Raw genomic sequence first — 57,671 nt, 5'->3', positions numbered from 1 at the left:
TCAACGAAAAAGTTGGCGTCGATATCGGTAGTCAGCAGCGCTGCATACGGTGCCATATCAGCAGCTCTTAGCGCTACTAATTTTTTGGCTATCTTCATGGTTTGAATCTTTTTCCCGAACATGGTGATGTGATCGGTCCCAACAATCGTCAACTGATTTGGAAGCTGTGAATACCATTTTTGATTCTCTACAGCACTAATGTCAAAAACCTTATCTGTAATGTTTACGTTTTTGTATTGAGGTCGATTTACTACAAATAATTTGGGGTAAAGCGCTGTCTTCGTTAATGCCGAAAAATCTGATAAATAATAACTATCCAATATTCGGTCCAGCTTCACGATCTCATCAATAATACCATCCGCATTGTCTGGCTGAGGTGAGCTTATAATGTGCTGCAGTTCGGGATTAAGCGCCATCAATACAGAAAAATCGTTGATCGAATCCAGCTTTTGCAGCAGAATGGATTCCACAGAGCTTAAGTTTTTGACAATCGATAGGTTGATCTTATCTGTGATGATTTCAGAAGATCGGGTATAAAAAATAATCGAAATAATCGTTGTTGGCAAAAGAATAGAGATCAGGAAATAAATGATCAATTTATTTTTTATGCTTAACTGTATTCCTCTCATGGCATCGACTCCCCCATAAACTTTTACTGCTTTTTGGACGGTGCAGCATACGCTGTCCAACTAATGCTCATATTTTATCCCGAAGACAGACCGCATGGCAAATTATTTATCCAAGCTCTTTTGAACTGATACTGGGCACACTGAAAATTGGACATCATATACAGGATACCTCACGATAAGGGGATCTAAGGAGCTGTTGACTATGAGCAACAACCGGAGGATGAATCGTAAAGGCGTTAATTATGACGTAGGGACGTTCACTCGAGGCCAACAATCATCGTCTCGCGATGTATTCGACCCGGCTATTGTGCAGCGCGAAATGCAAATCATCAAACATGATTTGCATTGCAATGCGGTCCGAATATCGGGACAGGATATCGCAAGACTGACTTGTGCTGCTGAATTCGCCATCCAGCACGGATTAGAAGTATGGTGGTCCCCTGCTTTCGTTGATGCCGATCAACAAGAAACTTTGTCTTACTTGGCTGATTGCGCTAAAGCCGCGGAAGTCTTACGGCGACAATCACCACACATTATTTTTGTTACAGGATGCGAGCTTACCTTCTTTATGAAGGGACTTGTTGATGGGGATACTGCTTTTGAGCGGATCCAAACTTTTATGAAACCGTGGCGTTTGCTAAAAAGTACCCTTCTGAAAGGCTCCTTCCATAAGCGACTAAATAGTTTTCTATCAAAAGCTGTCGCTGTAGTCAGAGAACATTTTCAAGGGCAGCTTACCTACGCATCTGGAACCTGGGAAAATGTCAATTGGGATGAATTTGATTTCGTTGGCATTGATTATTATCGTGAGAAGCTTAACAAACATACATACCGCGAGAAGCTAAGAGCTTACTTTCAATACGGAAAACCCGTGGTTGTATTAGAGTTCGGCTGCTGCACATACCAAGGTGCTGAAGACAAAGGCGGATACGGTTGGGCCATCGTTGATCGAAGTCAAATACCCAATCAGCTTAATGGCGCGTATATTCGGGATGAAAACGAGCAGGTCAATTATCTTGGAGAACTGCTGGATATATTTACAGAAGAACGAGTAGACGGTGCTTTTTGGTTCACCTTTGTTATGCCACTGTACCCGTTTAACGAAAAACCTTTGTACGATCTGGATACGGCTAGTTACAGCTTGGTAAAAACCTATACCGATCAATATGGAGCAACTTATACAGACATGCCTTGGGAAATAAAAAAATCATTTACAGCTCTTGCTGAATATTACGCAAAGTCTTGACCTGTATGCAAGCTTCCTTACATGAATGAGAAAAAGCCGCAGAAAATGCACGGCTTTTTTCTCATTATTTATTTTTCACATGGAACGGATCTCAATTCCATCTGCTTTAAACAAACCATTTGGTTTCCTTCTTCTAATTCTGCTCTGCCTGATATCGGCCTTTTTCTTGACGAACAATAGCAATAAAATGACGAGCTTGTTCATCTGTTAAATGTTTACCGTTTAAAGTCAGTTGAAATGTATTCAGGATCTCTTCGTCGGACAATTCCAGACTCCTCACAAATTTCTGGACATTATTGTCCGAATTGCTTGGATCAACTGCCCTATATTTCCCTCGACCGATAGTATTCGCCGACTTGATGAGCTTGCTGATCTGGTTTATTAGCATTTTTTCCTCCCTTCGGAGCTGTGCTCTGTCGATTTGTATACATTCAACTATCAAAGGAATGATGGTAGCACCACACTTCATACAGTGTTGACATGTTGGCAACCTCCAATTTACGGTATTTTATTGTATTGGTGAATGCTAAGGTATCACAACCAACGTCGCTGACTTTGCTGGGAGTGTTAACGATAGGCCTTCCGCACTGCCTTTCACAGTACCTGCCGGAGCCAAACGCTTTTGCGCTTCGAAGCGGTATATTTGTGCCGAAGCATTCAGTGATACATCGGCTTGCACATTCGCAACACGTGGAGCAATGTCCTTGTTGAACAGAAGTACGTATTTCTTACCTTGACTGGATACGATCGTGTACGTTCCGACTGCATCCAGGTTGGAGCTGACAGTGCTGACGACGTCGCCTTCGATTCGGCTGCCTTGCCCGTCATAATTCAAGAACAGCTTGAAGGCGTCCTCAAGTGGCGTATTACCCTGCAAACCGCCCCAACGCATGGCATAATCGACGCCTTCACGGGCGAACAACGCGAGCGCTTCGGCTTGTGCCAAGCCGCTGCCAATACCACTGCCATCTCCGAAGTTGTACTCGGAAATCGACAGCTTCATACCCGGTGCATTACGGGCGATAATATCATGCATCCTCGGAATCAGCTTCACCGGCTCCTGAATCCAGGAGGAAGCGTCCACGAAGTTCGGATCGTACAACGATTTGAGAGAGTTAAAGCGGCGTTTGGTCATGGCTGACGTCTCATCACTGGAGAATGCGATGTTATTCTCTGCTGGATAATAGTGAATATCAAGCGTATCGATCAAACGCTTGCCGGTCTGTTGGCGGTACTCTTCCACCTTGCCAAGCAGCCATTCCATATATGGCTTGCCTTCGTGAGCCTGCATATCGGCTCCAGGAGAGCAGCCATCCTTCGCGGAGTAGAAATATTCGCACCAGCCCCACGGCACCGGACCAAAGATGTTGGCCTCTGGATCGGCCGCCTTTATCGCTTCACCGTAGGCTTTCGTATAATTCCATATTTCATCATAGGTCGTCATGCCCGGATGTACATCCCAATGAGAATGCGGCCACAGCATAGGCTCGTTGTCGAGCGCGTAATTGTGCACATAAGGGCCAAACCGATCTTGAATATGTTTAATCCATTTGGCAATGAAATCCGGTCCGACCTGCTTCGATGTGTCCTCCGGCTTGTTGCCAGTTACGTAGCTGCCGTCCTTGAGCTTGCCGTTACCAGCATCCGGACGGCACCATGCTTCATGCCAGTCGCACTCGTTGCTCTGCTGTGCACCGTACTTCGCTATTGAATAGCTCCAACTGATTTTACGATCCTTCGGTGTCCAACCGATCGTCGGAACCTGCAGCAGCACCTCGGTACCAGCGGTCTTCGAATCCTGAATGAAACGGTCGGATAAGGAGCCGTTCGGCAGCTTGGACGCATCCGGATTGTCGTAGGGAACGTTCAGAAAGTACCAATCACCACCCCGATTTGTCGTATCGATTTCCCAATTATAACGAGTCATCGCATTGCCACCCCAACGCTTGATCGGGAATTTCATCGTGGAATGTCCTTCCGTTGGAGAATCCTCAAAGTTGACACCAAAAATGCCAGGACTAAGCGTTCTGCGCTCCTTCGTCGAATCGATAGCCACTTTGACCGTAGGCAGCTCAGGAGCAGGCAGGTTGACGATCGATGTTGTTTTCAACAATTCAATATCGTCGATATAGACCGTACCTTGGTTCTTCTCACCCCACGCTGCAACGACAATGCCGTCAAGATTAAGGGTACTTACCCCCAAGTCGGCAAATTTCAGCTTCACTTCTGTCCACTGATTCGCAGGTACGCCGTTCGGCAATACGTTCGTCAGATCAAACTCACCAACGAAATTGTGGTCGTCCATCAGGTTGACACGCAGCTGCTGTCCACCAGTCGATCCACCATGCAGCTTTAACTTCAAGCCGTAATAGTTGGTCAAATCCATTTTCATATTACGATGCAGCCATATGCCTTCATAGCCTTTAGCTACGAACGAAATGGATTTCGACCCGGAAGCTGTCGGCTGCGTGTTGCCAAAGTTCTGCGTGCCCCAGCTCCAATCGCTGTAACCGGCTGCCATTCCGTCCGTATAGACAGCCTCTGGCGTATTCGACACGACCTGAATGTACATCGATGCACTTGCCGAGCCGAAGCTGGCGGTAATCTTTGAAAGGCCGCTGCCAGCAGCAGTGAGCGAGCCTTTGTTAACTGTGATTATACTCGGATCACTCGAGGTCCAAGTTGTCTTGTCGCTGACGTCTGCGCTCGTGCTATTCGAGTAACGCGCTTCAAACGTCAGCTTGGAGCTGTCTCCTGGCGCCAATACCATGCCATATTGTGACAGAACGCCTTCCACCAATGCCGGAGGCGCTACGTACTTCTCCAGCAGTCGAATGTCGTCGAGGTAAACTTTGCTTTGCACGCCGTCAGTCAAACCACGGAACAGCAATCCGTCGAACAGGTTATCCTTTATTTTCAACCCGGGTAAACTAATTTGAACCTTGACCCATCCGTTAGCTGGAATACGTCCACTTTCGATCAGACTGCTAATATTAATCTGCCCTGCGGCTTGACCGCCCGAATTGAACACAAGCTCCAGCTGCTGTCCACCCCCTTCGCCACCGTTTATCCAGAATTCGAGCCGATCATAATCTTTTACGTTAACAGACCCGTTATCCTTGAACAAATAAAGACCGCCTCGTTGGCTCGGGTCGAAAACAACAGCCTTTTTACCTGTATGCACCTTGGACTCTTCGTTCAAGCTGTGCGGCGCCCAGCTGTAATCCTGAAATGCCGAATTAAGCGTATCTTCGTAAATCTTGATGCCCTTCTGCCCGTCATCCTCCGGCGGCAGAGCAACATCCGTAACGGTAACGTTCACATTAGCGCTATAGGAACCATATACCGCAGTAATGACGGAGGAGCCAGGCTGAAGTGCCGTCACTTTTCCATTCGTTACGGAGGAGATGCCTTCATTAGAGGAGCTCCATTGCAAACCTTGTGTGAGTGGAATCTTCGTTCCGTTGGAATAAGAAGCCGTTACAGCGAGCATTCCTGCATCGCTAGGCTTCAGCTCCATTTGCGATGGCGATGCTTCAATTCCCGTCATCACGACCACATCGTCGGATACGGTAATCGTCGACGTGGCAGAGAACCCGCCATACTGCGCCGTCAGGATCGCTGATCCTCTCCTCTGACCTACAACTTTGCCTGCAGCGTTGACGGAAACGACGGCAGGGTCGTTAGTGCTCCATGTAATACCTTGGGGAACCGGAGTCGTCTTTCCGTCGGAATAGGTCGCAGTAATACTCAAAGCGCCTTCCTGCCCTTTTTTAAGATTTAGTGAAACAGATGACATCGAGATGCTTGTGAGCTTCTGCTCTTGGACGACCCCGCCACCATTCAAGACGAGATCATCGAAATAAACCTCCGGCTGTTGACCAGATACGGTACCGCGGATGAGAATGCCGTCAAAGATGCCGTTTGGCATGTTCAGCTTACTAAGATCAATGCTGGTTTTCTGCCACGTACCGGACTTGAACACAGCTGGATCAAGCTGTTGGATGGCGACCGGCTGACCACCCGCTTGCATGACAACTTCGATTTTCTGTGCGTTTCCTTTACCACCATTAGACCATAGCTCAAGAACCGGATAGTCGGAAACATGAAGGATGCGATCGTTATACAAGTATAGACCATCGTCGTTGTTCGGTATCATCCGAATCGATTTGGTTCCAGCATGGCGAGTTGTCGATTCCGATAAAGAATGCTTTGCCCAGCTGTAGTCGTTGAAAGAATTGCGCAGCTGGTCGTCGTACACGATAAGCTTTGCAGGAGCAGTCGCTGCCTCGGCTGCTGGCATGCCCCCAATTCCTGCTGCTGTGCCCGACCAGGCAACTAGCAGTGCCATCGATAGCGACAGCTTCATAGGTGTTCGGTATAAACGTTGAGTCAATGAAATGTCCTCCTTGATCAATTGGATGATAAAATCAATATTGGGCAGCAATCGAACCCCGCTAAATGACACGGAAGACTTGGCCGCATAGAGCAGGCAGCCATGATGCCATCAACATTCACTGCCCTCTCATTTGCTCACTCACGCCCCTTTACCTCTATTGTTTTGACTATCAGACTATAGCATAAGGAAATACGGTGCCGTAATTATACGATCGTATACGGTTTATGAATTACAAACATTCCTTGACAGGAATATTCCTATTAAAGTATATTAAAAGCATGAATTCTACTTTTAGTGCTCTTGCCGAGCCAAATCGATTACACATAGTTGAACTTTTACGTAAGGGTCCCCTATCCGTTGGGGAAGTTGCCGATCAACTCGGCCTCAACCAACCGCAAACATCCAAACATCTCCGTGTGCTTTGTGATGCCGGGCTTGTTGAAGTGAATGCGGTCGCTAATCGGCGAATCTACAAGCTGCGGTCTGAACCATTTAAGGAGTTGGATACGTGGATGGAGTCCTACCGCCATATCTGGGAAGAAAGATTCGATCGATTGGATGATTACTTGCAGGAGCTGCAAAGAAAGGGAGTGAATCATGACGACAAGCAGTAGTCCTGCCAAACAGTATAGTTGTTAAGAAATAGGAAGAATGTAATGTTGAAAGAAGATCAAGTTTCGAGCAGCACCCTTACATCCATAGAAGGATCGTGAGCTCATCATAACTCGCGTATTGAATGCATTCCTGTGTATATAACGCCAAGGAGGAACCGATAATCAATGAGAAGAATCAACATATTTTACTGGGTTTTCACTGTATTGATGTTAGCGTTAATGGGTGTCGGTGCTATTCCGGATCTCTTGTCTGCTCCTGATGCAGTTGTACTATTTGCCCATTTAGGATATCCTGCTTATCTTCTGCCCTTCCTGGGTGTTGCCAAATTATTAGGGGTGGTAGCGATACTTGTTCCTGGCTTTCCGAGGGTTAAGGAATGGGCTTATGCCGGTTTTGTGATCGATCTGACAGGTGCCATGTACTCAACAATAGCTGTCGGCGACCCTCCAGGCGGATTGGTGTTTTTCCTGATCGGTTACCTGGTCATTATTGGCTCCTATGTTCTATATCACAAAAGACTAAGGGCAGCTTCACGGAATCATGCCAAATAACTTAACATATTTGGTATTCCTTATTTCCTTACAAACACACAAATTAGGAGGCATTAACATGTCCGAACAACAAACAACAAACCCTGAATACGATTTGGTCATTACCCGTACCTTCAATGCACCTCGTGAGCTTGTATTTAAGGTATGGACCGATGCAGATCACCTGAAGCATTGGTGGGGACCCACTGGGTTTACGATCCATGTAGCTCAGGCGGATATCCGTCCAGGCGGCATATTTCATTATTGTATGAAGGCCGCTGATGGCCACGAAATGTGGGGTAAGTTTGTGTATCACGAAATCGTTTCCCCTGAAAGGATTGTGTTCGTCAATTCATTTTCTGATGAGGAAGGTAATATTGTCCGAGCGCCCTTTAGCCAAACCCAAACCTTTCCACTGGAAATTTATAATGTGTTCACGTTCACTGAGGAAGAAGGTACAACGACAATAACCTTGCGGGGAGGCCCAATTAACGCTACTGAGGAAGAAATCCAATTTTTCCATTCCATGCATGAATCTATGCAGCAAGGCTTTGCCGGAACCTTCGGCCAACTCGACGATTACCTTGCGACTCTATAAACGATATTTATTTAAGCCTATTGCAAAACCATCCCCTCTTTTGAACATTTCTTATAACCATTAGACGCAAGGATCATGGTATAAGTATAAAAGTTCAAAGAGGGGATATTATTGTCACAGTTATCCAGAGCAAGATTCAAATACAAGCATTTTCTGAAAACTTATTTCCGATTTATCAACCTGCGCCCGCTCCGCTTTCCGTTCCCATCCCCTCTTCGGCTTTCTTAGACAGTACCTCTTTCTTCAAAAACCAGCAGAGAATAAAAGCGGCAATTGCAAATACGAGTGAGATCACGAACATATTCTGAAATGAATAACTGAATACCTGCTTGATATCGTGCAGCAAAGCTGCTGGCAGATCTGCGGGAATGTTACCTGTCTCAATATTAGCCGCCGCATCAGCAGGAAGTCGGCTGTCAAGTGCAGCGATTCCATCCTTAATGTGCTTGGACAGAAGGCTGCCAAAAATACTGAGACCGATGGTCGCGCCAAGCGATTGGAACAACTGGACTGTTGACAGGGCAATACCGCTGTCTTTGGCATCTACCGACTCCTGAACAATCAGGTTGTCTCCGCCGAACAGTGCGCCGAGTCCGACGCCGAGTACAAAAAATGCGCCGACGATGTAAAGCCAGGTTGTCGCGACGCCGATCTGCGTCAGCATCAGGAAACCAGCGATTGGCAGCAAAAATGATACGATAAACAGGCTGCGGTACGCTACCCGCGTGATCAGAAACCCGTTCACAATGCTTGCCGGAATTGCCCCTGCCATAAATGCCAGCATCAAATAACCAGCTTCCGTCGGCGTCAGCCCCATTACATGCTGTGCAAAAAATGGGAATGTGGCCATCCCACCCATAATTCCGAGCATCAGGATAAATACTAGCAGTGATAACACGACTACATTACGGTTGCGGAACAGATGCAGCGGGATGATCGGCTCCTTGGCTTTGGCTTCGATCCATACCAACAGTGCGAACAGCAGCGCTGACAAGCTCAGCAGTCCAATAATGATCGGCGACGACCAGGCGTAGCCCTGATTATCGATCAGTACTGGTGTCAGAAGCAGTGAAAGCAGCGCCAATATGAGCGTGCACGCACCCGCCCAGTCGATATACCGCTTCTCGTTTCCAATCGATTCTTGCATGCCCTTGGCTACAAAAAGCGCTGCGAGCAGTCCGATTGGAATATTGATCAGAAATACCCAGTGCCAGTCAATATTACCGACGATGTAACCACCCACAGTCGGTCCCAATAGCTGCGGAATAATCATCATTGGCCCGAACAGACTTTGGATCTTAGCCCGTTGTTCAAGTGGATAGGCCTCGCCGATAATGACCAGCGCGAGCGGCATCAAGCCTCCGGCCCCGATTCCTTGAATGCCTCGGCCGATCAGCAGTATCGTCATCGACGATGCCATACCGCTGACAATCGAGCCTGCAATAAACAGACCGATACATATCAGATAAATGCGCCTACGACCGTACAAATCGGCCAGCTTGCCAAGGATTGGCATAAACATCGTCAGTGTCAGCATGTAGACACCTGCGACCCAGCCATACAAGGACAAGCCATGCAATTCGCGGATGATCGTCGGCATCGCCGTGGAGACAATCGTCTCGTCAAGCTCAGCAAAAATCAGCCCGATCAATAGTCCGATCAGGATCAAGGTTTTGTTGTTTGTTTTCGTTTTTTCGATAGGAATCACCTCATAGAATTTGAGCTCCGGCCATACGGCCAAGGCTTATGCAAGAAGTATATCGCACTTGTATAAACCGAATATAAACGGCACGCAGCTTTTCGCCTTTAACTACTTTTACATGACAGGAGAATGGTTAGCAACGGTAAATTTGGTTATAGCGAATGTTTCCACAGTCCACAGTCTTGCCAGCAAAGTCTCTGAACATGCAAAAAGACCACCATTTGGGCGGTCTATAGTTAGTATCATTGTCATTAAATGCTACCTATATTGTTAACCTCATTAATAATATACATTGTTAATATAGAGCTTACGGGCCGTAAGCTTTAGAACGCAGAGGAGCGGAGCTTGGGTACCGCAGCCAGCAAGCTGAGCGTGTACGGATGCTCCGCCTCCAGATGGAACCCGCTGCTTGCACGTGTTTCCACGATTTCCCCTTTATACATGACGGCGATTCGGTGACTCACCTGCATGACCCTGGCCAGATCATGAGAAATGAATAAATATCCATATCCGAATTGCTGCTGCAAATCGAGCAGCAAGCGGATGATTTGTGCTCCTGTGGAAACATCGAGCGCAGAAATAATCTCGTCACAGATCAGAATTTGCGGGTCAATCATCAATGCTCTGGCAATATTGACACGCTGACATTGCCCACGGCTTAATTCCGTCGGGTAGCGGCTGAGATGATCCCTGTTCAAGCCGACCCGTTCAATCGCCTGTCTCGCTTGATGCTTACGATCCTGCAAGCTACCGATGGCGAAGTGGTAGAGTGGCTCCATCAAAATCCGTTCGATGGTCAGCCTTGGGTTCAAGGCGTCCACAGGGTCCTGAAATATAAGCTGGATGTTACGTCTCAGCGCTCTTGACTCTTCAAACGATATTTGTGTTATATCCTTATCGTTCCATGTCAAACTGCCTTCTGTTATCGGTTCAAGCATAGCCATGCAGCGAGCCAGTGTACTTTTACCGCTTCCGCTTTCTCCAACCAGCCCAACTGTTTCCCCGGCACGCAGCTCAAGCGTAACTTTGTTAACCGCTTCGGTCACCGACGGAGGCCCGAACCAGTGGCGCTGTATATATTGTTTTTGTATATGCTTTGCAGCCAGCATTTGCATCCGCCACCTTCTGTATACGCCAGCCTCGCCAGCTTAATTAAATAGCCTCAACGACCTCAGTCTGCAGCACATGCTGATCGTAGGTCAGTACCTTTGCTGGAAGCGAGCGTCCCAATACGGGCACCATCTCCAGCAAATGACGCGTATAGGGATGGGTCGGATTATCTAACAGGCAGGAAGCCTCCCCGTACTCGACGACCTGGCCCTGGCGCATCACAACGATGCGATCCGCCAATTCAGAGACAACACCCAAATCGTGAGAGATGAACAGCATACCCATACCAAATTCCTGCTGTATGTCCTTAAGCAAACGTAATATACTTGCCTGTACGGTAACGTCAAGGGCAGTCGTCGGCTCATCTGCGATTAACAGCTTGGGCCCATTGAGCAGCGCCATCGCGATCATCACCCGCTGCAGCATACCTCCACTCAGCTCGAAGGAGTAGCTTTTCATCTGCTTTCCAGGATCAGGCAGGCCTACACGATCTAACATATCAAGACAACGGGAGATTCGGACCCGTCGGTCGCCAGTTTTTAAGCATTCCATCAGTTGGGCACCAAGCGGGATCATAGGGTGAAATGCACTCATCGGGTCCTGAAACACAATCGCAATCTCGGTCCCACGTACTCGCTTCATTTCCTTTTTGGATATTTGCAGCAGATCCCGGTCCTGCAGACGAATACGGCCGGATTGAATACCAAGCGGTGCTTCCAGCAAACCCATAATCGATAGTGCCAGTGTGCTCTTGCCGCAGCCGCTCTCACCAACTACGGCTACCGTTTCTCCTTGGTCAATATGAAAGCTGACATCTTGTAACAGACACCGACCGTTTTCAGGTTTCGTAATGCCTGTGTGAAGCCCGCTGATCTCAAATAGAGGTTGTGGTATTGAGCTCACCGATTTCCCGCCCTTCCAGTTTCGATGTATCGGCATGCTTCCATCTTTGTTCAAGCTTGCTGCCGATGCTATTGACCATTAATATCGAGCAGGCCAACGCCAATGTCGGAAATACGATCGTCCACCAGGCCTGTATAATATAAGGATGTCCATCCGCAATCATCGATCCCCATGTCGGTGTCGGCGGACTGATACCAATCCCGAGAAAGCTTAACGTAGAGATCACACCAATCGCCGTACGGAAGCAGATGGTGGATAGCAGCACGACGGTGGGCAGCAGATGAGGTAAAATATGCAGACGAACTATGCCCCACTTGCTGCTGCCGAGCATAAAGCCTGCCCGAATAAATCCCCTTCCCCGCAGTGCTTTCGTTTCGTCATGAATAAGCCAAAAAAATTGACCCCAGATGGAAAAAGCCATCGATAGAACCATTCCCAGCGGTCCGTTGCCAAATATCGTAATAATGAGCAGCGGCAGCATACGAACCGGAAATACGATTGAAATTTGCCCGACAAACAAAATTAGCGGTGTCAGCAAAGGCACTACGTTATACCCGGCCAGCATGCCGAGCAGCGTACCTGCCGTCATAGCCAGCAGTACCGCGAGCAGCGCCAGTCCAAGTGTCAGATAGGTCGCATATATAAGCCGGCTGCTCACATCCCTACCAAGGTGATCGGTACCGAGCCAAAAATCGGCCGAGGGCGGATCCAGCTTTGGACCCTCGAATGGAGCAGTCGGATCATGTGCGAACCCTTGCATATAGATGAGAGACAATACGATAAATACGACAGCTGAGGATAGCAGTATCATCCAGTAGCGGTTTGAAATGTTCACTATTCTTTTCGCTCCCACACCTGATTTTGTTTAACCCTTGGGTCAATGAGCGGATGAAGCATATCCAGCAAAAATCGCGAGAAAATAAACAAAAGCGTTGTAAAAACCAAGCATGCCTGTATAAGCGGGAGATCGTGACTGGCGATAGCTCCCACCGTCAAATTGCCGATGCCCGGGTAAGAAAAAATCGTCTCTACAACGATCGTGCTGCTAAGCAGAACTCCCACCTGTATCGATACAAAGGAAAAGATAAGCGACAGAGCTGGACGCAGCAAATAGTGAACACTAAAGCGGAAGGTGCTTACGTTTTTAGCTCTCGCGGTTACAACAAATTTTTCTTTGGCTACCTCCTGCAGCTTGGAGCGGAACAACAGACCAATCTTGATAGCTTCTGCACCCGCAAGCAGCAGCACCGGCAGCACCAGCGATTGAATTCCCTGACTACCCGAGGGAGGAAACCACTTTAGATGTACACTGAACAGCTCAATAGCCAGGATGCAGGGAACAAAACCCGGTATCGAGTGCAGCATCAGCAGTGCTTTATTCAATTGACTGTCCAGCTTAGTCGGTAAATAGAGGCCGAGAAAGCCGACACCGATCCCACCGACAATACCAATAGGCAGCACGAGAACGATTAGCTTCATCGTTGCCCATAAGTAAGGAAGAGCAATATCCAGCACGGGTTCACCGAGCTTATAAGAATTGCCGAATTGAAGCGTTATCGTCTTCAGAATATACAAGCCGAACCTTACCAACGCCGGAGCATCCAGACCCAGCGTTTTGCGCAGCAAATCCTTCTCTGCCTCCGTAGCATCATGGGGAAGCAGAGAATGAATGGGATCGCCCATCGCGCTGGACACAAAGAATAAAATACTGGATACCGTAAGCAAGATGGAAAGGCCGACAACAAGACGTTGTACGGCCGCTTTCATTCCCTGATGCATCCTATTTCACCTTGATCTGATGAATATCGATTCTGCCTGTTCCATCTGGCTTCCAATCGATATTGCTGGATAATCCGTAAATATTAGGAGGGAACATCAGCCAGTTGACCGGGGACCCTTGTTTGGATTTATCAAGAATTTGCTTGGATAAGGCCAATCGTTTTTTCTCATCCGGTTCAGCGGCATAATCCTTGATCCATTGCTCGACCTGCGAATCCAGCTGGTAGCCGAATGTTTTGTAGAGTGATTTTTGACTGAACGCTGCTACCAGTATCCGATATAGCTCACGATCTGGATTATCGTAGCCCGAGAATAGTAGAATCGATCCAGCATTGCTTTGCTCGTAGCGTTTGGGATCCAGCATGGGTCCGATTTCCATCAAATTAATTTTCGCTTCGATTCCGATCTTTTTCAGCTGCGCCTGCAGCACCTGTGCAGTATCGATATCTCGCTGCGTAACATCCAGGTTAACGGATATCGGCGTAGCAACACCAGACTCAGCTAGCAAAGACTTGGCTTTTTCCGGATTGTAGTCACTTAAAGGATACGCTTCTACGAAGCCGGAGCCTGCTTTAGTAACTGGAGCTACAGCGGGCAAAGCAAATTCGCCATACATATTTTTGGCCAATGTTCCTTTGTCGATTCCATAATAAAGAGCTTCACGGACCTTGGCATTGTCAAAAGGTGCTTTAAAGAAATAGCTTTGCCAGGTTACACGGAATCCGGGCTCGGATACAATCTGATAGCCGGACTGCCCTTGAACGCGCTTGATTGATGTGGATGAAAGATCAGAAGCGATATCTGCATTACCGCTCAGCAGCTCTGCCATACGAGTAGCTTCGTCTGTTACATTTTTGATAACGACGGACTTGAACGGCGGGCGTTTTCCCCAGTAGTTCGGAGCTTCCTTCAGCGTAGCGACTTCCCCACGCTTCCAATCGCTTAATACATAGGGGCCTGTTCCTACCAGCTGTGTTTTGTACTCGTCACCGTTCGCAAGCTGTTTAGCCGATAAAATTGGCAGGTCAACCATAAAATTAATCAAAGCGTAGTTGGGCGAGGATGTTATAATATCGACCGTGTACTCGTCAACAATGTTCGTTCCCGTCACACCATCGAGCAGTGTTTTGAATGTGCTCTTGGGAACCTCTGCAGACATCAGTTTATCGATTGTCGCCTTGACCGATTGAGCATTCAGGGTATCGCCATTATGGAACGTAATTCCCTTTTTAACCTTGATTCTCCAGTTGTTATCTTTGAACTCGTAGCTTTCCGCAAGCGACGGAGCCAACTTGCCATCCTGACCTCTGACCAGCAGCGTATCGAAAATCAATGTCCGCGGAAGCGTTATATCTTTTTGATAAGGATCAATTGTTGTAAAATCTCTGGTTTCATTCGTTTGTACAATAACTAGCTGATCCTTGGTCTTGTCTGTACTCACCGCCCCTTTATCACTTTGCTGAGGTACGGCTGTAGTAGCTGGTTGGGCCGCAGGCTGTTGCGTGCAAGCGGTCAATACCACGAGCAGCAAGGCCATGCAAGCCGTGGTCCAACGGTTTCTTTTATGTGAAAATACCATGATTGCTGATTCCCCCGATTATGTATGATTGGATTATGCCGGACACAAGGACCGACGACTGTTACTAGCGCTGGGCAATAACGAGATAACGTGGATGCTTAGGCATGCCGCCCCACAGCGCCGCTTCCATCAGTGGTTGGATGGCAACCTCATTCAGACCTTTAGAGCGGAAAAACGAAGCAAGCTGTTCGCTCGGTTGACCGCCATAGAACGGAAGCCGGCTGCGAATCTGTTCGTATTCCTCCTTCACATCCTGATTCTCCCACTGCCCTTCCACCAAAGCGATACGTCCCTGTGGTTTAAGTAAACGCGTCCATTCCTCTACAGCGTCAGCAGGATGGGGCAGCGTCCAGATCAAATGACGAGCAACGATCAGATCGTATGCACCTTCTGGCAGACCGGTATGCTCAGCATCTCCCGACAGGAAGTTGATTGGCAAACCAGCTTGATCTGCTTTTGCACGAGCGAGCTGCAGCATTTCTTCGGCAAAATCAAGACCTGTAACGTCATGTCCCATATTAGCGAGCAGTAAGGAAAGGAACCCTGTGCCGCAGCCCAGATCGAGCACCTTTAATGGTTCGCTGCCAGCTAACTTACTTAACACGGCTACCCATGCCTGATGCTGCTCCTCATTTAACAAACCGTGGCTCGGCCCCTGGTCGAATTCAGCGGCGCGGCCGTTCCAATGCTTTTTCACCAGATTTTTCACTTCAATTTCGTTCAATTCGGATGCATGCATAAGTATCTCTCCTTCAAGATAATGATTATTATTCTCAATGTACAAGCAAAAAAATGGCTGCCGACCACGTCGACAGGCTATTCGTACCTCAGGATCGAACCATCCTTATAGATTTCCTGGAACAGCTCGTGTTCCCCCATAAATCGGGAGAGGACATCGCTTTCGTTCGCCAAAATTGTCAAATGGAAGCCCGATCGCATCATTTCCCGCATAATATGTATAATTTCCGGGCTTTCACTGTATGTACCCATTACCGTGCCTGAACTCTCAGGCTCCAGCTGACCTACCAGCATTTTACGGATATCGCTGATCAGCAGCAGCTGTGATACCCTATGGCGGTGAACTTCATCATGACGAAGCGGATGCGTCACGACTTGGATACCTTCCATCGAAAAATCGCCATACGCTAGTATTCGTACCTTCACCCCCCTGTCGGACAGCTTTTTCAAATCATCCTGCAGCAGAGCAGCAAGTGTCGCACCGCAGCGGATATATAGCTCGTACCGTGTGGAAGCGATCATCTCTTTGGCCTTGTGCAATATATGATCGTATCCCTTGATATACACGATCGTATCGTTGCTTGTTTGCCGATTGATCTCCTTCAATTCTTCACGCACCTTCTGAAGATTGTGATTGAATTGGGATTCAAGACGATCCAGATAAGATTCTGGCTCAACCGCCATGTACAAAGCGGGTTCCGTCTGCTGCCACACAACTGCGCCTTTATCTGCAAGGTTGCCCAGTACCCGGTATACTTCAGCCCGCGATATACCCGTGTTTTTGCTGATTTGATAACCAGTCGCCGAAGTTTCCTGCATCAATGCCACATACACCCGTGCTTCATTTTTGCTAAAACCAAAATGGCACAATAATTCGGTAACGGAATCCATCATAACACCTCACAGGTAGTATTATATCTAACTACTATGAGAATGAGAATCTTTATCAAAGTCTATTTTTACCTATTTTTGCTTGTTTATCTGGATATTCCTGCTAGTAGCTTCATATTTCTCAGTTTATTGCTTATTTTCGGGTGATTGCGTAAGTAGACACTGTATTCCTAAATACGGAAATTCCCACATTCATCGAATATATATTTTCTTATGTATGGTTTGTTTACAAAATTAAAAAGCACCTACCCTAAGTAAGTGCTTTCTTGCAATAATCTTGTCCTAATGACATATGGCTGCTCCATTAATTGTTTAGAACCAAATGAGCTTGTTTTGTTGGGAGGACTGTCTGTAAATAATAATCTTCTGCCTTCCAATATCGGTTTCTCATCTTTTCCATGTTCCTTTGGGTGAGTTCACTTTCACGTAATAACCTTTTATTCCGTGGGCAATCCAGATAAACGATATAATCGTATAAACCTCTCCACTCCTCACGTTGCAGAAAAACTCCTTCTATGACATTAACGCATGTCTCGGGAATTATTATGTTTTGTAAGCGATGTGTATCAGATTCATTATCGTATATGGGGAGCTTGAGCTGGCTAGTTTCCTTTAGTTTCTTGAACAAATTTCGCTTTAACCATTCAGTGTCCCACTGTAAGTGATAATATTCAAACCACTCTTCAGAGCCTGTATCGTAACGTTTGCTACGTTCCACAATATAATCGTCTATATGAAAGATGCAAACCTCGATGTGCTCCCCGGTCAAATTCCGACTAAACTTCTCTACGAGTGTCGTTTTTCCCGAACGACTTAGTCCGTCTATTCCTACAATAAATCGATTGCCTGTCTTTAACTTGGGTATACATTTAAATAAGCTCGTTATATGATCCTCCAAACTACCCGCTCCTCAGAAAATGAATTCCATTATTTGGTATGGTTTCAGGCAAATAGCTCTCATTGCTACCAAACTAATGACTTCTAAGCTCTTTGAAAGCTCGTGGTTGATTGGTTAAAATAAATTCTTTGATCGTAATTGCACATTCCTTGATTGAATTATCATGCGTATCGATTTCAAGATCATATCTATGATGTTGGTGTACGATATCAAATTGGGCTTTGGCGAGTCCAATTGGTCTATCTCCTCGTTCTCGTTCTCTTCGTTCCAGTTCATCAAGTGGACAGTGAACACCGATAAAAAATGATTGTGTACTATGTAATAATTGAACACATTCCTCCAACCAGCTTGGCTCAATCAGCACGTGATCAACAATCATATTCTTGCCTACCCTTGAAAAAGCCATCATATAATGATGAAAAAGTGTTATGACTGGATTTTCTATCATTTCTTCTATTTCAATTGTTTCTATTTCTTCTCTGGATATGTGATCGCCAAACATACTCATCAACATGTCATTGACACCAGCAATCGCATTATCGACAGATAAGTAAATAAAATCTTCGTCAAGCAGCTGAATAAGCTCTTTAGAAATACTTGTTTTCCCTGCACTAGAAGTGCCGTTCAGAAAAATGATGGTTCCGATTTTAGCCAAAGTGACCTCCTATCTTATTCTTCCTATTGTGTACGCAGGTAGGGAGGTTCCGTGCCACTTCCCCCTTTCCCTCCCATCGTCCCACGGCTGATTTCATAGAGCATCTGCTGTTCTCCGGTTACTCCTTCTTTACTCCAACGCTCAATGAAATGAACTATGTACTGTTCCTTTACGTCAGTTTCCTCAATCGCCGTTTCTCTTTCAACATCATAGCCGTCGACCTGTAATTTCTGCATTCCGACTTGTTTGGGGAATCTATCGATGGTGGTCCCGCTGCCTGAAGTCGCAAAATTGACTGCATCCACGGCGGTAAACGGTGGCTTCGGCGGTGAAGACACGTGTAAAGTACCCACAAAAATCCCAAAAAGAACAAGAGGCGCAGCCATTAGCAGTACGCGCGTTCCCCGCTTGACAAGTGGCAAGAAACGGAGGATCAGCCTGTCAAAACCGAAAAAAAGAATCGCCACTGTGCCACCCATGATGCTAAATAAAGAAGATTGAAATATAATACCAAATAAGAACCCAAGGACAACGTGGATAAAACCGGATATTAACCATTCGCCCGAACCCATTACCTTCAATTTTCTAATTGCTACTTCCGTAATTGATGAAACAAGGATGCCGTAAAGAAATATACTCGGTACCGCATACAAGGCAATGACAGAGGCCCACGATGCATAGTTGCTAGCCGCATACCAAGCTGCCCCTCCCACAGCCATGAATGGAAACGAAATCAACAGTACGATCGTCCATGAAGCGAAATAAGCGGCCAGACATTTTCTCCTAAGCATCTTATCTCCTCCTTCGAGTCACAGTCTATGGTCTTTTGCTATGAAATATTTTTCAATTATACCTTATGAGAACCAATTTTCGCCAATGACTTAACCCTCAAATTAATCAATGAGTTGGTCAGTTGATATAGCCAGATGTCTATGTTAAAATTTACATATTCTTTTTGAATGGAGGGTTACGTGTGATAAATTATTCCCGATTGAGAAAGCAATGCAACTAATTGCAGCTTGTTATTCGACTCTGTCTGTGCGCAGAGTAATCGGGATTGGTATGTCTATCCACGGGTGCCCCTATTATATTAGAAGAACAGACTTTCTTTGAAGCAATTCAGGAGTAGTCATCTTCTTTTACATGCAAGAGGACCATAGTGCATTCCTTTTTCGATTACGATTACACAGGCAGCGATGCTCTGTGTTTTTTTAATTTACTTATAAAAGGAGTGTACTTTTAAATGACAACATTACAACCAAATGATCATCATAATGATAAAAAAGATATGTTATCCCATGCAAGTAAGCATGGACTACAGTTGGACCCAGAGCAAGTGGAGATTAACGAATCAGGAATGGACTTTCTAGTAGCTTTTACAGCAGATCATAAAGGAACATCATGGGTACTGCGCAAGCCAAGGCGTTCCGATGTATGGGAGAGAGCTGAAAACGAACGCAGGGTGCTTATGCTTGTTCGTGATAAGCTTTCGATTGATGTACCCGATTGGCGCATTTTTACTCCAGAGCTGATCGCATATCCTTTGCTCAATGGGGTGCCAATTGCGACAGTAGACCCTGCAGGGGGAGGATATGTTTGGCAATATGAGCAGCAATCGCTACCAGATATTTTCTTTGACTCTCTCGCTGAGACGCTGGCCTCACTGCATGGCATCGATCATGACGTAGCTGCAAAGGCTGGCGTTCGAGTCAAAAGCCCTAATGATGCACGCGAAGCCTTTTCCAGTAATATCGAGGAAATTAAACAAAGTTTTGCGATTCCCCAAAAACTACAACATAGATGGAATTCATGGTTGTCCACAGACTCATACTGGCCAGAGCATTCGACATTAAATCATGGCGATTTGCACCCCCCTCACATACTCGTTGATGAGACGAGGCGTGTGACGGGCTTAATTGATTGGACCGAGGCAGAATGTGCCGATCCAGGGAAGGATTTCGTCATTTATTTTGCTCTCTTTGGTGACGATGGACTTCGCGATTTACTTCAACGATATGAAAGATTTGGAGGTAGGGTGTGGCCTCGTATGCATGAGCATATTGCAGAACAATGGGCAGCATATCCAGCTGTAGTGGCCAAGTTTGCGCTTATTACAGGAAGAGAGTCCGATATCGAGATGGCTAAAGGTATGATTGCAAACTGGAATGGAGGTTAACTCATCCTAAATTAAGTTAACGGGTAACAATATCGCAATAAACAAAAACCAGTCTAACACGATTCGTGTTAAGTACTGGTTTTCTTCTTACCATGTTGTTTTCCCATATTTGAGAAATATCTTTTTCGCTTTGGCTACCACATAACCACTGCCACCCCGCTTCTTCACATCCTCAACCATCATCGTCAGCAGTAATTGATTAAGAGTGGCATCGAACTCGATAAACCAGCCATTCTCCAACCCGTCCTCTCCCTTCTTTTGCTTCAATTCCGCTGTACCTGTCTTACCTGCGATGTTCATGCCTGATATGTAAGCGCCATGAGCAAAACCCTTCGGGTTCCGGACGGCCTCCACGAGATCCTGACGCACAATCTCGGCAACCTCTGGTCTAATAACATCCCGCTTCCATATGGTGTCAGCCGGGTTGGAAGCTGATTTCACCAATAACGGTGCAATCACATTGCCTTGGTTAATTATAGGCGTATAGGACAACGCTACATGAAGCGGACTCATCTGGACTTCTCCTTGTCCGTAAGCCGAATCGGCAAGTTGAATGTCGTTCTTGATCCCCTGATTGGCCAGGCTGGATCGCGGGAATGGGTACGGCAGCGGCAGCGGCTCTCCAAAACCGAATTTGTAGGCGCCATTATAGAATGTATCTTTTCCCATCGCAAGCGCTTCCTGAGCAAAAAATATATTATCCGAGAAAACCAGCGCATCGCGTAAATTTTCATTGGGCACATCCCGATCACGTGTTACATAATAATTTCCCCATGATGCATCCTTTGTCCAGTATAAGCCTTGAATATTTCTGACGTGATCTGGAGATGACACACCTGCGTTCAAGCCTACGGCCGCTGTAACGGTTTTAAAAATCGAGCCCGGTGAATACAGCTTTGTAAAACGGTTAAGGAGCGGAATATTAGGATCCCCATTCCACTTGTTCCATTGCTCAGCCGAAAGACCCGATACAAACAGATTAGGATCATACGCAGGGCTGCTGACCAATGCCAATATTTCACCGCTCTGCGGCTGTAAAGCAGAGGCAGAACCCGCATCTCCTTGATACTGCTCGTAGATCGCCCTTTGCAGTCCGCTATCGATTGTGGTTTGGACATTCTCTCCCGCTACCGTCTCCTTAGATGCCAACGTTTCACGGGTAGCCCCATTCTCATCAATGATCACGATTCGCACTCCGTCCTGGCCCTTTAAGCTTTTCTCGAACAGCTGCTCCAACCCTGCCTTGCCCAACTGGTCATCAGGACCGTAGCCTTGGTCTTTCAGCTTGGCCAGCTCCTCTGCGTTAATGCCTTGAACGTAGCCAGTCAAATGGGCGGCCGCTTCGGCAAGTGGGTAGGTGCGGATCTTTTTTTGCTGAAAGGAGACGCCCTCTATGCCTTGAAAAGCCATGACTCCCTTACCGTCGGTAGAACCGATTGGAACAAAATTACCGGGTTTTACCCAGGAAGCCTTTAGCTTTTTGTTAACCTCATCCGTTGATAATCCCAAATATTGAGCAACCGATTGAACCGTCTTTTCAGCATCCGGGCCTAAACGATCAGCGGCTAATCCAAGAATGATCAAGCTGCCATTAATCGCCAGCCCTTCCCCATTCCTATCGTATATTTCCCCCCTCATCGCCTTTGAGGTACGTACAGTTACCTTATCATTGTCCTTCATAGCAGGGAAAATAAGTGAAGGAGTCCAGTCTATCTTCCAATACATGGTTGAGTTTTCCTTGATTAACTTTGCTTGATAATTAAATTCAATGGGACCTGCAATCGTCATAAGTGAAGCATGGTAAGTATAAGTAGCTTTATCCTCTGGCGCAGGAGTTGGCTTGGTAGGAGCTGGGAGAGTTGTCCTTTCGATGTGCAGCTGACTCATCCCGATTCCTTCATAAATGGAGAAGTAGCGCTTAACGAACTGATCTTGCGATAGTCTGGTTTGGGAATCTGACGATAGCATCGCATACATGTCTTCATATTGTCCCTTTTGCCACGCAGCCATATAAGAATCGAAGACCTGCTCGGACGTCATCGCTTTAGGTTTGGATGCTTCGTTCCGGCAGCCGGTGATGAGTAGCAGCAGCAGCAGAAATCCCACGATCAACCATTTGGATGTTTTCAAGGATAATCCCCCTTTGCATATAAGTTATCTATTGTCCGTAAATGCGGCTTACCGTACTAAATATAATGAAATATGGCAATCAGTTACATAGACAAACGATCACAACTTGCTGACATTTTCATTTCATAAAAGGAAAATAGACGATCCCGTGAAGGCAACCGTCTATTTCGGAGTGATCTATGGGTTAGCATGGGAGCAGTTGGCGGCTTCTCCCACAACATAGCATATGTAAATCTATCAATTCAGGAACGACAAGTTCCTCCCCTACAAGCGCACATTTTGTATAAGTACAATCCATCAGCCTCTGACCATCATAACATACAGAAGGTCAAACGGAAGGAGGCTGGAAATATGGGATATTTAGGCGGAGCTGGCGTAGGTTGTGGAAGCTGTGCAGGTTTGGGTCTGGGAACTAGCACAGGTGTAATTCTTGTTTTATTCATTCTGCTTGTTATTATTTCGAGAACATTCATCTAACATGAACTGTTAATATCCTGATATAGTCAAAAAGACAGTAACTCGAAGGGAAATGGATTCCTTAATCGGTTACTGTCTTTTTTAAGAGCGACGCCTGCATACAAGCTTAATTCGCAATAAACTCCTGAACCCACTCGCCGTTATAATAAGCTACGCCAATTTTCGTATAATTAGGGCTCAAAATATTTTGTCGATGCCCTGCGCTGTTCATCCAGGCAGTCATCACATCCTGTGGAGTCTTCTGACCCATGGCAATATTTTCTCCTGCATACGTATATCGGATACCATACGATTTCATCATGTTAAAGGGGGAGCCATAGGTAGGAGAGGTATGATCAAAATAATGATTGTTATACATATCCTTCGCTTTATCCAATGCCATAGCCGACAAAGCACTGTCGCTTGCCAACGTCTTCAAGCCTGCTTTTGTACGTTCCTGATTGACCAAAGTTACCACTTGACTCGCAAAGGTGGAGGTGACTGTTGAGTTGCCTGTTCCCTGCGGAGCTGGTGCACTTGAGCTTGTTCCAGGGATATTCAATACCAGTCCTGGCCAAATATTATTGGTATTGGTAACCTGTGGATTGGCTTGAACAAGGGAGCTTAAGCTAATCCCATACTTCTTGGCTATCGTCCACATCGTATCGTTGCCTGTTACCGAATACGGTGCAGCCGAAACAGCCGTGGCTCCAATAATCGTGCCCAAGGCAAGTAAACCGGTTAATACGGACTTCTTCAAAAACATTGCAAACATCCTCTCTTTTTTAAGGCCTACGAGGTTAGCTGACGGGTTCGGGTCAAAGAGCAAGCGCCCGGCCATGAATACGGCTTCACCCCAAAGATTGGGTCCCCCATGCCTCTTGTGGAAGCTTCGGCCTGTTTATGATTCTCTCAAAATACCAATTTGCACAGCTTAAAGCTAGAAATGGTTTAAGAGAGTTTCATTTTAACATGGGATTTGCGAATGATCACTGCACAAAGTTTTCCATCATATTTGAATTCACAAAGCCTTCATGCTTTGTTCACCTTTCCGTTATTGAAATAGCTCAATGTAGTCATGCCTTTGTGAAAAATGATAGATACAATAAAAGGCAGGTGAGGTGATAATAGATGACAAGCAAATACAGAGTATTGGTCGCCGATGACGAAGAACGTATACGCACAATCGTACGCATGTATCTGGAGAAAGACGGAGCTTGTGTTGAGGAATCCGACAATGGCAACGATGCTTTGCATAAAGCGGTGGATAACGATTATGACATCATTGTGCTGGATTGGATGATGCCGGGTCTGAGCGGGCTAGAAATTTGTCAGATGGTCAAGCAAGTAAAAACTACTCCCCTGCTTATGCTTACAGCCAAGGATAATGAAGACGATACGATCCATGCCTTCAAAGCAGGGGTTGATGATTATGTGACCAAACCTTTTAGTCCAAGGGAATTCACATGCCGAATTCAAGCTATCCTTAAACGGACACAACCCGGTAAATTCTGGTCTGCCACCCAATCACCCGGAAACAGATTTATGCTACCCCATCTTCTTATCGAGCATGATGCCCGCAGAGTACTTGCAGATGGACGTGAGATTTCCTTAACTCTCAGGGAGTATGAGCTGCTGCGATATTTAGTGATGAACGAAGGAATCACCTGCACAAGAGACAAGCTTTTTCGTGATGTGTGGGGCTATGAAGATCATGGGGATCATCGCACTGTAGATTCTCATGTTAAGCGAGTTCGCGAAAAATTACAGGCTGTGTCCCCTGCTGCTGCTGCCATGATTGGGACTGTCTGGGGTATCGGTTATCGTCTGAAGGCTTCGAATATTTAAAACGGATTTTGCATAGTGAACAATTGGGGCGAGACATTCATAGCGTTGTCTTCTTTCCCCTTTTTGTTTAAGCTACTATGTGATTTAAATCACATACCTTTTACAAGGAATCTGGCATGATTAGAGCAAGAAATTCGCGAAATCTGAAACCCAATCTTTTGAAGAAAGTGAGGACAGTGACTATGGATTTAATCATGCTTGCACGCACGCAGTTTGCTTCAACAACTATTTTTCATTTTTTCTTTGTCCCTGTTTCCATTGGTCTCGCTCTGCTAATTGCTATTATGGAAACCATTTATGTGGTCAAAGGACGGGAAGAGTACAAGAAGATGGCTCAATTCTGGGGTAAGCTCTTTTTGATCAATTTTGCCATTGGGATTGTCACAGGTATATTGCAGGAGTTCCAGTTCGGCATGAACTGGTCCAATTACTCCCGCTTCGTAGGTGATGTGTTTGGAGCTCCGCTGGCCATTGAGGCATTGCTTGCTTTCTTTATGGAATCTACCTTCATTGGACTATGGATCTTTGGTTGGGATCGCCTCTCGCCCAAGCTTCATCTGCTCTGCATCTGGCTGGTTACGCTGGGCACGTCAATGTCAGCGTTCTGGATATTGGCCGCCAATTCATTCATGCAGCGCCCTGTCGGCTTTACCATCGCTAATGGAAGGGCTGAGATGAATGACATATTTGCCCTCTTAGGAAACGGACAATTATGGGTCGAGTTCCCGCATACCTTGCTTGGAGCATTTGCAACCGGAGCTTTTCTGGTTACAGGCATCAGCGCATGGAAGCTGCTTAAAGGGCAGGACATGTCTTTCTTCCGCAAATCGTTTCAAATTGCTGCATTAGTAGGCATGATTGCCTCCATTGGCGTTGCCTTGTTTGGTCACCAGCAAGCCCAATATCTGGTCAAAACCCAGCCAATGAAAATGGCTGCCAGCGAAGGCTTATGGGGCAAAAGCGGAGACCCTGCTGCCTGGACGGTTATTGCGAATATTGACCCGGACAAACAGACCAACAGTGGCGAAATCAAAATCCCTTATTTGCTCAGCTATTTGTCACACAGCCAATTTCACGGTGAAGTGAAGGGTATGCAAGAGCTGCAGGCTCAATACACCGAACAGTACGGACCAGGAAACTATATTCCGCCGGTACGCACGACCTTCTGGAGCTTCCGAATTATGGTGGCTGCCGGATCAGCGATGATACTACTCGGAATGTATGCCGTTTATTTGTGGATACGCAATAAAATGACAAAGCCTGCTGCCTGGTTTATGCGATTAATGATAGCCGGTATATCACTGCCGTTTATCGCCAATACCGCAGGGTGGATTATGACCGAGATTGGACGCCAACCGTGGACGGTCTTTGGGCTCATGCGGACCGAAGACGGGATTTCCCCAAGCGTAACTGCCGGCCAGGTATTGTTTTCCTTGATCTCATTTACAGCCATTTATTCGGTGCTTGCCATAATTATGGTTGTGTTATTTGTTCGTATTATTAAAAAGGGACCCTTTGATTCGGCCAAGTCGGCTCATGAATCAAATGATCCTTATGAGGAGGGGTATCATGCTGTCATTAAATGAGCTATGGTTTGTACTGGTTGCGGTATTATTCATAGGTTTCTTTTTCCTGGAGGGGTTTGATTTTGGAGTCGGGATGTCCACCTCACTGCTTGCCCGCACCGATATGGAGCGCCGCGTATTAATTAACTCCATCGGTCCATTCTGGGACGGCAATGAGGTGTGGCTGATTACCGCAGGAGGAGCTATGTTCGCGGCTTTCCCCCACTGGTATGCGACGATGTTCAGCGGCTACTATACTGCACTTGTTCTCGTGCTTCTCGCTTTGATTGGACGCGGAGTCGCCTTCGAATTCAGAGGCAAGCTGGACAGCTACAAGTGGAAACGAACATGGGATATCGTCATTTTTCTGGGCAGTCTCCTCCCGCCTCTCCTGCTGGGCGTTGCCTTTTCGGGTATGATCAAGGGCGTTCCAATCGGCAGCGATATGGAGATGAGGGCAGGTTTTCTTGACATCGTCAACGGCTATACACTGCTCGGCGGGATTTGTGTCGTGGCGCTTTGCCAGCTGCATGGACTATTGTTCATCACTTTGCGCACCACGGGTGATCTGCAGGTACGGGCACGTGGACTGGCGAAAAAATTGCTTCCGTTTGCTGCGATATTGCTCATTGTGTTCGCCATCATGACCTACGGCATGACCGATCTGTTCGAGCAGCACAGCGCTTTGTTAGCTTTAACTGCTGCGCTTGGCTCATTAGCTTACTTACTCTCCGGCTTGTTTATAAGCCTCAAGAAGGATGGATGGGCATTCGGGATGACTGGAGCTGTCATAGGATTGTCCGTCGCTTCGGTTTTTATTGGCCTATTCCCACGTGTCATGATCAGCTCTATCGATAGCGCGTTCAGCTTAACGATTCATAATGCCGCATCAGGAGCTTATTCGCTTAAGATTATGGCCATAGTTTCTTTATCGCTTCTGCCCTTTGTCCTCGGCTATCAGATTTGGAGCTACTTTGTTTTCCATAAGCGTATTCATGAAAAGGATCATCTGGAATACTGATGGGCCGCGAGCTCATGCTGTTCAAGGGAATAAGGGCTGTCTTGAGCATCATAACGGTTTTCACACTGATTCAATGCTGCTGTATCATCGTCGCTGCCCAAGCATTGGCTGAGGTCATCTCTGAATTGTTCGCAGGTGCTCCCATAGAAACCCAAGCAGGCAAGCTCCTGATATTCGCTATTGCTTATATAGTCCGCCATCTGATGGCTTTCCTGCAGCAGCGGACTGCGCAGCGTTATGCCGCAGTGACAAGCACTACGATGAGACAAAGCTTGATTAATAAGCTTTTTCAATTGGGTCCGAGGTTTGCTGGTGTTCAAGGTACAGGCAGCCTGACAACACTTGTACTTGAAGGCGTGACACAATTTCGCAGCTATGTGGAGCTCGTCATTCCGCGCATGGTCGGCGTATCGATTGTACCGGTTGTTCTTCTTATTTATATAGCGTTGCAGGATGCTCCAAGTGGAATAATACTTGTTGTAACGATGCCTATTGTGATCGTATTTATGATTCTGATCGGGCTTGCAGCTAAAAGTCAGGTCGAGAAGCAGCAGGACTCCTACCGGGGATTATCGAACCATTTTGTAGATTCGCTACGAGGTATGGAAACTTTAAAATTTCTTGGAATAAGCCATAACCATGCTTTAACCATAGCCAAAGTTAGTGATCGGTTCACAACGGCAACGATGCGGACACTCCGGACCGCTTTTTTATCCTCCTTCGCCCTTGACTTTATTACCATGCTGTCCGTGGCGTCAGTGGCCGTAAGTCTGGGATTACGGCTTGTGAACGGATCTATCTTACTGGTACCTGCACTCACCGTATTAATCCTGGCACCTGAATACTTTCTTCCTGTGCGGTTGCTTGGGTCGGATTACCATGCCACTCTGAATGGCAAAGAAGCTGGTGCAGCTATGACGTCCATTCTACAGCTTCCATCCCAGGCACTGCCCTCCATGGACTCAAAGGAAGAAGTTTCCGCTGCCTGGAATCAAGCAAGCCGTCTGACCCTTTCGTCGGTTGGAGTAAAGCACAATGAGGCGTCCCCCTGCTCTCTCGAAGCAATTTCTTTGGAAATTAGCGGCTACCGTAAGGTTGCCATCATCGGTGAGACAGGTGCGGGAAAATCCACCTTGATTGAAGTCATAGGCGGTTTATTGACCCCTTCTACCGGGCAACTCTCTTGGAATGGCTGCAATTTGGCAGACGGACTCAATCATGAGGCGTGGCGCATGGAAACGGTCTATATGCCGCAGCATCCCTATTTGTTCAGCTGTTCCATGATAGATAATATTCGGTTCTATAGGCCCGAGGCTACATGGGAAGAGGTTGAGCAGGCGGCCATCCAAGCTGGTTTAAAAGGCTGTATCGATCGCTTGCCCAATGGCCTGCATGAGCTAATTGGCGGCGGTGGACGGCAGCTGAGCGGCGGACAGGCGCAGCGTGTCGCACTCGCAAGAGCTTTTTTGAGCCGTAGACCTGTGCTTTTATTGGATGAACCCACTGCGCATCTGGACATTGAAACCGAGTACGAGCTCAAAGAAACCATGCTGCCCTTGTTTGACAACAAGCTCGTTGTGCTGGCCACCCACAGGCTGCACTGGATGCCAGATATGGATCAAATCCTTGTACTGGAGCATGGTAGGCTGGCTGAGGTCGGGACTCACAAGCAATTGCTTGCCCAGCAGGGCTTATACTACAGAATGATGCTGTCCCAGCTGGAGGAGGTACTATGAAGCAAAGTTCAATGAAGCAAGGTAATGTTAAACAAGATGCTACAAAGGAACGATGGCTGTCCCCTTATTTGCGGCCTTTTGTCGGGTCATTTTTATTAATCATCGGATTAGGTGTTTCCACACTTGCTGCATCTGCTGCATTAACCTTTACTTCCGGCTACCTGATCTCGAAAGCGGCGCTGCGGCCAGAAAATATTTTAATGGTTTATGTCCCGATTGTTGCTGTCCGTACTTTTGGAATCAGCAAGGCCGTTCTCCATTATGTCGAGCGTTTGGCTGGTCACCATGCCGTATTGCGCATATTGTCCTTAATGCGCGTGAGGCTGTACCGGATGATTGAGCCACATGCGTTGAATTTCTTCGCTAAATTCCGCACGGGCGATCTCCTCGGCCTATTAGCCGATGATATTGAGCAGCTTCAGCATTTGTATTTGCGCACCTTATTTCCAAGTGCAGCTGCGCTGATTTTATATGGCGTCATTATTGCTCTTCTCGGGACGATGGACATGAGCTTTGCCTTCCTGATTATGATATATTTGGGGTCTCTTCTGTTTGCCATGCCCTTGATTTCGTTACTGCTCACGAATAAGCGACAGAAGCAGCTGCAGCATCGCCATGGTCAGCTGTATCAGAAACTAACCGATGCCATTGTCGGCATGGCAGATTGGAACGGAAGCGGCAGACAAAGCGATTTTATCGAGAGCTACGAGGTGAATGAACGATTCGCAGCCGATGCCGATCAAGCAATACGGCGGTGGGAACGCTGGAGAACCTTTATCGGTCAATGTATCGCAGGGATTGCTCTGTTATCCGTTGTGATATGGGCCAATAACCAGGTTAGCGGGCACCACATTCCCGTTACATGGTTGGCTGCTTTGGTACTGGTCGTATACCCGGTTTTGGATATTTTTCTGTCTGTAATGTCATTAGCAGATAAGCTTCCCCAGTATAAGAATTCATTGGTACGTCTTCAAACTATTGACGAGAGCATGCCTCCATCTTCTGCTGACAAGAATGAGACCGTACAATCGGTGAATGGGCAGCCTGCGAGCCTGGACACTATTCATATTCAGTTGAACAACATCAGCTTTCGATATGATCAGGCAGATGCATGGATAGTGAAGGATCTAAGTCTCGACATTCCACAGGGCAAGAAAATCGCTATCATCGGTCGCAGTGGAGCCGGTAAATCCACCTTGCTAAAGCTGCTGCTTGGGGCTATATCGCCCAACAGCGGTATCGTCACCGTAAACGGACTTGAAATCGATAGCTTTGATCAACCCTTACAGCGATATATCGCTGTTCTCAACCAGAATCCATACTTATTCGATACAACAGTAGCTAATAATATTCGACTTAGCAATAAAACAGCCAATAACCAGCAGCTGCAGCAGGCAATGGAACAGGCAAAGCTGACGAGTCTTATTCAAGAGCTGCCCTTGGGCGAACGGACAATGATGCATGAAGCAGGCAAACGCTTTTCCGGGGGCGAGCGACAGCGCGTAGCTCTTGCACGCATTTTGCTGCAGCCATGCCCTGTCGTGCTTTTGGATGAACCTACCCTGGGTCTGGACCCAAGAACTGAGAAGGATCTGCTCTCCACTGTATTTCACGCTTTGGAAGGGAAATCGATTGTTTGGGTAACCCATCATCTGGTTGGAATCGAACGTATGGACGAAATTATATGTATGGAGGATGGGGAAATTACGATGCGCGGAACCCATCATCAGCTCCTTGAAAGTAGTCCAAGATACAGGAAGCTGTACGCTCTTGACAAACCTTCTTTATACGCTTAAGCGGGATCATCCCAGACCTGGTCATTGGGTCGGTCTCGCTTATTTTCTTTTAAAACCTTCCCTTAAACCAGCCCTTATCGTATGCATACCTCATCAGTTGAACCCGGTTTTCCAAATGAAGCTTGTGCAAAATATTTTTTAGGTGATTTTTGACAGTATGCTCCGAAATACCCAAAGTTACTGCGATATCGCGGTTGCCGCTCCCCTTGGCCACACATTCCAATATTTCCTTTTCCCGTCCGGTTAACGGAGATGGCTCGGTGAGCGTTCTATTCGTTCGATTGAAGGTTGAAAACTCTTAAGCAGCCGCAGCGCTACCTCACGGGACATCGGCGCTTCGTCGATTGCGACAGCATGAAGATATTCATGCCAGGAGGTTGGATGCAAATTTTTGAGCAAATAACCTTGTGCTCCTTTTTTGATAGCCTCAAACAAATCAGTAATGTCATCGGAAACGGTAACCATCACGATTTTCACGTACGGAAATCTTTCTTTGATCAGCTTGGTAGCTCCAAGACCATCCAGCTTCGGCATGTTAATATCCATCAAAATGAGGTCAGGCATCCATACTTCGGCCAGAGCCACTGCTTCCTCTCCATTCAAGGCCTCACAGACTATATCGAATCTCGAATCCACCTGAATGATTTCCCGCATAGCTTGACGTGCGTGCTCGTGGTCATCAACCAGCATGATACGAATGGGTTGAATCATACCTTTTCCTCTTTCCAATTCATAATCGTGTCATCCTACTCCTACTTCATCTAAACATATTTCCTTGGAAAAACCTATGACTCAGAAGGGCCATTTAATCGCATGAAGGTATGGTCAGCAATAGGAACATGACTCCAAAGTGCTATATACAAGCATTCCAACAACATGCTAAGCTACCCGTGAAAAACTTTGAGCATCCAAACTCTAAGGAGGAGTCAACTATGTATAAATGGACGATGGCAGGAATTTTAGGAATTGCATGTTTGTTAGGTGTGGGGGTACTGTTCACGGATATTAATAGTCGTCAGGGTGGGGCCAAACAAGAGGTGACCGCTCCTAAGATGCCAGAAGCTCCAATGAATGCACAGGCGGCCGAGACTATTTACAAGCAATCGTGCATCGCCTGTCATGGAACCGATCTGGAAGGGAAAATGGGGCCAAATCTTCAAAAGATTGGCGGTAAAATGACGGATCAACAGCTTTTTAAATTAGTACAAAACGGCCGGGGCGGGATGCCAGCATTTAAAAGCTCACTGAAGGATGAAGACATCGCTAATGTTGCCCGCTGGTTGGCAGAGAAAAAATAATCGATCTGGAAAGAGGCTCGTATGCAACCATTTGTTCATAAATATGGATTCAAGCTGTTGGTAACGCTCATGCTGGCGGGTATGGTCGTTTCCGTATTTTTCTGGATCAATCGGAGTCCCACATTGCCTGTGATCAAACAGGCCCCTAATTTTACATTGAACAAACTGGATGGGCACAAATTTAATATGAGCGATTCCAACGGCAAGGTGCGTTTAGTCGAATTTATGTTCACCAGCTGTCCGGACATTTGTCCCCTGACGACCTACAATATGGTGAAGCTGCAGGAGGACCTTAAGAAGAACAACCAGTGGGGAGACCAGGTGCAATTCTTATCGGTCACCTTCGACCCTGTCAAGGATACTCCCGAAGTGTTCCAACAGTATGGAGATCGTATGCGAATGGACTACAGCGGTTGGACCCTTCTGACCGGAACAGAAGCGGAAACAGCCGCTGTAGCCAAAAGCTTTGGCGTGCTTGTACAGAAAATGCCCGATGGCCAGTTCATGCACACGGTTACGTCCTTATTTTTGATTGATGGCAGCGGCAACATACGTAAAATATTCGCGATGGGCGAACAAATGGATAATCAGGAAATATTACAATCGATCCGACAGCTAACCTCATCAACATTGAAATAGTGTCTTCCTCACCAAAATATAGCAGAGAATCGTTCCGATCCTCTGCTTGGACTTACCAGTTCCAGCTGCTCTCTTTGAGTCCGATTTGTTCCAGACATGCAAGTAATATAGATTTGTGAACAGCTGTAAGTGATTGTTCGGTACAGGCTGAATCCGCAATGTATTCAAGCTCCTTTGCCTTTTTCAAGGTTGAGTCGGACAGATTGTTCGAAACCACTGCCTGATTAAAGCACGGAGGTGAAATAAAGACTCGGTTGGATCGCTCCAGAATAAGTCGTGTATGATCGGGAGGGGCAACTTCAACCTGGACAATCATTGAGATCACAATTGCAGCGACGAGGATACTGGCTCCAACAACATATCGCTTGAAATAAGTATTCATTAATCAGTGATCCCCAGCTCAGCCTCTGTCACTCCATAACCCAAACCATAGACCCAGCTATCCGGGTAATGTGGACAAACTGTCGTTTTTTGCATATGCTGCACCTTCCTTTGCCGAATTACTTGCACCTTACTACTTTACAAGATACAATCGATAAGTTGTATGACTACAAAGAGCTATTTCCGATAATGAAATAAATGAATTGTTGAACAGTGGAAAGTCATTTCATTTTCAGGTGCAGTTGAATGCGCTATCAACTTGCCTCATAATGATTGTAATTAAAATTCTATATAAAATGGTTGTAACTCAGCTCTTAAACAATATTCAATCCGCTGCCTAAAATTCTTCCACGTCACTATACTCAACCCTTCCTCTATTGGAAAATATCTAGTATCTAAGCTTTCATCCGTTATTGTCAACTGTCCTCCAATTGGCCTTGCTAAAAACAATGTATTGACAATTGATCTCTCTACATTTTGAAATACTCCACAAAATCTTATGATCTCAACATCAACTCCTGATTCTTCCTTAGTTTCTCTAATAGCAGCGTTGTGTAATGACTCTCCTTCTTCAACTTGTCCTCCCGGCATTTCCCAACCTCTTCTTGGCCCCTTGATAAGCAATATTTCATTATAATCATTAATCACGATTGTCGCAGCAGATACAATGTGTTTGGGAGGATTCATATAGTGAACAGTCCTTTCAAATGTTATTCTTTATAGCCGCGCAGCTTGGGCAGCATCTGCTGCAAATCCAGCATGTACCCGTAGCGGGGCACGGAAATAATATATTTGCCGTGTTTAGCCAGTTTCTTACGCAATCGATACACCAAGGTATTGACTTCCTCGCGACCCACATCAGGAACATCATCGATTCCATTCGTAGCTCTTTCAGGCCATATGTTCATCCGGATTTCATCATAGCTGACAGCGGTGTTAGCCATTTGATACAGCAGGCCAAATAGCTCGGTATCCTTACTGGATAAGTAAATTTGCACACCGTCAATGATGATCTCCCTTCGGTCCATATTAACAAGCAGGCCATGATGTTCTTCCCTGTCATCCTCGGTAGGAAGCGGAAATTCCTGTGTATCCCCGACACGCTTTTCGTTATTATTATGAAAAGTAAGCTCCGCAACTCCTCTAGCCAGGCTGATGATATCGCCATCATGAAGCAAAAAAGGTTTGTTATTACCAATGACCGTATGATTAACCCGGGTTCCATGCTTGCTCATCAGATCGATAATAAAGAAACGATCATTTTCAACAACAACGACAGCATGCCTTCTGGATATATAAGAGCTGGCAAAATGGATGTCCGGGACCACCCGTTCCCACACACGCCCGATAACCGTCTCCTGTTTGACCAGATAACACGGATTATCCTGCTTGGCCGTTTCGCCCTGATTGATAGTCATATACACATCTTGATCGAACATTTTGCTTAACTCCTTTACGAACCCTTACTTATTAGGCTCAATAATCCTGTATTCCTTTAATATATCGGTCGCCAGATCCTTTATCTTTTGCGGTGCAACCGTTCCTTGTCCATCTATATTGGCGGCAAAAACATACGTGTGATAATTACTTTCGACAAAACCTACAAACCATCCTGCTGGAGGATTATTCCTTGTTCCCGTTTTTCCGAAAAGTGTATAGTTATCCCCTTCCTCTTGAATCAGCATCCGTTTGACTGTCTTCATATGTTTGTTGTCAAAAGGAAGCTTTTCCTGAACCAAACGACTGAGGAACTCCATTTCTTCCAAAGGTGAAATTTGTAACGAGCTATTCAACCAAAATGTATCAATGCCTGCGGAAATGTCTTTGTTACCGTAGTTGAGCTTATTTAACCATTCCTGCATACGCTCCTTGCCAATATCTCGTGCCATAGCCTGATAATACCATACCGCCGAAGCTCGCATAGCCGATCCCAAGGTATGATCTTTATTCCATTCCCCTCTGGATCTCTTCACCCCATCCCAGCGCTTTACCTCATATTCGTCTTGGACCACTCCAACCTGCAGCCCGATTAAAGCATTAACAATTTTAAAAGTTGACTCCGGAGGCTGAGGTTTCCGAGCCCGTTCTTCGTTATGTATAAACGTTTGATTCGTAAGCATATCCCGCATAACAAAGGTTCCCTTATTATGGGGAAAGTACTTGTCAACCTGCATGTTAGAAATGTCCAACGGTTCGGTCTGCGGCTTGTTTCCTTGATCCGCTTCTTCCTGTTTCAAATTCGTATCCACAGCAGCTGGACTTGAACACCCAGCAACTAATGCCCAGAAAATCAGCAGACCCGTCGCGACAACATGTTTGTTTTTTTTCAAAAATGATTCCCCCCTATACTGATAGTTAATGAAGTTGATATCCGTGTAAGTACCTAATGGAATGAATATAATGGAATGAGGAACCATATGAAATAGACAATCGATAGCAACTTGCTGACAATTTCGTCAAACTGTACAGTTTGGAAGCAGCGTGTGATTTTCAATCACTTGCAACATTTCAGACTACCTGCACGTTAACAATTATAGAGAACGACCAAACAAGGAGCTTCATGGTTCCTATCCTACTCAAACACTCAACAGGAGGTATTACCACATCATGAAACAATTTAAAGTATTAGGTTCTGTCATTGCTGGCTTCCTTATAGCAGCCAACGTCGTATCCGCAGCTCCAAATGAGCCAGCACCCGTGAAACCAATGCCGATTTCTGCTTCCATTCCGCAGGATTCCTACGGGGGTCTGAAATTTAATCTCGTTATCAATGGAAAAGGATTTGCGCCAGAAGAAGCTTCACTATATGTTGGACCCAATAATCAAATTATGGTACCCATCCGCGCTGCTGCCGAAGCTCTTGGCTACACGCTGACCTGGACGCAGGACACGCAGTCACTGGAGCTCGTCAAAGACAATCAGTGGATGTCCCTTCAAATTGGACAAGACAAATACATCTTTGCCAAAATGTACATTCCGCTCGAGGTGACTCCTGAGCTAACGAACGAGAAAACCTATGTACCGTTGTCCTACTTCGAGAAGGTGATGAAGCTTCAAGTTATGGCCAGCCCATCGGGTACGATTACGATCAGTTCCAACAAACAGGGCAGTGAAGAAGCCGCTTCAGCTACAACCAAGCAAGGAACCATCACGAGCATCACTTATAGTGAAAAAGGTGGAGAAATCGGCCTCAATGGTTACGCTCACGGTGTTCGACTGAACATTTCTGATGAGACGGAAATCGTATCTGCAGATAACCAGAAGCTAAAGCTTGCTGACCTGCAGCTTGGCATGTCCATTACTGCTGAGCACAGTCTGGTGATGGCTATGAGCATGCCGCCGATGACTAATGCCAAGAAAATTATCGTAACAGATACGCGTCCCGCTCAACAAACCTTAGGCACCACGGGAGTGATTGAAGAAATAACCGCTTCCGAAGGCAGCACAACGCGTCTTGTGATCAAAGGCGATAAACTTAGCGACAGCTCCTTCGAGACGATCGTACTGAACGTTGCAAGCTCCACACCGATTATTGGCACGAAAGATAATCAACCCATTGCCTTAGATCAGTTGAAACAGGGCGATAAAGTGTATGCATTCTATGGCCCTACCTTGACGAAAAGCTTGCCTCCAATCGGCCAAGCAGTCAAAATCGTTGTAGAGAACTGAGTTGGTTAAGTCACTCGTATCTTGCTAAATAAAGCTGGCCCACAGCCGCTGCATCGTCATTTCACATACAAAAGCTTCTGAAGCCTTGATATGCGAAATACATCGATCAGCGTAGCTCGGGCCAGCTTTTTCACTATTCAGGTATTCAATATATAAGATCTCGCTCCTACCTTTGCGATAATGAGCTTTCTACGATCGCTGGTGATGATCCGCCAAAGATAGGAAAAGTCTAACTGATCGAACCGATCCGCCAAGGATGCGGATTGAAAGCTCCCAGGCTTTCTGGATTTGTTCAGGCCTTCAACGATTTCATCACTAGTCTTGATTCCAAGACCGTGTCCGTAATAGAGATCCTGCCCCAGCAGAATGACGTTTTCCCCTCTCCACCAAGGAGTCGCTGGATCAAAATCAGGGTTTTGAAAATAAAGAATATCTCCCGCCACAGCTTCCATTGGATTCATCCTGTCAATCAAGCGTAAATTACTGTTGAAGTGCCAATCGTATAACATAAGATCTGAGAACAGCATATCAAATTGTTGGGGACCGATGGATTCCAATACCGCTTTATACAATACGATAGTCACAGCCGTTGCACACTCAAACGCATACAAGCGCCCATTGTTAAAAATATCTCTTATCCCCTCATGAGGGGTTACTCCACTTTTCAGTTGAAACCCTCCGTTTTCGATACGATCCCAATATACAGGATTACATCGGGAATGTTCAAAGTCGGAAAATTGGACACCGCTCTCATTGAGCAGGCGTGCGGATTCTACGATATGGGAACGCACCCCCAGTTCAAACAAAAGGCCCGCGACGGAATCGTATCGATATTGGAAGGAACTGCCTTTCATTGCCTGGTACATGCTTCGTTCCAACGCGGAAAGCTTACTATCATCGAAGTCAGTCTCGCTGTTACCCGCGATTATGATCATGGGCTTTTCCTCCTATCACATCATTAGTTAGGCGTTTGTTCTATTTTATGGGAGTTCGCTTAATACGTGCTTAATGAAGCGCGAGTTGGTGGCACAACGGTCGGAACCGTTGAATAATCACACAAAGAAGGCAAGCTCCTATGTAAAGGAACTTGCCTTATTCAAGACGATCATTAGGAATCGAGGCTGGAAACGGTATAATTGTCGCCCTGTCGCCTGATTCTTTTGAATACCTCGGGAAGTGCAACTCCAAGCATAACTAATGCAACACCAATCCACTGAAGTACACTTACATGTTCATGCAGGACGACGGCAGATAAAAGGACCGCAACAGGAAGCTCAGAAGCACCAAGAATGCCAGTCATACCTTCTCCGATATGAGGAACTCCAACTGCAAACAGTACGGGTGGCAGGAAAGCACCGAATAGCCCGAGCATAAATCCGAATAGAAGCAGATTCCCCAATAGAAGTCCGTTGATCAGAAAATAAGGAGGGAACAAAATAAACACAAGCAGCATGCCACCTGTGATCATCCAACCGCTGCGGTATGCCGGATGTACGGAAGGTATCGCTTTACCGCTAAGCAAAATGAACAATGAATAGCTCACCGCGGATAACAGCCCCAAAGCGACACCGATCCAGTTAAATCTGGACATCCCCTGCTCTACGATGCCAGCAGCGAGCAACGTGCCGCCGAACAAGATAACTAGCGTGAGAAGCACAATCCCATTTGGACGTTTCCGATGGCTTATAGCGTGAATCAGTACACCAATCCAGGTAAACTGGAATAGTAAAATGATAGCCAAAGAATTCGGGATGTACCTTAAGGATTCGTAATACAGCAGTCCCGTTATAGCCGTAGGAGTTCCGGCAGCCATAAGGAACAATCGCTGCTTCCAAGTCAACTTGGGGTTAGCAGTGGAGGCTTTTCCTGATCTCGATCCCAGCCTGCTTTTTTCCCGCCACTTCGTGAGCAGCATGAATCCCCAGGCCAGAATACAACCGACCAGCAGTTGGCTGCCTACCACTTCTCCAAGCTCGTAGCCTTCTCCGTAAGCAGTAACAACAATTGTTGAAAGAATGCCGTAACAGATGGCACCCATTAAAACAGATAACAAATATTTCATTTCTATGATGTCCTCCCTTGCTTCACGCAATCCACGAGAAAGCAAAAAACTTCCTAACTACGAATATAGAATCATCGAAGATGTCCTATATTCGTAGTTAGGAAGTTAAGGCTTCCTGTAGAGACCCTCACCCTAATGTCGTGAGGTTATACGAATGAATAATGAGTGATGAGTTAAACAATACATTGAATATTACATGCTGCGTTAGCTATTGTCAATAGGAGAACGCATGTAACTAAGGTTAATCCTATGTTGCAGACTTACCACTTGTTTATATACTCTGCTTTAAAGTTCTTGAGCTGTTCGATTAATAATGTAGGGTCATTGTCAATAACTATTAAATTTTTATACGCTTCTTTTACAAATCCTTGTTCAATCATATGATCAAAAAGCGATAAAATCGGTGTGTAATAATTATTAATATTCAACAAGGCACATGGTTTGTTATGGTACCCTAGCTGTGCCCATGTAAAGACTTCAAACCATTCTTCCAAAGTGCCTGTTCCACCCGGAAGTGCGATAAAACCATCCGCATACTGTGCCATTAAAGCCTTTCTTTCATGCATAGTATCGACGATATGCAGTTCTGTAAGATGCTCATGTGCAATCTCAACATTAGCCAGCTTTTTGGGTATGACCCCTATCACCTTGCCACCAGATTCCATAACCGCATCAGCTACAGCACCCATACAGCCAACTGCTGCGCCTCCGTATACAAGATCCAGCCCATTCGCAGCCAAAGCTTGTCCCAATTTCCTTGCTTCCTCCATATAAATAGGGTCAATGCCTGTACTTGAACCACAATACACAGCTAATGTTTTCATATCCTTGTCTCCGCTTCTCTCTAAAATTATTTATAATATCCTATCCTACTATATAGAAATTAAACTCTTATACTAAAATCCATTCCAAATTGAATTAACCCCAATTTCTGCGCTACTCGCTGTGAACTCAAGTTGTCCCATGAAGTACTATAAATAGGGAGTAGTCCTTGTTTAAAAATTTCATCACTCCATTTATGTACAACTTTCTGTCCAATTCCCTTTCCCCTATAGGGTTCTATCGTCATCAAACCCGCTTCTGCTGCTTGGCTTGAAATACGTGCACTACAACAAACAGAAACAGCTTCATCATTGATGATATATGCTGCTATAGGCATTCGTTCTTCCAGCTCACCTAATAGTTCACGAAAATGCTGGAGCAACAAATTCTTATTGGATTCATCAATAAGAGTAATTTCACTCTCAGAAATGAACATGCTGTCTTGGTTAAATGTATAAGCGGGTCCTATCCATATGTCCTTTACTGGCTTGTATTTCTCAATTATCCTACATAGATTCAAGATATGAATGGACTCCAATGTGTGTTGTTGAATCTCTTCAACCATGGATTGTGGCAGATCGGTATGAAAATAAGTACAAATGGATTCCCTCGTTTTACCAATAAAAACAACCGTTACGCTAGTCTGATTACGTTCATTGATACCGATTATTTTGTTTTTCTCATTGAGTACGTACAAAGTCGCCGCTTGTATGTTCATTAATTCATTGTCATTGAGTAAGATTCATTTCACGCCTTTCCGACCTATTCGCTGCTATCTTCCGAATCGTATTTGCGGTGTTTGGTTTTGTTGTTAGTTAGTCTTGTCAACCGTTGAGGACGTTTCCTGCCACGCCCAATCGGTCGCTCGCCTAACTCTTCCTCTTCATCCGATGAACCCTCTTCCTCCTCCTGACCCCGAGCTTCTTTTTCCTCTTCCTCGTCATCCGAGCCGACATAAGCTTCATCGTCAGAATTGGCCCCAACTTCATTCCAGGGTGCAACTACATCCTGCATACGATCCAGGATTTTTTTGAAATCACTCGTACTCAGATCAAGCCGGAGATAGGCACTCATCTCCTCCTTTGAGATCGTTTCGTCCGCTTTCAGCTTCTCCCACATATCGGATGGGATGGAAAAAGCTATATTGCTCGTGATTTGATCAACAAGCTCTTTATTATCTTCTATGCTTGGCAGCGTCTGTGCTTCATCATCATCAACCGCTTCTTTATATTCCTTGCGATGCTTCTCAACTCCGCCATGGATCGACGCAGCACTTTCCTTATGGGTCCAGTCCGGGTTGTCGACAATCGATTTCATCGTTGTCCGCAGACTCTCACCTCTCTTACCATCGCTGGCCATCGATTTAAGGAAGTTTTTGGCCATTTTCGGCCGATTCTTATAGTGCTTACGATAGGTCTCGGGTTTTGCCGTATGAGCGGATAAATGAAGCTTATCCTGCACAAACAGATACGAGGGCATATCGACAAAATGATCGATGCCGGGAATATTCTTCGCAGCCGCATTGCCATCGATTTCCTGGAAGCCCATATTGCTGCTGAACGCAGAGAAGTTATGCTCGAGCATATTGCCCTGTGCCGATTTCCCAGGAAACCTCTTGCCCTTTTCCTCCATTCTTGCTTCATACATCGGGTGGAACTTATCATAGATTTCCTGCTGCTCCGGACTGAATTCTTTCTCAAAATCGTAATTCGGATCTTCCTGCTCCGCTTCCTCATTTTCATCAATCGTATGATGGATAAAATCCATGTATTCATCATCAACAAGGTGCTCTTCATCTTCGGATGAAGCTTCTTTTTCCTCTTCCTCCCTATTCGTCTGTGTCTCTGAATTGACCTGTGCATGACGGGAAATGACACCACGCAGCCGTTTCTGATCTCCCCCCTCCAGTTCGTAGTTACCATCATGAACATGATTGAGCACGATTTGAAGTTCATCTTCCGCTATGTGATCCCAGTCGATAGGTACCTGTTGTCCGTTAGTTTTGTCAATCATTCGTTGTACGGTTATTCCACCTACCGGCATATCCATAGCAGTTGTTGAACCTGTTCTCTCTACTGACTCGTGGGACTGTATCATACGGCCTAACGCACGATTACCAATGGTCTGCTGCAAATGATCTATTGTTGATGGTACCTGTGATCGCCGCGTTGACGTCGACTGCTGCGAATTAACGCTTGTTCTTCTGATTTTGTGAAAATCGAACATCCTGTTCACCCCAAGCATCAAAATAGCAACTACAGCACACAAACAACCTAATGGGATATATTTCCTAAAAAATCATACATCAATTCACTATTTATGTATAGGTGCCATTGCTCTTATTTATTGCGCTCACTTATCAAACAAAGACAAATAAACGCAGCAAAAGCAAGTCCTACAGTTGCCGATAAAGAGGTGGAAAACGCTCTTACATAATCCGACAGCCTTGCTTCTATAAGCGATTGCTTCAACGAAAAGGTGAACAACATACCAATCAGTGCTACCCCTAACGAATTTGTCAAATACATACTTGTTGTGAACAAGCCTGACTCAGCTCCCGCATCCGACGCAGGTACCACACTAAGAACGATGTTGACAAGCGGCGTTGTAGCCATTCCGAGCCCGAAGCCATATATCCATAATAGGAGTATATTCTGGACATGCAGCAGCTGATATTTGATATCCAAATGGTTCGTCGGTTCATCAAGGATTAAAAATTCGGGCTGCTGCGCAATGGCTCTCGCCAAAATAACCCTTTGTTTTTCGCCACCGGAAAGGGTTAAGTAGCTTCTGTCCGAATAAGAAAGTAAATCAACTTTTTGAAGTGCCGCTTCCACCACCTCATAATCTTCTTTGTTGTCTGCTTCCATCGCATGTTTATGCGGTGTCCTTCCCATCATAACCATTTGGTGTACCGTGAAATCAAAGCTCATGTCATTAAATTGCCCAACTACACCCATCTTTTGGGAAATTGATTTCGGGCTGGACTTTAACACATCTTTTCCATCTAACCATATCAACCTGAAGTGAAATGTCTTTTACAATATCGATACCTGATAGCGCAACATGGATATGGTCAACTTGTAATTTCAACCCATTTCCTTCCAAATCCATAGTTTTTTTTCATTAACATGTACATAAACATAGGAACGCCAAGCAGAGCTGTCACAATACCAATCGGCAGTTCTCCCTTAGGTATGATGGTTCTTGCCAATACATCCGTCCAAATTAGAAAAATGGCACTCGTTAAGATGACCACCGGCATAAGGCGTTTGTGGTCAGAACCAACAACACCTCTGACAATATGAGGAACAATTAAACCAACGAATCCGATAATGCCGCACGTTGCCACAATGATACCTGTTAGCAGGGAAGCAATAACCATATACAATCTTCTATATACATTGAGGTTAATGCCTAAGGTGACTGCAGCTTCATCACCCATCAGCATCGTATTCATGACTCGGGATTGAAATATAAAAAAGAGAACGGCTGCAACCATCACGATGGCAATTAAGGGGAGTTTATCCCACTTGGCAGAGGCGAGACTTCCCATGGTCCAAAAGGTCACAGAACGAATCCCTTCTGCGTCTTTCGCAAAATAAACGATGAAATTTGAACATGCACTGCACAAGGCATTAATGACCATTCCGACAAGTACGAGTTTAACGGAAGACATTTTGCCACCAATGCTGTCACTTAACCCATATGTTTGCCGCTTTGGCATGCTTATGCTTCCAATTTACTACGGCAAACTTATGCTTCCAAATCAAAAAAATCCTTGAGGTACAAGGACTTCGTAATAATAAGTACTATAATTATGTAATGCAAGATGGATGTAATCTTTATGAGGACAATTTCAGTAACATTTTTATAAAGATCATTGGAAAAGAAGATAAAGAAGGTAAATCCTAAGCTACTTACTCTACTTCTTCGTTATCGATCAGCGCCCGGCGAGTCCATCTTTATTGGTAAAGGTTTATAACAATTTGGGGTAAGCACACTGCGGGCTGATCCTTAAGCATACAGACGAATGCATCTCTATAACCAAAGATTATTACAGCAATGAACTTTCTAGTTTAAAGCCCAGTAACTCGGGCTTTTATTTTACTGTATAAACAGAACATCCATTCTAAGGCATTTCCGAACTCAGCTCACTTTGTTAATGAACTAACCCATTAAGAGTGGTTTTATGAGAGCAGCAATTTATATCCGGGTCAGCACGGACGAACAAGCAAAGGAAGGTTTCTCCATCGAGGCACAGAAGCGCAAGCTTATTAGTTATGCTGACGCTCAGGATTGGAGCATATCGATTTCACATAGGAGATGGCTATTTAGGTGGATATAATTTTGCTAACGGTAAGTTGAACGTAAAAAGATCTGCCGCAGCAGACCTTTTTACTAAATACTATCTATTCCATTCTATGGTGTTACGGATATAGGAGCGTATTGTTCTCCGCCATCTGCTTTCGGTGTAAAAGCATGTTCCAATGATGCCTCTTCAATATCATTGTAGCCCCAATAACTTGTTGGTACATCTTTCCATGTTGGCGTAGGCACACCCGTTAACGGCCCTCTGCCTAAGTAACGATTGATCATGGTCACCGCTTCGGCACGCGTCAATCCGTTCTCCGGCTTGAATGTACCGTCTGTATAGCCACTGATGATTCCCGCAGAGGATGCTTTGTCAATATCCGCTTGCGCCCAGCTCTTCGCGACATCGGAGTACGCAGCTGCTTTCAAGGTAACGGGACCGAGAAGGCGCGCGATAATGCTTGCCATTTCGGCACGTGTAATGATTTGATCGCTGCGGAAGGTTCCATCAGCATACCCTTTCATCAAGTCCAGCTTGCTCACTCTTGCGATGGCTTGGCTTGCCCAGTAATCTGCCTTTACATCGGTGTAGGCCACCTCGGCTCCATTCTCATCTTTACTGACGATACGAGCAAGAATTGCCGCCATTTCGGCACGCGTAATCTTGTTCTCTGGTTTAAACAGGCCCTCTGCATAGCCCTGTATATACGCATGATGCTGTACAGCACTTGGCAGCTGCACCATGGTAAAGGTACTGAATTGGTTGACGACAAACTGAAGTCCAAGATCACCCGCTGTATGGTAAGGCACGAGTGTGCCTTTCAGTAATTCCTTTGTACCATCATTATGCTCTACATAAATGGAGAGATTGTTAAATTGATCGGCACTTACATTTGCATGTTTCAAAGGAAACACCAGGGTGACAGGACGATTTTACATGTTCGTATTAATCGTAACCGGACGGCCTACAACACGGACTTGTTGATTGCCAGCAGCAACAATCACGAGTGGATCCGAATTTGCGCGATCTTGCGCTTGTTCTTGCTGCCCCCCATCTTTGATCGGAATGAATGTGAAATGCAAGTCATCGGCAAAGCCTTGTAATGAATCCTTCGGAACGATCACTATGGCATTCTCTGTGCGGATCTGCAATTCGATATTATTTTGTGCCAATAAGACCATGGCCGTGTTCGGAACATTGACGTTCGTATCGGACACTTCATCCTTCGTGTCTGGAATCACGATTTGTACAGAATTGGAGCCTGAAGCTAGCGCGCCTGCTATAGCTTTCAATGCTTGATCTTGTGTCAGCGTCACTTGATCCTGCTTCGTGCCATCCGCTAATGTTGTCCGATTAATGACCACCTCCCCCGTTATTGGTTCGGTTGTTGATGGCGCTGTAGATGATCGTGTTGTTGATGATGGAATGAATGTCCACTGCGCATACAGGATCACATTCGTCGTTCCCATGCTGAACGTCGCGCCTGCGGCATAGCTCGTTCCGTTTCCGTCCGCTGTTGTGTTCCAACTCGCGAACCTGTAGCCCTGTTTGTACAAACTTCCCGTATTATCCAACACCGAGGCGGTAACTCCCTGTGCGTAAGCGCCGCTGTCAGCAGGTACGCTGCCTCCCGTGCTTCCGTTACCGTTATAGGTGATGGTATAGGTCGGGTTACCGTTTACTGTCCACTGCGCATATAGCATCACATTAGCCGATCCCATGCTGAACGTATCGCTTGCGGCGTAATACGTGCCGCTTCCGTCCGCTGCTGTGTTCCAGCCTGCGAACGTGTAGCCCGGTTTGACCAAGCTTCCCGTGTTTCCGTATACGGAGACGGAAACTCCCTGTCCATACGTGCCGCTGTCGGTAGGTACGCTGCCTCCCGTGCTTCCGTTACCGTTATAGGTGATGGTATAGGTCGGGTTACCGTTTACTGTCCACTGCGCATATAGCATCACATTAGCCGATCCCATGCTGAACGTATCGCTTGCGGCGTAATACGTGCCGCTTCCGTCCGCTGCTGTGTTCCAGCCTGCGAACGTGTAGCCCGGTTTGACCAAGCTTCCCGTGTTTCCGTATACGGAGACGGAAACTCCCTGTCCATACGTGCCGCTGTCGGTAGGTACGCTGCCTCCCGTGCTTCCGTTACCGTTATAGGTGATGGTATAGGTCGGGTTACCGTTTACTGTCCACTGCGCATATAGCGTCACATTCGTCGCTCCCATGCTGAACGTCGCTCCTGCGGCGTAGTTCGTCCCGCTTCCATTCGCCGCCGTGTTCCAGCCCGCGAACGTGTAGCCCGACTTGACCAAGCTTCCTGTGTTGCCATACACCGAGACGGTAACGCCCAGTCCGTATGTGCCGCTGTCGGTAGGTACGCTGCCTCCCGTGCTGCCGTTACCGTTATAAGTGATGGTATAGGTCGGGTTACCGTTTACTGTCCACTGCGCATATAGCGTCACATTCGTCGCTCCCATGCTGAACGTCGCTCCTGCGGCGTAGTTCGTCCCGCTTCCATTCGCCGCCGTGTTCCAGCCCGCGAACGTGTAGCCCGACTTGACCAAGCTTCCTGTGTTGCCATACACCGAGACGGTAACGCCCAGTCCGTATGTGCCGCTGTCGGTAGGTACGCTGCCTCCCGTGCTGCCGTTACCGTTATAAGTGATGGTATAGGTCGGGTTACCGTTTACTGTCCACTGCGCATATAGCGTCACATTCGTCGCTCCCATGCTGAACGTCGCGCCTGCGGCGTAGTTCGTCCCACTTCCATTCGCCGCCGTGTTCCAGCCCGCGAACGTGTAGCCCGTTTTCACCAGGCTTCCCGTGTTGCCGTATACGTTGACCGTTACTCCTTGTTCATACGCGCCGCTATCTATAGGTACTGTCCCACCCGTGCTGCCATTACCGTTATAGGTTATGGTATACGATGGATTCGCCGTCCACTTCGCATACAACACCAGATCCGCTGTAATGGCGGTGGTTGCAAAGTCAAATGGTGTACCGCTTAGATCACTTGAGCTATACCAACCATCGAACGTATTGCCTGCCTTGGTCGGTGCAGTCGGAACTACAGCATGATCGTCTTTGGCCACAGTCTGAGCGTCTACTTCCGCCCCTCAGTTGCTGTTGAAGCTTAATGTATAGACGGTAGTCCATTTTTTAATGACGTTATTAGTTGCACCCGTCACATATATAGTGTCGTCACTACCTAAGGCCACACCCCATGGATAAATAAATCCTCCCGAGTTGGTGATGTCCACCCACTCGCTGCCTCCGCTCGGCAGTTTTTTAATTTTATTATGATTAGCATCAGTCACATACAGAGTGCCGTCACTGCCTACTGCCACACTAATCGGAAAATCAAATCCTCCCGAATGGGTGATGTCCTGCCACGCGTTGCCTCCCAACGGCAGTTTTTTTATTTTATTATAACCAGTACTAGCCGCATACAACGTGCCATCATTGGCTACCGCCACACCCATCGAAGAGTCATCCCCATCTTCCGTCCCCCATATGCCTCCGCTCAGCTTTTTTCTAAATCTATCAGCATCAACCACATACACCGTGCCGTTACTGTCTACTGCTACACCATTCGGTCCGGAAAATCCTCCTCCCGGGCTATCCACCCATGTGCTGCTACCGCTCTGCAGTATTTTAATTTGGTTATGATTATTATCAGCCACATACACGGTGCCGTCACTGTCTACTGCTATACCGGACGGACCTGCAAATTCGCCCGAATTGGTGATGTCCACCCATGCGCTGCTACCGCTCGGCAGTTTTTTAATTTTATTATTTATAGAATCAGCCACATACACCGTGCCGTCACTGCCTACTGCTACACCTTTCGGATTGTTGAATTCTCCCGAGTTGGTGATGTCAACCCAAGCTTTGGTTACTGTTGCCGTCCACTGGGCATACAGCAAGGTATCTCCCGTGATGCTAAATGTTTCCGCAGCCCTATAGAAAGTCCCGCTGCCGTCCGCCACGTTACTCCAGCCCTCAAACGTGTAACCCGTTTTCACCAGAGTCCCAGCGCCCAGCACGGTCACACTGGCATTGTTATTGTAATCGACACTATCCGTAGGTGCACTGCCACCCGTGCTGCCATTGCCGTTATAGGTCACGTGGTATTTGCTCGCCGTCCACTTCGCATACAACACTAGATCCGCTGTAATGGCGGTGGTTGCAAAGTCAAATGGTGTACCGCTTAGATCACTTGAGCTATACCAACCATCGAACGTATTGCCTGCCTTGGTCGGTGCAGTCGGAACTGCAGCGTGATCGTCTTTGGCCACAGTCTCAGCGACTACTGCCGATCCTCCGTTGCTGTTGAAGCTTACTGTATAGGCGGTAGTCCATTTTTTAACGACGCTATTAGATGAATCAGTCACATATAACGTGTCGCCACTACCTAATGCCACACCCCACGGGTAATTAAATTCTCCCCCATTGGTGATGTCCTGCCACTCGCTGCCTCCGCTCGGCAGTTTTTTAAGTTGACTATTAAAACCAGAAGTCACATACAGAGTGTCGTCACTGCCTACTGCTATGCTAATTCCATAAAATCCTTCCGAATTGGTGGTGATGTCCTGCCACGCGCTGTCTCCGAACGGCAGTTTTTTAATTTTATTCTCAAAATTACTAACCGCATACAACGTGCCATCACCGGCTACCGCCACACCCGACGGAACGAAATTTTTTCCAAATTCCGCGATGTCCACCCATTCGCTGCTTCCGCTCGTCAGTTTACTAATTTTATTATCAGAAGTAGCAGCCACATACACGGTGCCGTCACTGTCTACTGCTACACCATTCGGATCCCAAAATTTTCCCATGGTGGCGATGGCCACCCATGCGCTGTCTCCGCTCGGCAGTTTTTTAATTTGGCCATGATTACTATCAGCCACATACACGGTGCCGTCACTGTCTATTGCTATACCAGTCGGATTTGAAAATCCTCCCGAGTTGGTGATGTCCACCCATGCGCTGCTACCGCTCGTCAGTTTTTTAATTTTATTATTTATAGAATCAGCCACATACACGGTGCCGTCACTGCCTACTGCTACACCTTTCGGTTGGCTAAATCCTCCCGAGTTGGTGATGTTAGCCCAAGCTTTGGTAACCGTATAAGTTGGCGGAACCAATTTCATCACGGCCACTTTATATGCGTTCGCAGCATCCTTATAGGCAACATAAGGGATACCGCTGCTGTTTAACGCTATCGATGTATTACTGGCATTCCCATCAGAAAAGCCCGCAGTGCCTACGTTCTCCCAACTATTCCCGTTGAATTTCATCACAGTCGCTTTAGATGAGTTCCCTCCATCCTGGTAGACAACAGATGGGGTGCCGCTGCTGTCTAACGCTATTGATGGATAACTAGGCATACCCGCAGAAAAGCCCGCAACGCCCACGGTTACCCAGTTGCTCCCATCGTACTTCATCACAGTTGCTTTATAATCGGCCCCTCCATCCTGATAGACAACATAAGGATTGCCGCTGCTGTCTACCGCTAGCGATATACCGTAAGCAGCGGCAGCAGAAAAGTCCGGATCACCTACGGTTTCCCATTCGCTCCCATTGTACTTCATCACATTCGCTTTACCATTGCTAACATCCAAATATGCAGCATAAGGAGTGTTGCCGCTGCCAATCGCTATCGATAAATCATAACCAGCAGATCTATCAGAGATGTTCGGTTGGTTGCCTACGTTTACCCATTCGCCCCCATCGTACTTCATTACTTTCGGTTTGTAACTATGCTGTCCATCCAGATATACAATATAAGGAGTGCCGCTGCTGTCTATTGCTATCTTTGGAGGAGAAGCAATAGCACTTTCCGCACCGCCTAAGGCTTCCCAAGCTTGTCCATCGTACTTTATTACTGCCAATTTACTATCGGAATAATCCGAAATTACAACATAAGGGGTGCCGCTGTTATCTATCGCTAAGTTTGCGCCATCAGGAAAGTCAGCAGATTTGCTCGGAACGCCTACGGTCACCCAATTGCTCCCATCATATTTTCTCACGGTCGTTTCGAATGCACTATTCAAGTAGGCAATATAAGGAGTGTCGCCGTAGAGCGCCATTGAAATATTAGCAGCCTCTTCTGTCGAAGCACTTCCACCGCCTACAAACTGCCAGACCTTGTCGACATCTGCACTTACCTCTGCCTGCAGCGCGGGCAGCAATTGAATGATCATGCTGAGTATCAGCGTCCATCCCAAAATAAGCCATTTCCGATTGAAATGAGGTCTTCTTGCTTGTGCTACCGTTATTCTCTTTTGAATATCTTTCATAGTTAGCTTCCTCTTCCCAATAATTTATTAAGTATGATCTGGCAATAAGCCTATTATGATCTACAAATATATTGAGAATATATCAAAACGACAAATATCTGCTTTTATTTACAACCTTCCATTTGCGCTCTTCAACCGCTAACACTCTTCAGATTTAATGAGAAGGTCGTCCCACTAGGTGAACTTTCCTTCAGCACAATAGCTCCACCCAGCGTAGTCATGATTAAACGGCATAAGGGAAGACCTAGCCCCATACCCCGAACTTTTCTCTGCTTTCCCTCACCCCGATAAAAGCTTTCAAATACCAGCGGTTGCTCATGAACCTCTATCCCGCACCCCGTATCATGCACATCGATTCCTATTACACCATTTTCAGCATAAAGTGTAATCGTAATGCCCCCCTCTTGATCTCTGTCCCCTTCCAATGCGGCTTTTGCATTATTAAATAAGTTAATGAATACCTGCTGCAGCCTTGACGCATCCGTCAGAGCAAATAGCTGCTGGGCTGGGAGCGCTGCATGGATCTTGACTAGTGGTCCTTCCTGCATCATGGCCCACTGCCGAACCATTTCGTCCAAAAACCGGTTCATGTTTATATGTTCCATGGCAACCTTGATGGAGCCTGTGGCAAAAGAATTAAACTCCAGCAAGTCCTCCACCATTCTGTCTAAACGCTGGCTTTCCTTAAAGCAAACATCCATAAAATGCTGCGCATCATCACCTGTAACCACCTGGTCTCTTACCGCCTGAACCAGTCCGCTGATTGCAGTAACCGGGGTTTTAAGCTCGTGGGTGACGCTTGCCAGGAGCTTGGTTCGCAAATATTCCAGCTGGCCCAATCTAACAGCCATTTCCGCAAAGGATTCCTGAAGCTCATACACTTCCCGTACCTTGATTTCCATTTTCAACCGAACATCATATTTTCCAGAAATGATTTGTCGGGTGGCCTCAACGATATCCTGAACGGGACTCACAAGTCGCCTAGCTAATAAATAGATGATAATCCAACCCAAAATAGCCGCGCTACCCAATAGAATCACCATGAGGGTCAGCTCGTCTTTACTTTTCGAAATTTCTTTATACGGCAGTAAAAGGTACACATGCCCCAGCATCGTCCCGTTATTTTGTAAATTTCTGACCAAATAGAAATACTTGTCGTTTTGCCGCAATTCAATATCTCGATATGACTCTTCAGGCACAAATTGGCTAGCTTGCTGAATGGCGATAGTTCGCATCTCAGGAGGCATTTCCGGCTTGGCAAAAACGAGTTTTCCTTGATTGTCCATGATCAGCAGCAGTAAGTTACCTGTTAAGCCAACCGCCGTTCTCTGCTGCTCAATATACCTGGGCAGAAGCTCCGATGGACCCAACTCGATCCTGCCTTCTCCATTATCGACAATACGCTTCACATCATCTATAAATTGATGTCCAGCCTGAATCTGATGCCTGTTGAAGCTATATTCGATCCAAAAGAACGTAAAGACACCTATACACACCAGCCCTATAATCAACGTGATCACATACCGGCTTGTCCAATATTGCAATAATGATAGCCGCTGAGTGCTAAATTTAGACACGGGCTTGATACCCCATTCCCCGAATCGTTACAATCTCCCCTTCAAGTGGATTCCAATTCCTAAGGGCTTGCCTAACCCTATTAATAGCCATATCGACAGCCCGATCGCTTCCCTCATAATCGTAGACCCATACGCCTTCAATAAGCTGCTCCCTGGATAACGTCTGGTTCGGATGCTGCAGCAGATAGAAAAGCAAATCCAGATCCTTCGGCGTGAATTTGAGCTCCTCCTCATTCAGGTGGACGGAATGAGCCTTATAGTTTACCCGGAGGCTCCCATAATGTTGGACTTCCGCTTGTTTAAAGCTATGTGAAGAACGCCTCAAGACGGCATTCACCCTGGCAATTACTTCTTCACCGATAAAAGGCTTGGAAATGTAATCGTCTGCCCCTTGATTGAGCCCTTCCAGTTTGTGGGTGAGATCAGATAAGGCCGTAAGTATAATAACCGGACAGGCACTTCTCTCACGTATATAGGCAAGCAAGGTCAACCCATCCCCATCAGGCAGACCCAGATCCAGCAATACAAGCTCTGGCGTCTTGGATTGGAAAGCACTTATCGCTTCCCTGCAACTGTACGCCTGTCTCACACTGTAGCCTTCTCTATCCAGATAGGCCTTAAGTACCATGGAAATCACAGTATCATCTTCAATGAGCAATATTTGTTTCATCGTAACCTTCACTCCTTCGCACTCATTATACTATTAATAGACGATAAATTTAGTGTTATATTGTTATATTTCTGAATATGTTGTCGGTCCATAAAATTAATTATTTAGTTCTATGGAACTATGCCATTGTATTTGGTATAGTGCGTATCATATACACCGACAGCGCCGACTTCAAATGCATCAACCCCATGAAATTAAACAAATCTATTTCCGTTTCCAAAATAATAGCCCCATCCCATGTCTTGATTTCAATCATGGTATCATGGATTAGAACATTGCACCATAACCCTACTTCTTGTTTCATCTATCTAACCCCCATACAACTTTCATCGGAACAATGACCTATACCTGTTGTACCATATGTTGGTATTTTCCTTTTCGTATCGTTAAAGTTTTCACATCTGGTTGCTGAGTAGATGTGCACTGCCCGATATTGATAACAGAGACATTTATTTAACTGTAGACCACCCCAGAGTGTCCTATGGCAAGCAAGCTCCCGCTTCCTTCTGAAGGGAAAAAAATACCCTCTCAATGAAGAGAGGGCAATCCCACATTAACTTCTCATTCGGTATTCCCATTCCAAACTAACAGTTAACAGCACTCCACATGTGTCGAGACGGTAACAGGGATATAAAAATTACTTCATGAGAATTACACCTCTAATTCCAACTGCTATAAATTTCCCGTTTCCATATGCGACTGATTCTAAACTGTCCATATCTGTACTATTACTATATTTATCTAATTTATATGATTTCCAATTAATTGTATCCTTAGATTCAAGTAACATTCTTGAACCCACCGCTACCGCTTCACCTTTGTCATTAATAGCAATCCCGTTAGGATTATCGCCGAATTCAATCACTTTCTTCCATTGCAGTCCATCTCCTGAAACGAAAACTTTTCCAAACTGTATATCGTCATACCCTTTAACTGCAGCAATATATCGTCCGTTACTATAATTAATCGAAGTAAAAAAGTCACAATAACTTTTATTAGCTGTCTCATTATCAGCAATAAATGAAGTCCAATTTATTCCATTATTCGATGTAACTCCTTTTGCACAATCTCCTATCGCAATAAATTTGTTATCGGCAAATTCTAAACCAGTAATTGAATTTGGGCTCTTCGAAATCTCCCTCCAATTTCCCCCATCAGTAGAAATTGCTATTGAGCCGTTATATCGCGTTGCAACAAACTTTCCATCGCCAAACGTAACATTAGTGAAGTCACCTTTTCCTTTTTGAAAATCGTATACATTTGTCCATGTTTTAGCATCAACAGAAGTGAGAATATTTCTCCCTACAGCAACGTATCGTTCATTACCGTAAGCAACATCGTAAAGTGTTTCTATTGTATTTGAATTTACCCTATCCCAGTTTATACCATTAGAAGATAATAAAATGACGCCTTCATCGCCTACAACTATAAATTGTTTGCCTGTATACTTTATTGATCGCAATGACTCCTTGGTTCCTGAGTTTGAATATTCCCAATTCAAAAAAGGGGAATCCTTCTTTAATAGCGGGGAATGAGAATTAGTTTTAATAACTAAAACAACTAGCAGCAGTACACCTAATGATATCAAAATATACTTAATTGACTTTTTTCCATACCAAAACCTATACTCTATAACTATTTTTTCTCTATTTATTCTTTTTGCGTTTAAAATTGAATCAAATATATTATATATCCAAATAACAATAGTGAACAAAACCACAAATCCTATAACGAATACTAGTAATAATTCAAAAAAGAATGATGTTATCCAATTCGAGACATAGACAACAAATGAATATGCCCCTGTTAGAACTAGCATAAATTTTATAGCTTTTTTTACTTGACCATTGTAAATTTGTCCGAGACCAGGAAAGAAAAGCGACAATAATCCTGCGATTATTAACCTTTTAACTCCATATTTCTTTACCCTATCGTTATCGTCGATTTCCTCATTGTCTGGCGTTTTACTCAATCCCTTTCAGATGGTAGTTATTCTTAATACTGCTTCACATGAAAGACGAATTTTATTTATAGCATCGACATTTTTCACTAAGACAGATACATGAAACTTCTCTTTTGTTGAATCTCATTTGTAAAACAAATACTTTGCTAAAACCCTCAACAAGGCAATCGCTATAAACATCAATGAACCAACAAACAGAACAAAAAGAAATACTTTAATTAATTTTCTAATGTAACTTTTACTTGGCTCATCAACCACAAATGATAATATTAATGAAATTATGCACAGAGCGAGAAACTGCCATTGATAGCCGATATGTAAATAAATGATTACTGCATATAGTAAAGAACTACCATATAGTGTGTATTTTGATCTTTTTGTCATGTTAGATTCCAGCCTTTTTTGAATATCTTTCATTATATGAAATCCATGTTTTATGTAGTTGCATGGACAACTTGTAACGCATCAATGTCGTACTCTGTTGCCTTTAATACTGAAACAATATCAATCAAGAACAATTTGATTTCATCATGTTTCTTACTTTTTCTAATAGTTTCAAACTTTGCGTTAATGATTGATTCCGTCATCTGATATTCGATTAGCTTGAACGGCTTAATACCTCTATCCTCGCCATATGTCCAATGTCGTAGTAAGGATGGTATTAGTTCTTTATCAACTAGCTCGAATGGTTTAGAAACACTTATCTCTAAACTAAAAACGCTTCCCTTTTTATGTTCAAAAGAAGGCTCTGTATAATATTTTCCTATGCCGACCCATGCGAATCGTTCTACATCATAATTAAAATCATCAGAACTCATTAAACTCTATTCTCCATTCAATCAAATTGCTCTTTTAACTACTAAGTTCTTTCTGAATTGACTGAACTATCCTCAGAATACTCTTCTTACTATATTTACTACATATAAACGCAACAGACTGCTCCATATCCCAATCTTCCTTCTTTAGATTTTGCACAATTACTGCAACATCATAGATAAAATCCCTTGTATATGGTCACGATCAATATGAGTTAAAACTAATAAATCAATGGACTCCTTTTGTAATTTTCTTGATCTCTGTTTTTAGTTTTTTATACCTATAGGCCCCCTTCCGCCATCAATCAAGATATTTTTTCTGTTGCCGTTATTACCAAACTTAATAATAAAACAATCTCCATCATGTGCTGGTAAAGCCATTATTTGAATTGACATAAATTCTCTCTCATTTCAATTGGTAATTTACATACATACATGAATTTAAATAACATTTTTCCTTTCTGACATACTGAGATAAGATGCCGTTACATAAAATTTAGATTAAGGATGTTAAATTTGTTGTTGTCCCCTCTGTTTCAATCATCTTCATAATAACAAAATACTTCTTCTCTCCGTGCAAATACTAGTCCTTTAGACTTATTCCACAATCTAACTGAAAATTCCTTTATTCGACATTTTATCTCCATCATTATACATCATGCAGCCGACACACTCTCACTTATCGAGCGTATGTTCGCAGAAAAAATTATAATTGCAGATAATAACTAGTGTATACTTTATATTAAGTTTAAGATGATCTTCATTAAACGGGGGGGATTCAATATGGATAGACTTATATGTGAGGCAATAAGGAATAAGCAGATCATTACATTCGAATACGATTTCGGAGTAAGGACAGTCGAACCTTTTCGTCTTGGATTATCAACGCAACAGAATAAACTTCTTCGTGCATTTCAATTGAAAAATACCAATAAAATATATGAGAAAGGGGGATGGAAACTATTTGATCTATCGAAAATTAATAGAGTTCAAATAACTTTGGATCATTTTAATGGACTGAGAAACGATTATGGATTTGAGGATAAAGCCATGATAAGACCCTATATTTGTGAAGTGAGTAGATATTAACGATGAGGAACCCTTTATACGGCTGAATTGCTAATAACTACAGTAAACTAATGAAATTGACCTTTTATTAAGTTGACTTCCTTCTCTTGAATACACTTACAACTTCAAGGGTAGTTCCGCTTATTGCAGTTGGGAAACATGAAACTAGTTCCCATCCTTGTTCACCTAATTGATTTACTTCAAAATGGTATTGATCTTGTTGAATTGTAAGTCCAGACCATCCAACTTTTTTGACTTTATAAGTTAAATACTCCCATTTTTCCATATTTTTTATCTCCCATTCTTTTTGTGATAAAAGTGAGCTTTCATCATCTTTTTCTTGTTAACTCCTTGTGTACTTCATAGCATCGCGCTCTAAAGGCCGCTTCTCCCTTACCATCAAAACCAAAAAATTCTTCTTCAATGCTGTATTTAAATACACGAATTCCTACCCAAGTATTTGCATTGACATCTCCACACTCGAAGTGAAAATCGCCAATATCATAAGTTGATTTCATAAACAATTTCTCCTTTATCTTATAAAAGTCAGTTTTTATCGTCATTCTTAATGTCCTCTATAAGACTTACTCTGTAAAATACACCACCATTCCAAGAAACTAATTCTTCTCCGCAATGACAATGCTCGCTATCTTTATCTCTCATTGGGCTGTGATGTTTTGAGATGCTCCACACTCTTCCACAAGAGCATTTGCGTTTTTCTGACATTTCGATTCCCCCATTAATTCAATAAATCTAGTATTTTATTGAAATCAATCTTCAATTTCTATCATTTTAATAAGAAAATCTCCTTGTTCAATTGTCATTTTACTTTTTTCAAGATTATAATCCCATCCGTTTTCAATAGCATATTGAATTAATGTTGAACACGTCTTTGGAAGATTCAAATTGATAAACCAGTTCCCCTTCCAAGAGAAAAACACTTCAAAATATGAGGTTTTGGTGTTATAAGGGTATACTCGAAAAGAAACGGATTCATTCTTAAAATATTGATTAATTACGCAATGAAAGAGTCTGTAAAATAGTTTGTGTAAACTCCTAAATCTATTAAAATGGAAGTAGATGAAAGGTT

General features: G+C 45.2%; 55 protein-coding genes, 1 pseudogene and 2 riboswitches (1 of these 58 running past the window's edge). Of the genes and pseudogenes, 15 read left to right on the top strand and 41 right to left on the bottom strand.

Annotated features, from left to right (window positions below; genetic code table 11):
* A protein-coding gene (locus OB236_RS13400; protein WP_262684439.1) for a sensor histidine kinase crosses the window boundary here: on the bottom strand, nt 1–629 show its start. Its footprint begins 1,213 nt before the window's first position; 629 of the gene's 1,842 nt are visible here — the first part of the coding sequence; its start codon is at nt 627–629; the stop codon falls past the left edge of the window.
* 202 nt (nt 630–831) lie between these two features.
* Between OB236_RS13400 and OB236_RS13395 the strand changes: the two genes are divergently transcribed.
* Entirely contained in the window at nt 832–1,875 is a 1,044-nt protein-coding gene (locus tag OB236_RS13395; RefSeq protein WP_262684438.1) for a hypothetical protein, read from the top strand.
* Nucleotides 1,876–2,008: 133 nt separating this feature from the next.
* Here the strand turns inward: OB236_RS13395 and OB236_RS13390 are convergent, their stop codons facing one another.
* Together OB236_RS13390 and OB236_RS13385 are read right to left on the bottom strand one after the other, a co-directional pair.
* Entirely contained in the window at nt 2,009–2,263 is a 255-nt protein-coding gene (locus tag OB236_RS13390; RefSeq protein ID WP_262684437.1) for a hypothetical protein, read from the bottom strand.
* 138 nt (nt 2,264–2,401) lie between these two features.
* Nucleotides 2,402–6,271, bottom strand: coding sequence for a glycoside hydrolase family 44 protein (locus OB236_RS13385; protein WP_262684436.1), 3,870 nt, complete (start codon nt 6,269–6,271; stop codon nt 2,402–2,404).
* Between the two features lie 281 nt (nt 6,272–6,552).
* Here OB236_RS13385 and OB236_RS13380 point away from each other — a divergent pair, with 281 nt between their 5' ends.
* The 3 genes from OB236_RS13380 to OB236_RS13370 all read left to right on the top strand — a co-directional run bounded on the left by OB236_RS13380 (nt 6,553) and on the right by OB236_RS13370 (nt 8,017).
* Nucleotides 6,553–6,888 (top strand): ArsR/SmtB family transcription factor, encoded by a 336-nt coding sequence (locus tag OB236_RS13380; protein ID WP_262684435.1) that lies wholly within the window; start codon nt 6,553–6,555, stop codon nt 6,886–6,888.
* Between the two features lie 165 nt (nt 6,889–7,053).
* Nucleotides 7,054–7,440 carry a DoxX family protein gene (locus OB236_RS13375; RefSeq protein ID WP_262684434.1) on the top strand — a complete coding sequence of 129 codons (387 nt, stop codon included), beginning with the start codon at nt 7,054–7,056 and terminating at the stop codon, nt 7,438–7,440.
* Between the two features lie 58 nt (nt 7,441–7,498).
* Nucleotides 7,499–8,017, top strand: a complete 519-nt coding sequence (locus tag OB236_RS13370; RefSeq protein ID WP_262684433.1) for an SRPBCC family protein — start codon at nt 7,499–7,501, stop codon at nt 8,015–8,017.
* A gap of 175 nt (nt 8,018–8,192) precedes the next feature.
* Here OB236_RS13370 and OB236_RS13365 read toward each other — a convergent pair whose 3' ends face one another.
* The 11 genes from OB236_RS13365 to OB236_RS13315 form a co-directional block, all read right to left on the bottom strand.
* Nucleotides 8,193–9,725, bottom strand: coding sequence for an MDR family MFS transporter (locus OB236_RS13365; RefSeq protein WP_262684432.1), 1,533 nt, complete (start codon nt 9,723–9,725; stop codon nt 8,193–8,195).
* 317 nt (nt 9,726–10,042) lie between these two features.
* Nucleotides 10,043–10,828, bottom strand: a complete 786-nt coding sequence (locus tag OB236_RS13360) for an ATP-binding cassette domain-containing protein (protein WP_262684431.1) — start codon at nt 10,826–10,828, stop codon at nt 10,043–10,045.
* A 43-nt stretch (nt 10,829–10,871) separates the two neighbouring features.
* Nucleotides 10,872–11,732: an ABC transporter ATP-binding protein gene (locus tag OB236_RS13355; protein WP_262684430.1), complete on the bottom strand. Its 861-nt coding sequence runs from the start codon at nt 11,730–11,732 to the stop codon at nt 10,872–10,874.
* Nucleotides 11,704–12,567, bottom strand: a complete 864-nt coding sequence (locus OB236_RS13350; protein WP_262684429.1) for an ABC transporter permease — start codon at nt 12,565–12,567, stop codon at nt 11,704–11,706. The genes OB236_RS13355 and OB236_RS13350 overlap by 29 nt, the downstream gene beginning before the upstream one ends.
* Nucleotides 12,567–13,511: an ABC transporter permease gene (locus tag OB236_RS13345; RefSeq protein ID WP_262684428.1), complete on the bottom strand. Its 945-nt coding sequence runs from the start codon at nt 13,509–13,511 to the stop codon at nt 12,567–12,569. The genes OB236_RS13350 and OB236_RS13345 overlap by 1 nt, the downstream gene beginning before the upstream one ends.
* A gap of 1 nt (nt 13,512) precedes the next feature.
* Nucleotides 13,513–15,090, bottom strand: a complete 1,578-nt coding sequence (locus tag OB236_RS13340) for an ABC transporter substrate-binding protein (RefSeq protein WP_262684427.1) — start codon at nt 15,088–15,090, stop codon at nt 13,513–13,515.
* Between the two features lie 64 nt (nt 15,091–15,154).
* Nucleotides 15,155–15,829 (bottom strand): class I SAM-dependent methyltransferase, encoded by a 675-nt coding sequence (locus OB236_RS13335; RefSeq protein ID WP_262684426.1) that lies wholly within the window; start codon nt 15,827–15,829, stop codon nt 15,155–15,157.
* 77 nt (nt 15,830–15,906) lie between these two features.
* Nucleotides 15,907–16,719 carry a TrmB family transcriptional regulator gene (locus tag OB236_RS13330; RefSeq protein WP_262684425.1) on the bottom strand — a complete coding sequence of 271 codons (813 nt, stop codon included), beginning with the start codon at nt 16,717–16,719 and terminating at the stop codon, nt 15,907–15,909.
* 304 nt (nt 16,720–17,023) lie between these two features.
* Nucleotides 17,024–17,617 (bottom strand): kinase, encoded by a 594-nt coding sequence (locus tag OB236_RS13325; protein WP_262684424.1) that lies wholly within the window; start codon nt 17,615–17,617, stop codon nt 17,024–17,026.
* A gap of 73 nt (nt 17,618–17,690) precedes the next feature.
* Nucleotides 17,691–18,272 carry a chloramphenicol phosphotransferase CPT family protein gene (locus tag OB236_RS13320; protein WP_262684423.1) on the bottom strand — a complete coding sequence of 194 codons (582 nt, stop codon included), beginning with the start codon at nt 18,270–18,272 and terminating at the stop codon, nt 17,691–17,693.
* Between the two features lie 23 nt (nt 18,273–18,295).
* The gene (locus tag OB236_RS13315; protein WP_262684422.1) at nt 18,296–19,063 is read right to left on the bottom strand and encodes an MFS transporter; all 768 of its coding nucleotides are present in this window, start codon (nt 19,061–19,063) and stop codon (nt 18,296–18,298) included.
* 452 nt (nt 19,064–19,515) lie between these two features.
* Here OB236_RS13315 and OB236_RS13310 point away from each other — a divergent pair, with 452 nt between their 5' ends.
* Nucleotides 19,516–20,448: a macrolide 2'-phosphotransferase gene (locus OB236_RS13310; protein ID WP_262684421.1), complete on the top strand. Its 933-nt coding sequence runs from the start codon at nt 19,516–19,518 to the stop codon at nt 20,446–20,448.
* Nucleotides 20,449–20,535: 87 nt separating this feature from the next.
* Here OB236_RS13310 and OB236_RS13305 read toward each other — a convergent pair whose 3' ends face one another.
* Nucleotides 20,536–22,578 carry a penicillin-binding transpeptidase domain-containing protein gene (locus tag OB236_RS13305; RefSeq protein ID WP_262684420.1) on the bottom strand — a complete coding sequence of 681 codons (2,043 nt, stop codon included), beginning with the start codon at nt 22,576–22,578 and terminating at the stop codon, nt 20,536–20,538.
* Between the two features lie 351 nt (nt 22,579–22,929).
* Here OB236_RS13305 and OB236_RS13300 point away from each other — a divergent pair, with 351 nt between their 5' ends.
* Nucleotides 22,930–23,055 (top strand): YjcZ family sporulation protein, encoded by a 126-nt coding sequence (locus OB236_RS13300; RefSeq protein ID WP_262684419.1) that lies wholly within the window; start codon nt 22,930–22,932, stop codon nt 23,053–23,055.
* Nucleotides 23,056–23,161: 106 nt separating this feature from the next.
* Here the strand turns inward: OB236_RS13300 and OB236_RS13295 are convergent, their stop codons facing one another.
* Nucleotides 23,162–23,800 carry a CAP domain-containing protein gene (locus OB236_RS13295; protein WP_076234967.1) on the bottom strand — a complete coding sequence of 213 codons (639 nt, stop codon included), beginning with the start codon at nt 23,798–23,800 and terminating at the stop codon, nt 23,162–23,164.
* A gap of 8 nt (nt 23,801–23,808) precedes the next feature.
* Nucleotides 23,809–23,942: riboswitch (cyclic di-AMP (ydaO/yuaA leader) on the bottom strand.
* A 223-nt stretch (nt 23,943–24,165) separates the two neighbouring features.
* Between OB236_RS13295 and OB236_RS13290 the strand changes: the two genes are divergently transcribed.
* From OB236_RS13290 to cydC, 5 genes are all read left to right on the top strand, one after another.
* On the top strand, nt 24,166–24,882 hold the full coding sequence (locus tag OB236_RS13290; RefSeq protein WP_076234853.1) for a response regulator transcription factor: 717 nt from the start codon (nt 24,166–24,168) through the stop codon (nt 24,880–24,882).
* 182 nt (nt 24,883–25,064) lie between these two features.
* Nucleotides 25,065–26,468, top strand: coding sequence for a cytochrome ubiquinol oxidase subunit I (locus OB236_RS13285; RefSeq protein ID WP_262684418.1), 1,404 nt, complete (start codon nt 25,065–25,067; stop codon nt 26,466–26,468).
* Nucleotides 26,452–27,468 carry a cytochrome d ubiquinol oxidase subunit II gene (gene cydB / locus OB236_RS13280; RefSeq protein ID WP_262684417.1) on the top strand — a complete coding sequence of 339 codons (1,017 nt, stop codon included), beginning with the start codon at nt 26,452–26,454 and terminating at the stop codon, nt 27,466–27,468. The genes OB236_RS13285 and cydB overlap by 17 nt, the downstream gene beginning before the upstream one ends.
* A 41-nt stretch (nt 27,469–27,509) precedes the next feature.
* Nucleotides 27,510–29,204, top strand: a complete 1,695-nt coding sequence (gene cydD, locus OB236_RS13275) for a thiol reductant ABC exporter subunit CydD (RefSeq protein WP_317259344.1) — start codon at nt 27,510–27,512, stop codon at nt 29,202–29,204.
* A complete protein-coding gene (gene cydC / locus OB236_RS13270) occupies nt 29,201–31,000 on the top strand; it encodes a thiol reductant ABC exporter subunit CydC (protein WP_262684415.1) in 1,800 nt (599 codons plus the stop codon). The genes cydD and cydC overlap by 4 nt, the downstream gene beginning before the upstream one ends.
* Before the next feature lie 49 nt (nt 31,001–31,049).
* Here cydC and OB236_RS39800 read toward each other — a convergent pair whose 3' ends face one another.
* Nucleotides 31,050–31,214, bottom strand: coding sequence for a response regulator transcription factor (locus OB236_RS39800; RefSeq protein WP_317259343.1), 165 nt, complete (start codon nt 31,212–31,214; stop codon nt 31,050–31,052).
* 29 nt (nt 31,215–31,243) lie between these two features.
* Nucleotides 31,244–31,711 (bottom strand): response regulator, encoded by a 468-nt coding sequence (locus OB236_RS13265; RefSeq protein ID WP_317259342.1) that lies wholly within the window; start codon nt 31,709–31,711, stop codon nt 31,244–31,246.
* A gap of 221 nt (nt 31,712–31,932) precedes the next feature.
* Here OB236_RS13265 and OB236_RS13260 point away from each other — a divergent pair, with 221 nt between their 5' ends.
* Nucleotides 31,933–32,298, top strand: a complete 366-nt coding sequence (locus OB236_RS13260; RefSeq protein ID WP_076234839.1) for a c-type cytochrome — start codon at nt 31,933–31,935, stop codon at nt 32,296–32,298.
* Between the two features lie 21 nt (nt 32,299–32,319).
* Nucleotides 32,320–32,937, top strand: coding sequence for an SCO family protein (locus OB236_RS13255; RefSeq protein ID WP_262684414.1), 618 nt, complete (start codon nt 32,320–32,322; stop codon nt 32,935–32,937).
* 52 nt (nt 32,938–32,989) lie between these two features.
* On the opposite strand, the gene OB236_RS13250 is transcribed toward OB236_RS13255, so the two are convergent.
* From OB236_RS13250 to blaOXA, 4 genes are all read right to left on the bottom strand, one after another.
* Nucleotides 32,990–33,319, bottom strand: coding sequence for a hypothetical protein (locus OB236_RS13250; protein WP_262684413.1), 330 nt, complete (start codon nt 33,317–33,319; stop codon nt 32,990–32,992).
* Nucleotides 33,320–33,597: 278 nt separating this feature from the next.
* Nucleotides 33,598–34,005, bottom strand: coding sequence for an NUDIX hydrolase (locus OB236_RS13245; protein WP_262684412.1), 408 nt, complete (start codon nt 34,003–34,005; stop codon nt 33,598–33,600).
* A 23-nt stretch (nt 34,006–34,028) separates the two neighbouring features.
* On the bottom strand, nt 34,029–34,757 hold the full coding sequence (locus OB236_RS13240) for an FHA domain-containing protein (RefSeq protein WP_262684411.1): 729 nt from the start codon (nt 34,755–34,757) through the stop codon (nt 34,029–34,031).
* Between the two features lie 24 nt (nt 34,758–34,781).
* On the bottom strand, nt 34,782–35,567 hold the full coding sequence (gene blaOXA / locus OB236_RS13235; protein ID WP_262684521.1) for a class D beta-lactamase: 786 nt from the start codon (nt 35,565–35,567) through the stop codon (nt 34,782–34,784).
* Nucleotides 35,568–35,925: 358 nt separating this feature from the next.
* On the opposite strand from blaOXA, the gene OB236_RS13230 reads away from it, so the two are divergent.
* Complete coding sequence (locus OB236_RS13230; protein WP_262684410.1) at nt 35,926–36,987, top strand: copper amine oxidase N-terminal domain-containing protein; 1,062 nt, start codon at nt 35,926–35,928, stop codon at nt 36,985–36,987.
* 137 nt (nt 36,988–37,124) lie between these two features.
* On the opposite strand, the gene OB236_RS13225 is transcribed toward OB236_RS13230, so the two are convergent.
* The 7 genes and pseudogenes from OB236_RS13225 to OB236_RS13195 form a co-directional block, all read right to left on the bottom strand.
* Nucleotides 37,125–37,922 carry a protein-glutamine gamma-glutamyltransferase gene (locus OB236_RS13225; RefSeq protein ID WP_262684409.1) on the bottom strand — a complete coding sequence of 266 codons (798 nt, stop codon included), beginning with the start codon at nt 37,920–37,922 and terminating at the stop codon, nt 37,125–37,127.
* Nucleotides 37,923–38,095: 173 nt separating this feature from the next.
* Nucleotides 38,096–39,049 carry an EamA family transporter gene (locus OB236_RS13220; protein ID WP_262684408.1) on the bottom strand — a complete coding sequence of 318 codons (954 nt, stop codon included), beginning with the start codon at nt 39,047–39,049 and terminating at the stop codon, nt 38,096–38,098.
* 74 nt (nt 39,050–39,123) lie between these two features.
* Nucleotides 39,124–39,223: riboswitch (purine riboswitch) on the bottom strand.
* An 86-nt stretch (nt 39,224–39,309) separates the two neighbouring features.
* Nucleotides 39,310–39,873, bottom strand: a complete 564-nt coding sequence (locus OB236_RS13215; RefSeq protein WP_076234820.1) for an LOG family protein — start codon at nt 39,871–39,873, stop codon at nt 39,310–39,312.
* A gap of 59 nt (nt 39,874–39,932) precedes the next feature.
* On the bottom strand, nt 39,933–40,589 hold the full coding sequence (locus OB236_RS13210; RefSeq protein WP_262684407.1) for a GNAT family N-acetyltransferase: 657 nt from the start codon (nt 40,587–40,589) through the stop codon (nt 39,933–39,935).
* Between the two features lie 44 nt (nt 40,590–40,633).
* Nucleotides 40,634–42,097 (bottom strand): hypothetical protein, encoded by a 1,464-nt coding sequence (locus OB236_RS13205; RefSeq protein ID WP_262684406.1) that lies wholly within the window; start codon nt 42,095–42,097, stop codon nt 40,634–40,636.
* Between the two features lie 440 nt (nt 42,098–42,537).
* Nucleotides 42,538–42,891 (bottom strand): annotated as a pseudogene (locus OB236_RS40065) (ABC transporter ATP-binding protein); the annotation flags it as partial.
* 56 nt (nt 42,892–42,947) lie between these two features.
* Nucleotides 42,948–43,598 (bottom strand): FecCD family ABC transporter permease, encoded by a 651-nt coding sequence (locus tag OB236_RS13195; RefSeq protein WP_317259341.1) that lies wholly within the window; start codon nt 43,596–43,598, stop codon nt 42,948–42,950.
* Nucleotides 43,599–44,063: 465 nt separating this feature from the next.
* Here OB236_RS13195 and OB236_RS13190 point away from each other — a divergent pair, with 465 nt between their 5' ends.
* On the top strand, nt 44,064–44,219 hold the full coding sequence (locus OB236_RS13190) for a recombinase family protein (protein WP_408638461.1): 156 nt from the start codon (nt 44,064–44,066) through the stop codon (nt 44,217–44,219).
* 74 nt (nt 44,220–44,293) lie between these two features.
* Here OB236_RS13190 and OB236_RS13185 read toward each other — a convergent pair whose 3' ends face one another.
* From OB236_RS13185 to OB236_RS13130, 12 genes are all read right to left on the bottom strand, one after another.
* Entirely contained in the window at nt 44,294–45,091 is a 798-nt protein-coding gene (locus OB236_RS13185) for an S-layer homology domain-containing protein (RefSeq protein ID WP_262684404.1), read from the bottom strand.
* A gap of 27 nt (nt 45,092–45,118) precedes the next feature.
* Nucleotides 45,119–47,278, bottom strand: a complete 2,160-nt coding sequence (locus OB236_RS13180) for an InlB B-repeat-containing protein (RefSeq protein ID WP_262684403.1) — start codon at nt 47,276–47,278, stop codon at nt 45,119–45,121.
* 24 nt (nt 47,279–47,302) lie between these two features.
* On the bottom strand, nt 47,303–50,488 hold the full coding sequence (locus OB236_RS13175) for an InlB B-repeat-containing protein (protein ID WP_262684402.1): 3,186 nt from the start codon (nt 50,486–50,488) through the stop codon (nt 47,303–47,305).
* 131 nt (nt 50,489–50,619) lie between these two features.
* Nucleotides 50,620–52,065: a HAMP domain-containing sensor histidine kinase gene (locus OB236_RS13170; RefSeq protein WP_262684401.1), complete on the bottom strand. Its 1,446-nt coding sequence runs from the start codon at nt 52,063–52,065 to the stop codon at nt 50,620–50,622.
* Complete coding sequence (locus OB236_RS13165; RefSeq protein ID WP_262684400.1) at nt 52,058–52,735, bottom strand: response regulator transcription factor; 678 nt, start codon at nt 52,733–52,735, stop codon at nt 52,058–52,060. Before OB236_RS13165 ends, OB236_RS13170 begins: the two co-directional genes overlap by 8 nt.
* Nucleotides 52,736–52,853: 118 nt before the next feature.
* Nucleotides 52,854–53,039, bottom strand: coding sequence for a hypothetical protein (locus tag OB236_RS13160; RefSeq protein ID WP_262684399.1), 186 nt, complete (start codon nt 53,037–53,039; stop codon nt 52,854–52,856).
* Nucleotides 53,040–53,372: 333 nt separating this feature from the next.
* Nucleotides 53,373–54,707, bottom strand: coding sequence for a DUF3021 domain-containing protein (locus tag OB236_RS13155; protein ID WP_262684398.1), 1,335 nt, complete (start codon nt 54,705–54,707; stop codon nt 53,373–53,375).
* Nucleotides 54,708–54,821: 114 nt separating this feature from the next.
* Nucleotides 54,822–55,115 (bottom strand): hypothetical protein, encoded by a 294-nt coding sequence (locus tag OB236_RS13150; protein ID WP_262684397.1) that lies wholly within the window; start codon nt 55,113–55,115, stop codon nt 54,822–54,824.
* 17 nt (nt 55,116–55,132) lie between these two features.
* The gene (locus OB236_RS13145; RefSeq protein ID WP_262684396.1) at nt 55,133–55,516 is read right to left on the bottom strand and encodes a hypothetical protein; all 384 of its coding nucleotides are present in this window, start codon (nt 55,514–55,516) and stop codon (nt 55,133–55,135) included.
* A 1,153-nt stretch (nt 55,517–56,669) separates the two neighbouring features.
* A complete protein-coding gene (locus tag OB236_RS13140) occupies nt 56,670–56,867 on the bottom strand; it encodes a DUF4177 domain-containing protein (RefSeq protein ID WP_262684395.1) in 198 nt (65 codons plus the stop codon).
* Nucleotides 56,868–56,910: 43 nt separating this feature from the next.
* Nucleotides 56,911–57,099 carry a hypothetical protein gene (locus OB236_RS13135; RefSeq protein WP_262684394.1) on the bottom strand — a complete coding sequence of 63 codons (189 nt, stop codon included), beginning with the start codon at nt 57,097–57,099 and terminating at the stop codon, nt 56,911–56,913.
* Between the two features lie 28 nt (nt 57,100–57,127).
* On the bottom strand, nt 57,128–57,307 hold the full coding sequence (locus tag OB236_RS13130; protein WP_262684393.1) for a hypothetical protein: 180 nt from the start codon (nt 57,305–57,307) through the stop codon (nt 57,128–57,130).
* Nucleotides 57,308–57,671 lie beyond the last annotated feature (364 nt).

Source organism: Paenibacillus baimaensis, from assembly GCF_025567575.1.
The sequence above is the reverse complement of the archived record's forward strand: the minus strand, read 5'-3'. Positions and strand labels throughout refer to the sequence as shown.

Coding starts and splice junctions, on each gene's coding strand:
- OB236_RS13160 (WP_262684399.1), bottom strand. CDS start 53,039: ATGAAACAAGAAGTAGGGTTATGGTGCAATGTTCTAATCCATGATACC.
- OB236_RS13290 (WP_076234853.1), top strand. CDS start 24,166: ATGACAAGCAAATACAGAGTATTGGTCGCCGATGACGAAGAACGTATA.
- cydB (WP_262684417.1), top strand. CDS start 26,452: ATGCTGTCATTAAATGAGCTATGGTTTGTACTGGTTGCGGTATTATTC.
- OB236_RS13150 (WP_262684397.1), bottom strand. CDS start 55,115: ATGAAAGATATTCAAAAAAGGCTGGAATCTAACATGACAAAAAGATCA.
- OB236_RS13255 (WP_262684414.1), top strand. CDS start 32,320: ATGCAACCATTTGTTCATAAATATGGATTCAAGCTGTTGGTAACGCTC.
- OB236_RS13210 (WP_262684407.1), bottom strand. CDS start 40,589: ATGAACATACAAGCGGCGACTTTGTACGTACTCAATGAGAAAAACAAA.
- OB236_RS13310 (WP_262684421.1), top strand. CDS start 19,516: ATGACAACATTACAACCAAATGATCATCATAATGATAAAAAAGATATG.
- OB236_RS13340 (WP_262684427.1), bottom strand. CDS start 15,090: ATGGTATTTTCACATAAAAGAAACCGTTGGACCACGGCTTGCATGGCC.
- OB236_RS13265 (WP_317259342.1), bottom strand. CDS start 31,711: ATGATTCAACCCATTCGTATCATGCTGGTTGATGACCACGAGCACGCA.
- OB236_RS13220 (WP_262684408.1), bottom strand. CDS start 39,049: ATGAAATATTTGTTATCTGTTTTAATGGGTGCCATCTGTTACGGCATT.
- OB236_RS13190 (WP_408638461.1), top strand. CDS start 44,064: ATGAGAGCAGCAATTTATATCCGGGTCAGCACGGACGAACAAGCAAAG.
- OB236_RS13330 (WP_262684425.1), bottom strand. CDS start 16,719: ATGGATTCCGTTACCGAATTATTGTGCCATTTTGGTTTTAGCAAAAAT.
- OB236_RS13370 (WP_262684433.1), top strand. CDS start 7,499: ATGTCCGAACAACAAACAACAAACCCTGAATACGATTTGGTCATTACC.
- OB236_RS13375 (WP_262684434.1), top strand. CDS start 7,054: ATGAGAAGAATCAACATATTTTACTGGGTTTTCACTGTATTGATGTTA.
- OB236_RS13140 (WP_262684395.1), bottom strand. CDS start 56,867: ATGGAAAAATGGGAGTATTTAACTTATAAAGTCAAAAAAGTTGGATGG.
- OB236_RS13130 (WP_262684393.1), bottom strand. CDS start 57,307: ATGTCAGAAAAACGCAAATGCTCTTGTGGAAGAGTGTGGAGCATCTCA.
- OB236_RS13360 (WP_262684431.1), bottom strand. CDS start 10,828: ATGCTGGCTGCAAAGCATATACAAAAACAATATATACAGCGCCACTGG.
- OB236_RS13395 (WP_262684438.1), top strand. CDS start 832: ATGAGCAACAACCGGAGGATGAATCGTAAAGGCGTTAATTATGACGTA.
- OB236_RS13380 (WP_262684435.1), top strand. CDS start 6,553: ATGAATTCTACTTTTAGTGCTCTTGCCGAGCCAAATCGATTACACATA.
- OB236_RS13390 (WP_262684437.1), bottom strand. CDS start 2,263: ATGCTAATAAACCAGATCAGCAAGCTCATCAAGTCGGCGAATACTATC.
- OB236_RS13335 (WP_262684426.1), bottom strand. CDS start 15,829: ATGCATGCATCCGAATTGAACGAAATTGAAGTGAAAAATCTGGTGAAA.
- OB236_RS13175 (WP_262684402.1), bottom strand. CDS start 50,488: ATGAAAGATATTCAAAAGAGAATAACGGTAGCACAAGCAAGAAGACCT.
- OB236_RS13135 (WP_262684394.1), bottom strand. CDS start 57,099: ATGAAATCAACTTATGATATTGGCGATTTTCACTTCGAGTGTGGAGAT.
- OB236_RS13315 (WP_262684422.1), bottom strand. CDS start 19,063: ATGCTTAGGAGAAAATGTCTGGCCGCTTATTTCGCTTCATGGACGATC.
- OB236_RS13250 (WP_262684413.1), bottom strand. CDS start 33,319: ATGAATACTTATTTCAAGCGATATGTTGTTGGAGCCAGTATCCTCGTC.
- OB236_RS13300 (WP_262684419.1), top strand. CDS start 22,930: ATGGGATATTTAGGCGGAGCTGGCGTAGGTTGTGGAAGCTGTGCAGGT.
- OB236_RS13230 (WP_262684410.1), top strand. CDS start 35,926: ATGAAACAATTTAAAGTATTAGGTTCTGTCATTGCTGGCTTCCTTATA.
- OB236_RS13260 (WP_076234839.1), top strand. CDS start 31,933: ATGTATAAATGGACGATGGCAGGAATTTTAGGAATTGCATGTTTGTTA.
- OB236_RS13285 (WP_262684418.1), top strand. CDS start 25,065: ATGGATTTAATCATGCTTGCACGCACGCAGTTTGCTTCAACAACTATT.
- OB236_RS13165 (WP_262684400.1), bottom strand. CDS start 52,735: ATGAAACAAATATTGCTCATTGAAGATGATACTGTGATTTCCATGGTA.
- OB236_RS13295 (WP_076234967.1), bottom strand. CDS start 23,800: ATGTTTTTGAAGAAGTCCGTATTAACCGGTTTACTTGCCTTGGGCACG.
- OB236_RS13345 (WP_262684428.1), bottom strand. CDS start 13,511: ATGCATCAGGGAATGAAAGCGGCCGTACAACGTCTTGTTGTCGGCCTT.
- OB236_RS13245 (WP_262684412.1), bottom strand. CDS start 34,005: ATGAATCCTCCCAAACACATTGTATCTGCTGCGACAATCGTGATTAAT.
- OB236_RS13225 (WP_262684409.1), bottom strand. CDS start 37,922: ATGATCATAATCGCGGGTAACAGCGAGACTGACTTCGATGATAGTAAG.
- OB236_RS13195 (WP_317259341.1), bottom strand. CDS start 43,598: ATGCCAAAGCGGCAAACATATGGGTTAAGTGACAGCATTGGTGGCAAA.
- cydC (WP_262684415.1), top strand. CDS start 29,201: ATGAAGCAAAGTTCAATGAAGCAAGGTAATGTTAAACAAGATGCTACA.
- OB236_RS13145 (WP_262684396.1), bottom strand. CDS start 55,516: ATGAGTTCTGATGATTTTAATTATGATGTAGAACGATTCGCATGGGTC.
- OB236_RS13240 (WP_262684411.1), bottom strand. CDS start 34,757: ATGTTCGATCAAGATGTGTATATGACTATCAATCAGGGCGAAACGGCC.
- OB236_RS13215 (WP_076234820.1), bottom strand. CDS start 39,873: ATGAAAACATTAGCTGTGTATTGTGGTTCAAGTACAGGCATTGACCCT.
- OB236_RS13205 (WP_262684406.1), bottom strand. CDS start 42,097: ATGTTCGATTTTCACAAAATCAGAAGAACAAGCGTTAATTCGCAGCAG.